This window comes from Brevibacillus sp. MER 51 (assembly GCF_023714195.1).
Lineage (GTDB): Bacteria > Bacillota > Bacilli > Brevibacillales > Brevibacillaceae > Brevibacillus.
Genome location: NZ_JAMAUS010000018.1, coordinates 1 through 57,671, shown reverse-complemented (window position 1 = coordinate 57,671; position 57,671 = coordinate 1). Strand labels below are relative to the sequence as shown.

Annotated in this window: 57 protein-coding genes (1 of these 57 running past the window's edge); 41 read left to right on the top strand and 16 right to left on the bottom strand. The window is 47.9% G+C overall.

Features of this window, described 5'->3' with window-relative positions:
• On the bottom strand, positions 1-630 hold the 5' portion of the coding sequence (locus tag M3630_RS26445) for an SDR family oxidoreductase (protein WP_251254071.1). 432 nt of this gene lie to the left of the window's left edge; the window shows 630 of its 1,062 coding nt (coding positions 1-630); it begins with the start codon at positions 628-630; the stop codon falls past the left edge of the window.
• A gap of 240 nt (positions 631-870) precedes the next feature.
• Positions 871-1,656 (bottom strand): hypothetical protein, encoded by a 786-nt coding sequence (locus M3630_RS26440; RefSeq protein WP_251254070.1) that lies wholly within the window; start codon positions 1,654-1,656, stop codon positions 871-873.
• 304 nt (positions 1,657-1,960) lie between these two features.
• Here M3630_RS26440 and M3630_RS26435 point away from each other — a divergent pair, with 304 nt between their 5' ends.
• Entirely contained in the window at positions 1,961-3,937 is a 1,977-nt protein-coding gene (locus tag M3630_RS26435) for a methyl-accepting chemotaxis protein (RefSeq protein WP_251254069.1), read from the top strand.
• Positions 3,938-4,004: 67 nt separating this feature from the next.
• Here the strand turns inward: M3630_RS26435 and M3630_RS26430 are convergent, their stop codons facing one another.
• On the bottom strand, positions 4,005-4,586 hold the full coding sequence (locus M3630_RS26430; RefSeq protein ID WP_251254068.1) for a TetR/AcrR family transcriptional regulator: 582 nt from the start codon (positions 4,584-4,586) through the stop codon (positions 4,005-4,007).
• Positions 4,587-4,836: 250 nt separating this feature from the next.
• On the opposite strand from M3630_RS26430, the gene M3630_RS26425 reads away from it, so the two are divergent.
• The 3 genes from M3630_RS26425 to M3630_RS26415 all read left to right on the top strand — a co-directional run bounded on the left by M3630_RS26425 (position 4,837) and on the right by M3630_RS26415 (position 8,199).
• The gene (locus M3630_RS26425; protein ID WP_483298479.1) at positions 4,837-6,075 is read left to right on the top strand and encodes an MFS transporter; all 1,239 of its coding nucleotides are present in this window, start codon (positions 4,837-4,839) and stop codon (positions 6,073-6,075) included.
• A 98-nt stretch (positions 6,076-6,173) separates the two neighbouring features.
• Positions 6,174-7,244: an LLM class flavin-dependent oxidoreductase gene (locus M3630_RS26420; protein WP_251254067.1), complete on the top strand. Its 1,071-nt coding sequence runs from the start codon at positions 6,174-6,176 to the stop codon at positions 7,242-7,244.
• Positions 7,245-7,257: 13 nt separating this feature from the next.
• Positions 7,258-8,199 carry an alpha/beta hydrolase gene (locus tag M3630_RS26415; protein WP_251254066.1) on the top strand — a complete coding sequence of 314 codons (942 nt, stop codon included), beginning with the start codon at positions 7,258-7,260 and terminating at the stop codon, positions 8,197-8,199.
• 105 nt (positions 8,200-8,304) lie between these two features.
• Here M3630_RS26415 and M3630_RS26410 read toward each other — a convergent pair whose 3' ends face one another.
• Positions 8,305-8,649: a carboxymuconolactone decarboxylase family protein gene (locus tag M3630_RS26410; RefSeq protein WP_012684054.1), complete on the bottom strand. Its 345-nt coding sequence runs from the start codon at positions 8,647-8,649 to the stop codon at positions 8,305-8,307.
• Between the two features lie 384 nt (positions 8,650-9,033).
• Between M3630_RS26410 and M3630_RS26405 the strand changes: the two genes are divergently transcribed.
• Positions 9,034-10,413 (top strand): amino acid permease, encoded by a 1,380-nt coding sequence (locus M3630_RS26405; RefSeq protein WP_221867427.1) that lies wholly within the window; start codon positions 9,034-9,036, stop codon positions 10,411-10,413.
• A 187-nt stretch (positions 10,414-10,600) separates the two neighbouring features.
• Positions 10,601-11,125 carry a DUF420 domain-containing protein gene (locus tag M3630_RS26400; protein ID WP_232774528.1) on the top strand — a complete coding sequence of 175 codons (525 nt, stop codon included), beginning with the start codon at positions 10,601-10,603 and terminating at the stop codon, positions 11,123-11,125.
• Between the two features lie 94 nt (positions 11,126-11,219).
• Here the strand turns inward: M3630_RS26400 and M3630_RS26395 are convergent, their stop codons facing one another.
• Positions 11,220-11,537, bottom strand: a complete 318-nt coding sequence (locus M3630_RS26395) for a hypothetical protein (RefSeq protein ID WP_251254065.1) — start codon at positions 11,535-11,537, stop codon at positions 11,220-11,222.
• Between the two features lie 142 nt (positions 11,538-11,679).
• On the bottom strand, positions 11,680-12,603 hold the full coding sequence (gene mphJ, locus M3630_RS26390) for a macrolide 2'-phosphotransferase MphJ (RefSeq protein WP_251254064.1): 924 nt from the start codon (positions 12,601-12,603) through the stop codon (positions 11,680-11,682).
• A 222-nt stretch (positions 12,604-12,825) separates the two neighbouring features.
• On the opposite strand from mphJ, the gene M3630_RS26385 reads away from it, so the two are divergent.
• Complete coding sequence (locus M3630_RS26385) at positions 12,826-13,590, top strand: exodeoxyribonuclease III (protein ID WP_251254063.1); 765 nt, start codon at positions 12,826-12,828, stop codon at positions 13,588-13,590.
• Positions 13,591-13,758: 168 nt separating this feature from the next.
• On the top strand, positions 13,759-15,078 hold the full coding sequence (locus M3630_RS26380; RefSeq protein ID WP_173612429.1) for a hemolysin family protein: 1,320 nt from the start codon (positions 13,759-13,761) through the stop codon (positions 15,076-15,078).
• 60 nt (positions 15,079-15,138) lie between these two features.
• Here the strand turns inward: M3630_RS26380 and M3630_RS26375 are convergent, their stop codons facing one another.
• Positions 15,139-15,690, bottom strand: coding sequence for a dihydrofolate reductase family protein (locus M3630_RS26375; RefSeq protein ID WP_251254062.1), 552 nt, complete (start codon positions 15,688-15,690; stop codon positions 15,139-15,141).
• A 133-nt stretch (positions 15,691-15,823) separates the two neighbouring features.
• Between M3630_RS26375 and M3630_RS26370 the strand changes: the two genes are divergently transcribed.
• Positions 15,824-16,282, top strand: coding sequence for a MarR family winged helix-turn-helix transcriptional regulator (locus M3630_RS26370; RefSeq protein WP_251254061.1), 459 nt, complete (start codon positions 15,824-15,826; stop codon positions 16,280-16,282).
• Positions 16,283-16,411: 129 nt separating this feature from the next.
• Complete coding sequence (locus M3630_RS26365; protein ID WP_251254060.1) at positions 16,412-17,818, top strand: alpha/beta hydrolase family protein; 1,407 nt, start codon at positions 16,412-16,414, stop codon at positions 17,816-17,818.
• Positions 17,819-17,860: 42 nt separating this feature from the next.
• Here M3630_RS26365 and M3630_RS26360 read toward each other — a convergent pair whose 3' ends face one another.
• Positions 17,861-18,871 carry an alpha/beta fold hydrolase gene (locus M3630_RS26360; protein WP_251254059.1) on the bottom strand — a complete coding sequence of 337 codons (1,011 nt, stop codon included), beginning with the start codon at positions 18,869-18,871 and terminating at the stop codon, positions 17,861-17,863.
• Positions 18,872-18,963: 92 nt separating this feature from the next.
• Here M3630_RS26360 and M3630_RS26355 point away from each other — a divergent pair, with 92 nt between their 5' ends.
• From M3630_RS26355 to M3630_RS26345, 3 genes are all read left to right on the top strand, one after another.
• Positions 18,964-19,767, top strand: a complete 804-nt coding sequence (locus M3630_RS26355) for a MerR family transcriptional regulator (protein WP_251254058.1) — start codon at positions 18,964-18,966, stop codon at positions 19,765-19,767.
• 136 nt (positions 19,768-19,903) lie between these two features.
• The gene (locus M3630_RS26350) at positions 19,904-20,683 is read left to right on the top strand and encodes a cyclase family protein (RefSeq protein WP_251254057.1); all 780 of its coding nucleotides are present in this window, start codon (positions 19,904-19,906) and stop codon (positions 20,681-20,683) included.
• 5 nt (positions 20,684-20,688) lie between these two features.
• Positions 20,689-21,090, top strand: coding sequence for a hypothetical protein (locus M3630_RS26345; protein WP_251254056.1), 402 nt, complete (start codon positions 20,689-20,691; stop codon positions 21,088-21,090).
• Here the strand turns inward: M3630_RS26345 and M3630_RS26340 are convergent.
• The 3 genes from M3630_RS26340 to M3630_RS26330 form a co-directional block, all read right to left on the bottom strand.
• Complete coding sequence (locus tag M3630_RS26340; protein ID WP_173612421.1) at positions 21,087-21,386, bottom strand: Ada metal-binding domain-containing protein; 300 nt, start codon at positions 21,384-21,386, stop codon at positions 21,087-21,089. The genes M3630_RS26345 and M3630_RS26340 overlap by 4 nt on opposite strands.
• Positions 21,387-21,472: 86 nt before the next feature.
• Positions 21,473-22,591, bottom strand: coding sequence for a deoxyribonuclease IV (locus M3630_RS26335; protein WP_173612420.1), 1,119 nt, complete (start codon positions 22,589-22,591; stop codon positions 21,473-21,475).
• Between the two features lie 19 nt (positions 22,592-22,610).
• Positions 22,611-23,543, bottom strand: coding sequence for a DNA-3-methyladenine glycosylase 2 (locus M3630_RS26330; RefSeq protein WP_251254055.1), 933 nt, complete (start codon positions 23,541-23,543; stop codon positions 22,611-22,613).
• A 165-nt stretch (positions 23,544-23,708) separates the two neighbouring features.
• On the opposite strand from M3630_RS26330, the gene M3630_RS26325 reads away from it, so the two are divergent.
• The 4 genes from M3630_RS26325 (at position 23,709) to M3630_RS31355 (ending at position 26,231) form a co-directional block, all read left to right on the top strand.
• Complete coding sequence (locus tag M3630_RS26325; protein ID WP_251254054.1) at positions 23,709-24,278, top strand: bifunctional transcriptional activator/DNA repair enzyme AdaA; 570 nt, start codon at positions 23,709-23,711, stop codon at positions 24,276-24,278.
• A gap of 72 nt (positions 24,279-24,350) precedes the next feature.
• Positions 24,351-25,445 (top strand): threonine aldolase family protein, encoded by a 1,095-nt coding sequence (locus M3630_RS26320; RefSeq protein WP_251254053.1) that lies wholly within the window; start codon positions 24,351-24,353, stop codon positions 25,443-25,445.
• A 102-nt stretch (positions 25,446-25,547) separates the two neighbouring features.
• A complete protein-coding gene (locus M3630_RS26315; protein ID WP_251254052.1) occupies positions 25,548-26,030 on the top strand; it encodes a GNAT family N-acetyltransferase in 483 nt (160 codons plus the stop codon).
• On the top strand, positions 26,031-26,231 hold the full coding sequence (locus tag M3630_RS31355; RefSeq protein WP_483298478.1) for a DMT family transporter: 201 nt from the start codon (positions 26,031-26,033) through the stop codon (positions 26,229-26,231).
• On the opposite strand, the gene M3630_RS26305 is transcribed toward M3630_RS31355, so the two are convergent.
• The gene (locus M3630_RS26305; RefSeq protein ID WP_251254051.1) at positions 26,228-27,313 is read right to left on the bottom strand and encodes a helix-turn-helix transcriptional regulator; all 1,086 of its coding nucleotides are present in this window, start codon (positions 27,311-27,313) and stop codon (positions 26,228-26,230) included. The genes M3630_RS31355 and M3630_RS26305 overlap by 4 nt on opposite strands.
• Positions 27,314-27,449: 136 nt before the next feature.
• On the opposite strand from M3630_RS26305, the gene M3630_RS26300 reads away from it, so the two are divergent.
• From M3630_RS26300 to M3630_RS26260, 9 genes are all read left to right on the top strand, one after another.
• Positions 27,450-28,847, top strand: coding sequence for an MFS transporter (locus tag M3630_RS26300; RefSeq protein WP_251254050.1), 1,398 nt, complete (start codon positions 27,450-27,452; stop codon positions 28,845-28,847).
• A complete protein-coding gene (locus tag M3630_RS26295) occupies positions 28,844-29,932 on the top strand; it encodes a saccharopine dehydrogenase family protein (RefSeq protein ID WP_251254049.1) in 1,089 nt (362 codons plus the stop codon). The genes M3630_RS26300 and M3630_RS26295 overlap by 4 nt, the downstream gene beginning before the upstream one ends.
• A 35-nt stretch (positions 29,933-29,967) precedes the next feature.
• Entirely contained in the window at positions 29,968-30,471 is a 504-nt protein-coding gene (locus tag M3630_RS26290; RefSeq protein ID WP_251254048.1) for a DinB family protein, read from the top strand.
• A gap of 212 nt (positions 30,472-30,683) precedes the next feature.
• Entirely contained in the window at positions 30,684-31,322 is a 639-nt protein-coding gene (locus tag M3630_RS26285; protein WP_251254047.1) for a nitroreductase family protein, read from the top strand.
• A 23-nt stretch (positions 31,323-31,345) separates the two neighbouring features.
• The gene (locus M3630_RS26280; RefSeq protein WP_251254046.1) at positions 31,346-32,296 is read left to right on the top strand and encodes a ring-cleaving dioxygenase; all 951 of its coding nucleotides are present in this window, start codon (positions 31,346-31,348) and stop codon (positions 32,294-32,296) included.
• Entirely contained in the window at positions 32,293-32,910 is a 618-nt protein-coding gene (locus M3630_RS26275; protein ID WP_251254045.1) for an alpha/beta hydrolase, read from the top strand. Before M3630_RS26280 ends, M3630_RS26275 begins: the two co-directional genes overlap by 4 nt.
• Positions 32,911-33,197: 287 nt before the next feature.
• A complete protein-coding gene (locus M3630_RS26270) occupies positions 33,198-33,878 on the top strand; it encodes a response regulator transcription factor (RefSeq protein ID WP_251254044.1) in 681 nt (226 codons plus the stop codon).
• Entirely contained in the window at positions 33,875-35,284 is a 1,410-nt protein-coding gene (locus M3630_RS26265) for a sensor histidine kinase (protein WP_251254043.1), read from the top strand. The genes M3630_RS26270 and M3630_RS26265 overlap by 4 nt, the downstream gene beginning before the upstream one ends.
• A 26-nt stretch (positions 35,285-35,310) precedes the next feature.
• The gene (locus M3630_RS26260) at positions 35,311-35,751 is read left to right on the top strand and encodes a hypothetical protein (RefSeq protein ID WP_251254042.1); all 441 of its coding nucleotides are present in this window, start codon (positions 35,311-35,313) and stop codon (positions 35,749-35,751) included.
• A gap of 42 nt (positions 35,752-35,793) precedes the next feature.
• Here M3630_RS26260 and M3630_RS26255 read toward each other — a convergent pair whose 3' ends face one another.
• A complete protein-coding gene (locus M3630_RS26255) occupies positions 35,794-36,168 on the bottom strand; it encodes an ArsR/SmtB family transcription factor (RefSeq protein ID WP_035290894.1) in 375 nt (124 codons plus the stop codon).
• Positions 36,169-36,310: 142 nt separating this feature from the next.
• Between M3630_RS26255 and M3630_RS26250 the strand changes: the two genes are divergently transcribed.
• Together M3630_RS26250 and M3630_RS26245 are read left to right on the top strand one after the other, a co-directional pair.
• Positions 36,311-36,607, top strand: coding sequence for a hypothetical protein (locus M3630_RS26250; protein ID WP_173612409.1), 297 nt, complete (start codon positions 36,311-36,313; stop codon positions 36,605-36,607).
• A gap of 189 nt (positions 36,608-36,796) precedes the next feature.
• Positions 36,797-39,028, top strand: a complete 2,232-nt coding sequence (locus M3630_RS26245) for a heavy metal translocating P-type ATPase (RefSeq protein WP_251254041.1) — start codon at positions 36,797-36,799, stop codon at positions 39,026-39,028.
• A gap of 52 nt (positions 39,029-39,080) precedes the next feature.
• Here the strand turns inward: M3630_RS26245 and M3630_RS31025 are convergent, their stop codons facing one another.
• On the bottom strand, positions 39,081-41,084 hold the full coding sequence (locus M3630_RS31025) for an ABC transporter ATP-binding protein (RefSeq protein ID WP_173612407.1): 2,004 nt from the start codon (positions 41,082-41,084) through the stop codon (positions 39,081-39,083).
• A gap of 281 nt (positions 41,085-41,365) precedes the next feature.
• On the opposite strand from M3630_RS31025, the gene M3630_RS26230 reads away from it, so the two are divergent.
• The 3 genes from M3630_RS26230 (at position 41,366) to M3630_RS26220 (ending at position 43,651) form a co-directional block, all read left to right on the top strand.
• On the top strand, positions 41,366-42,016 hold the full coding sequence (locus tag M3630_RS26230) for a polysaccharide deacetylase family protein (RefSeq protein ID WP_251254040.1): 651 nt from the start codon (positions 41,366-41,368) through the stop codon (positions 42,014-42,016).
• Positions 42,017-42,085: 69 nt separating this feature from the next.
• On the top strand, positions 42,086-43,051 hold the full coding sequence (locus M3630_RS26225; protein ID WP_251254039.1) for a helix-turn-helix transcriptional regulator: 966 nt from the start codon (positions 42,086-42,088) through the stop codon (positions 43,049-43,051).
• Between the two features lie 84 nt (positions 43,052-43,135).
• Positions 43,136-43,651 (top strand): DinB family protein, encoded by a 516-nt coding sequence (locus M3630_RS26220; RefSeq protein WP_251254082.1) that lies wholly within the window; start codon positions 43,136-43,138, stop codon positions 43,649-43,651.
• A gap of 230 nt (positions 43,652-43,881) precedes the next feature.
• Here M3630_RS26220 and M3630_RS26215 read toward each other — a convergent pair whose 3' ends face one another.
• Positions 43,882-44,895 (bottom strand): ATP-binding protein, encoded by a 1,014-nt coding sequence (locus tag M3630_RS26215; RefSeq protein ID WP_251254038.1) that lies wholly within the window; start codon positions 44,893-44,895, stop codon positions 43,882-43,884.
• Positions 44,896-45,177: 282 nt separating this feature from the next.
• On the opposite strand from M3630_RS26215, the gene M3630_RS26210 reads away from it, so the two are divergent.
• The 10 genes from M3630_RS26210 to M3630_RS26165 all read left to right on the top strand — a co-directional run bounded on the left by M3630_RS26210 (position 45,178) and on the right by M3630_RS26165 (position 57,337).
• Positions 45,178-46,827 (top strand): AraC family transcriptional regulator, encoded by a 1,650-nt coding sequence (locus tag M3630_RS26210; protein ID WP_251254037.1) that lies wholly within the window; start codon positions 45,178-45,180, stop codon positions 46,825-46,827.
• A gap of 112 nt (positions 46,828-46,939) precedes the next feature.
• A complete protein-coding gene (locus tag M3630_RS26205) occupies positions 46,940-47,938 on the top strand; it encodes an iron-hydroxamate ABC transporter substrate-binding protein (protein ID WP_251254036.1) in 999 nt (332 codons plus the stop codon).
• Between the two features lie 19 nt (positions 47,939-47,957).
• On the top strand, positions 47,958-48,965 hold the full coding sequence (locus tag M3630_RS26200; protein WP_237899816.1) for a FecCD family ABC transporter permease: 1,008 nt from the start codon (positions 47,958-47,960) through the stop codon (positions 48,963-48,965).
• Entirely contained in the window at positions 48,958-49,977 is a 1,020-nt protein-coding gene (locus M3630_RS26195; RefSeq protein ID WP_251254035.1) for a FecCD family ABC transporter permease, read from the top strand. The genes M3630_RS26200 and M3630_RS26195 overlap by 8 nt, the downstream gene beginning before the upstream one ends.
• A gap of 9 nt (positions 49,978-49,986) precedes the next feature.
• Positions 49,987-51,327: an alpha/beta hydrolase-fold protein gene (locus M3630_RS26190; protein ID WP_251254034.1), complete on the top strand. Its 1,341-nt coding sequence runs from the start codon at positions 49,987-49,989 to the stop codon at positions 51,325-51,327.
• A 277-nt stretch (positions 51,328-51,604) separates the two neighbouring features.
• A complete protein-coding gene (locus tag M3630_RS26185; RefSeq protein WP_173612399.1) occupies positions 51,605-52,831 on the top strand; it encodes an MFS transporter in 1,227 nt (408 codons plus the stop codon).
• Positions 52,832-52,862: 31 nt separating this feature from the next.
• A complete protein-coding gene (locus M3630_RS26180) occupies positions 52,863-53,246 on the top strand; it encodes an MmcQ/YjbR family DNA-binding protein (protein ID WP_251254033.1) in 384 nt (127 codons plus the stop codon).
• Positions 53,247-53,326: 80 nt separating this feature from the next.
• The gene (locus tag M3630_RS26175) at positions 53,327-54,697 is read left to right on the top strand and encodes a sigma-54 interaction domain-containing protein (protein WP_251254032.1); all 1,371 of its coding nucleotides are present in this window, start codon (positions 53,327-53,329) and stop codon (positions 54,695-54,697) included.
• A 405-nt stretch (positions 54,698-55,102) separates the two neighbouring features.
• A complete protein-coding gene (locus M3630_RS26170; protein ID WP_173612396.1) occupies positions 55,103-56,485 on the top strand; it encodes a GntP family permease in 1,383 nt (460 codons plus the stop codon).
• Between the two features lie 66 nt (positions 56,486-56,551).
• The gene (locus tag M3630_RS26165; protein ID WP_173612395.1) at positions 56,552-57,337 is read left to right on the top strand and encodes a 3-hydroxybutyrate dehydrogenase; all 786 of its coding nucleotides are present in this window, start codon (positions 56,552-56,554) and stop codon (positions 57,335-57,337) included.
• A 104-nt stretch (positions 57,338-57,441) separates the two neighbouring features.
• Here M3630_RS26165 and M3630_RS26160 read toward each other — a convergent pair.
• The coding region (locus M3630_RS26160; RefSeq protein WP_251254031.1) for a hypothetical protein at positions 57,442-57,671 on the bottom strand (230 nt) is incomplete at its 5' end.

Here is a 57,671-nt window from a genome sequence, read left to right as displayed (position 1 = left end):
GCGGGACGCTCTTCTTTTCAATACGCGAAGGCCTTTTAATAATCCATACAAGCCAAAATTGGTATCAGCCTCGCCCGTTTTGGAATCGCCGATAATGATCGACGGTCTGACAATGATGGTCTCCATTTTGTCGCTATAGGAAAAGACGAGATGCTCTGCCAAGCATTTTGTCTCTTCATAGTTGTTCACGTAGGAGCGTTCCGGGCTGTACAGCGCTTCTTTTCCTTCTGTTTCGGTGCCGATGGTATAAGCCGTACTTACATAGATAAAGCGGGGGGAGCGAATGGCTTCTGCGAATTGTAACGTATTTTTTGTTCCCACTACATTTACCTCGTACGTCTGCGGTTTCTGAGCGGGATCAAAGGAAAGGTATGCGGCAATATGGTACATCGCCTCTATTTTTTGATTGAGCAGTCCCAGATCATTTTCAGAGACGCCCAAGCCTTTTTTCGAAACATCACCGAGTAAAATATGTACCCGTGCCTGGTGTTCTTCGGCAAAGCTCTGCAACAAATCGCTTGCTTTTTTTTCATTACGAGCGAGTAAGTAAAGGGAATGGCCTTCGTTTAATAGATCTTGGGATAGTTTTTTTCCGAGAAAACCTGTTGCTCCGGTTACAAGGATATTCATATGGTTAACCAGCTCCGTATGTTTGTTAGGGGGAGTTGCTGACATATCAACAATTCATTATATGATGAAAAATACAGCTGTGACGAGTGCGGATGACACGGTATCGTGAACAACGGTGCCTTTTAAACAACTGTTTAACAGTCACTTTGATAGCCATTTGCCTTGCTTTCCCGGTATTTTCCTCTGGAAACAAACTGAAAAAACCTCCTGTGTAGCGGCAGGAGGTTTCTTGCTTACAAGCTATGCAATCCAATCGATGGTAGTTCCAGATGCATGTTGGTTTTCCATTCGCTGTTGCAGGTAAGGTTTTTTCTTTTGCTCATCTAATTGCTTGTCATTAGATGAACGCTCTGTTTGATTAGACTCTTGAGAACTCTCAAGCTTTTTGTCGATCTCGTCAGCCATCTTCAGCAGCTTGCCGTCCAAGCCTTCTGCTTTCCGCTTTAGTTCTTCGGATTTCGTAAAATCTCCGTCCTTTGACGCAGGCTCCCACGCTTTAGCTTCTAATTCCAAGGTAATCTGAGCGCGTTTTACACTGTGTATATTCTTGAGGTCGTGGGTGGCCGTTAAAACAGCATGGAGGGCAGGGGAGGGTTGAAGTGATGACTCGTCTTGGTCGGGGGCGATATCCGAGGATTTCTGTTCCTTGCTCTCTTCATCCGTACCTCTCGCCTTGCGTTGTTCTTCCAACTGAATTCGTTTCATCTGCGTCTCGATTTCCTCGATCTGTTTGTCCATCTCATCCAGTCGTTCTTTCATGACTTTCGGGTCTGTCAGTTTTTCAACCGCATCCGCATAATAGTTGTTCCGTCTCTCCAGCATGGCTTGCTTTTGTTCCATGAGGCTTTGCAGCATCTTATTGGGTGCGTTTTTTCCATTGCTTAGCTGTAGGCCTTGCTGGCTAATTGTTACATGATCCTGCTTTTTGTTGCTGTCATGCTCCAGGGCTTTCGTCTGTAGGTGAATTCCTGGGCTTCTATACTGGACGGACGAGCTTATGACATATCTAGGTGTAACAGACAACATGAATGATGATACCTCCTTTCATAAATCGAATCGTCAACCAAAACGGCAGCCAATCCAGAGTGCGGATTACTGATTTTTGGTTATTATTTGTATCGGATAGAATTTTTCCAAATTTTACTTGTCCAATGCCATGAAGTTTCAAATAGGTACTAACAGGGAAAATATACTTTGCAGAAATGTTCACGTGGAAAAGGTGGGCATAGGTATAAGTCTGACCTGATAGGAACGCGCCTTCTGACGACCGGTGGGGCGTTGTTTGCGTTGCAACTCGTTATTCTACTTCACTAGAGAGGAGTCATTACAGATGATAAAGAAAATGATTACTGGTTATAAAGCATCGCTATCAAAGCAGATCCTGTTTTTACTCGTCCTGCTTATTGTTGTTCCCTCTGTCGTTTTGAGCCTGACTTTAACACAACTGGCGCGCAACCAGTTAGAGCGCGAATTGTTGTCTCAAGTCGAATCGGTTACTACGATGATTACACAAGTACTCAATAACTCGTACGAGGATTATTCTGCTACGATCGATAGCTTTGCGGATGTTCAAGTTCCGCCGGGGCAAAGTGCGGATACGTATATCTATGATCGCATCCGCAACATAGAGAAAGACATTGACAATGTTTTGGCTGCGTTTATGTACTACGACAAACGATATTACAACTCGGCGAAAAAGGAAATTGATCCGACTACCCGTGAATGGTACAAGGAAGCGATGCAGCATAAAGGGCAGGTCGTTGTGACGCCACCTTATATCGACGCGATAAGCGGAAGCTACGTGATTACGTTTGCCAAGACGCTCCCCGATGGGAAAGGAGTAGCAGGAATCGACGTTTCTATCGATCACTTAAACGAGCTGGTAAAGACGTACAAGATCGGAGAAAAGGGATATGTCAGCTTGTTCGATCAGAACAATGTGACAATGTCGCATCCGCGATTCCCGCAGGGCAAGCCGCTTGAAGACGAGCGCTTCCAGGTGATGCGTAATCAGGCGCAGGGTTCTTTCGAAATGGAGGATAACGAGCTTCGTGAATATTACCATTTCAACAAGGAAAATTCACTCGGATTGAACGTTGTCTCCGTGATAGATTGGAATGAAATCAATCAAAAAACGGGGCCACTGATGCGGACCTCATTCTTGTTCATCGTACTGTTGCTTGCGCTCATTGCCCTGTTTGTTTGGATATTCATGAAACGCACAGTGCGACCAATTCTGCAATTGAAGCAACTGACCGACTCAATCGCGCAGGGCGATTTGACGGTCCGGTCCATCCAGAGTGGAAGAACGGATGAGATTGGGCAGCTGCAATCCAACTTTAATACGATGTCGCAATCGTTGTCAGATGTCTTGCGTCAAATTACCGATCATTCCGAGCAAATCTCAGCTTCCTCCCAGCATCTGTCTGCGAATTCGGAGGAGAACGTGCAAACAATTGAACAAGTCGCTGCCTCTATGCAAGAAATAGCGTCCATGTCTTCCGATATGAATCAGAGTATAGATACCGTGAAGCAATCGGCGACGCAAGCGCAACAGGAGCTGGATGACGCCATCCGCATCCTGCGTGAGAGCACGGAAATGTCGCAGGTCATTACAGGTCTGGCTAATACCGGAGAGGAGTCTCTTGGAGCCGCAAGACAACAGGTGAATATGATCGTGGAACATTCTGCCCGTTCTAAGCAGGAGATGGAGGAATTAAAACAGGTTGCTGAAGAAATTAGCGGGGTGACGAATTTCATCCAGGATATCGCCTCTCAGACGAATTTGCTTGCGTTGAATGCTGCTATTGAAGCGGCGCGCGCCGGGCAAGAAGGTCGCGGGTTCGCTGTCGTCGCTGATGAGGTACGCAAGCTGGCTGATCAGACAGGGTCTGCTGCTGAAAAGATCGACAGTCTGATCGGTGAGGTTCAGAATCGCGTGCTTCACATGGTTAGACGCACGGAGGAAGGTGTAGATTCTGCTACAGCGGGAAGCGATTTGACACAATCGGTTGAGCAGCGCTTTACGGAGATGTATGAGGCCATTAACCGCATTGACGCGCATCTCGCGCAAGTAGCCCGCGTTAGCGAACGGTTGATGCAATCAAATACAGCGATGCTGGTAGCCTTTGGTGAATCGAGCTCTATGAGCCAAGCTACAGCACAAGAGGTCGACCAAGTCGCCGCAGCCAGTGAAGAACAGAATGCTTCGATGGAGGAAGTGGCGGCATCGGCAACGCATCTTGCCAACATTGCGGAAGAGTTGCAGTCATTGGTGCAGCGTTTTAAATTGGAGCGTACACAGTAGCTGTAGTGATAGAGAGAAAGAAGACCAACAGATGTTGGTCTTTTTTTGTCCAAGTTGATCCGAGTAGTTATCTAAGTAACGTCAGCGTAACTTCTATCGAATTATCAACAAATGATCGATTTGGACGAGATTTCAAGATGACGGTCAGTCCAATTAACGATACGATAAGCGCTTGTGCAGTAGCTTTCGCGTCTATACCCGAATCGAGTTCACCTGATTGGATACCTCGCTCAATCGTTTCTTGAAAGATGACAGCGAGGTACATTTGGTGTTCCCTTGTCAAAATCTCAAATTTCTCATCATGAGGGGCTAGCTCGACCATGGTATTAATGCAAAAGCATCCTCGGGTGAGACCTTCCGCATATTCCTCGTCGGCTACCTCCCTAAAAAAGTGGCGAAATGCCTCTTTTACAGATGGTTGGTTTTGAAGCTTCGTTCGTATCTCCGAAGCACGAGACATCGTGTATTTGCGTAGTGCGGCTTCGAACAATTCTTTTTTGTCCCCAAAGGTTGAGTAAATACTGGGACGCTGGATGCCCATTCGGGAAGTTAAATCACTTAATGAGGTAGCTTCATACCCCTTCTCCCAAAAAAGCTGCATAGCTGCATCTAGTACTTTTTCTTCGTCAAATTCGCGTGTTCTTGCCATAAAGAGTACCTCTCATTACTCATGTATTCAAATCTATCTATGTATCGGCCAATATTTTGTACTGAATGGTATTTTATATTTTAGTGGTTTTCATCTGCCTTGTCAATTTTAGGCTGGTTTATTCACAACTAAAAAGAATGATGTTGACAGAAAAAGAAATAGTGGGATATATTTACTGGGCATCATAATGTACCGATCAGTATGTTATGATGCTCGGAACGAAAAATGAAAGGAGGTAAGGTGAAGTCAGATGGAGGAAGCTGTTGAAAAAGTAGCGGCTAAAGCCGATAGGAAGGCGGATTCAGTGCAAGGCTCTCCCATGCCTCGCTATGTAACACTATTGTTTGCGGTTGCTTGCGGGATGTCAGTTGCGAATATCTACTTTGCGCAGCCGCTACTTGATCATTTGTCGAGGGAGTTCGGAATTGACTATTCCCTCATTGGGATTCTGATCACCCTTACTCAAATCTTTTATGCAGTAGGACTGTTGTTGCTTGTGCCGCTTGGCGATTTATTGAACCAGCGCCGCTTGATTATTGGTCAGATGTTTTTATCTGTGGTAGCGCTGGTTGTCGTAGGGACTGCTTCCACCAGCACGGTACTATTCGCAGGTATCGCTGCAGTCGGATTGCTTGCCGTTGTGACGCAGACAATTGTTGCTTTTGCGGCGACCATGGCTGCTCCTGCTGAGCGAGGACGAGTGGTTGGAGTCGTTACAAGTGGAATCGTCATTGGCATACTTCTAGCGCGAACCATTGCGGGAGTTTTAACAGATCTTGCGGGGTGGCGTTCCGTATATCTGGTCTCTGCTGCCTTTCTATTGTTACTGGTTTGCGTATTATTTCGGGTATTGCCAAATAGGGTACGAGAGGTAGCGCCGCTATCCTATCTCCAGTTGCTTGGATCGGTACTGATGTTGTTTGTGCAGGAACGGTTATTACGTATTCGCTCTGTTCTGGCTATGCTGATCTTTGCTGCCTTTAGCATTTTGTGGACGCCATTGGTACTGCCTCTGAGTGCGCCGCCACTATCTCTGTCGCACACGGCGATTGGGGCGTTTGGTCTCGCAGGGGTTGCCGGAGCGTTAGCCGCAGCGAGGGCAGGGAAGCTTGCAGATCGGGGTTATGGACAGAGAACGACGGGTTTTGCCTTGAGTCTATTGCTACTATCGTGGCTGCTCATCAGCTATACAGAACAGTCGCTATTTGCCTTGGTGATCGGTATAGTTTTGCTTGATTTGGCGGTACAGGCCGTGCATGTTACGAATCAAAGCATGATCTTCACCTTGGGTGCAGAAGCGCGGAGTCGACTCACGGCGGGCTATATGGTTTTCTACTCGATCGGCTCATCTGCTGGCTCCATTGCCTCGACCTATACATATGCGCATTTTGGCTGGGAGAGAGTATGCTTGCTCGGAGCCTCTGTCAGTGCGCTGGCTCTGGTGTATTGGGCAGTGACGAGACGCGTTTCGGCTAACCCAGGGAAATAGAGTTACTGAAATAGTTCGAAATGGAGATATTTCAAATGAAACTATTCTGGTTCCAGAGCTGTTGACTGATACAAGTTTTGCAAAAGGAGAGATGGTCTGTGGAGATTGGGATTACTTCGTTTGTGGAAACGACACCGGATGTTCAGACAGGTGAGGTGATGAGCCACGCACAGCGATTGCGTGAAGTTGTCGAGGAAATCGTCCTCGCTGATCAGGTTGGACTTGATGTATTTGGCATAGGTGAACATCATCGCAAGGATTATGCTGCTTCTTCTCCAGCTATGGTGCTGGCTGCGGCTGCGCCACTGACAAAAAGGATTCGGCTGACCAGTGCAGTAACAGTGCTTTCTTCGGCTGATCCAGTGCGTGTTTTTCAAGATTTTGCTACACTCGATGGCGTTTCGAATGGACGGGCAGAGATTATGGCGGGACGCGGTTCTTTTATCGAGTCTTTTCCCCTGTTCGGCTATGACTTGAATGACTATGATGAGCTGTTTGAAGAACATTTGGAACTGCTCCTGAAAATACAGGCGTCCGAAAAAGTAACCTGGCGGGGCGGTCATCGGCCAGCTATTCAGAATTTGGGCGTGTATCCACGGCCTGTTCAGAACCCTTTACCCATATGGATTGGGAGCGGGGGCAATCAGGAATCGGTTGTTCGTGCGGGTCTGCTGGGATTGCCGCTGATGCTGGCGATCATTGGTGGGAGTCCGCGGCAGTTTGCGCCACTTGTGCAGCTTTACAAAAAGGTGGCCATGCACGCTGGTCATGACGTATCGCGATTAACAGTTGGGTCCCATTCACTGGGATTTGTTGCAGAAGATACGGAACTGGCGGCAGATACATTCTTTCCTTCTACCCAGGCAGGAATGAATAAAATCGGAAGGGAGCGGGGCTGGGCGCATTATAACCGTGCTACCTTCGATGCCGCACGCAGCTTGGAGGGGGCATTGTATGTGGGTGATCCGGAGACGGTGGCCCAAAAGATCATCCACCTTCGCAAACAGGTAGGCATAACGCGCTTTATGATGTATGTACCGATATCCACGATGCCGCATGATCAGGTAATGAGAGCCATTGAGCTGCTGGGAACAGAGGTAGCGCCTCGGGTGCGAGAGGAAATAACCAAGTGGGAAGCAGAGACAGAGCAAGAATCAACATTGGCTTAATGGAGGGATTCACGTGGACTTTCATCGTCGAGTACTGCCGGAATTAAGGCAAACATTAGCACAATTCCCTGGTTTTCAACTGGAAGAAAATTTGGAGTCGAGCAGGGCCATGCTGAAAAATCCGCCTATTGTGAAGTCGGAGCATGTACGTACCACAAGTCGAATGATTCCAGGCGCAGCAGGAGAGATGCTGGCGAAAATATACGAGCCTGTCAAGCGAACAGGCAGTAAGCTTCCGGCTATGCTGTGGATTCACGGAGGAGGCTATGTGATGGGGCACCCCGATATGGACGACGCTTTATGCGAACGGTTTGTACAAGCGGCTAATTGTGTCGTCGTATCGGTCGATTATCGTCTGGCTCCCGAGCACCCTTATCCAGCTGCCATCCATGACTGTTACGCCGGTTTAACGTGGATGACAGACGAAGCTGAGTCACTCGGCATCGATGTGGATCGGGTTGCGATTGCTGGTGCAAGCGGGGGAGGGGGGCTGACCGCAGCCCTTGCTTTAATGGCTCGCGACAAAGGCGGACCGGCGCTAATCTTCCAGATGCCGTTGTATCCAATGATCGATAACCGTAATCGTACAGCGTCGAGCTATGAAATCGAGGCGGAGAATGCAACCTGGAACCGGACAAACAATTTGGCTGCGTGGAGCATGTACCTGGGCGAAGATGCCGACGACAGTCAGGTATCCGCATATGCGGTGCCATCGAGAGCAGACAGCTTGGAGGGGCTGCCGCCAACTTATACGTGCGTAGGACAGCTCGATCTGTTCCGAGATGAGACGATCGAATATGTGACGCGCCTTGCACAAGCGGGGGTAGACGTAGAATTTCATCTATATCCCGGATGCTACCACTGCTTTGAAGTGTTTGACCCCGAAGCGGAAGTGAGCAAGCGTGCCAGCCAAAGCTATGTGGATGCGATGGCAAGAGCGCTTAATCCGAAATAATCGAGGAGGCAAAAAGCACAACAACCGCTCGAGGGAGGTCTCGGCGATTGTTGTGCTTTTGTATGCTCTTGTAAACGCAATGGCACAGGAATTTTCGGCATCTTCTCATTGAATCGTTCCCTGTTTTTCCTCCATCACATCATTGATTAATATGACGCCATGCGAAAGGGTAGTTCCGCCGCCGAATGCTCCGGCTACTGCTACTGTTTCAGCAATTTCTTTTTGGGAAACTCCATCGTTGAGAGCTGCTTCCAAATGATAGACAATGCAGTGCTCATTTCCGGAGTAAAGGGAGATAGCTAGTGCCTGCAAGTGCTTATGCTTGGATGACAATTCACCGGACGAAAAGCATTGGCTGGTGAATTCATTATATGCTCGCAAGGCCTCTGGCATCAGCTGTCCAAAAGCTTGCAGTCCTTCTCGATACTGTTCGGCCAAATAGTGCTCCATGGTTCCATTTCCTCCTATTTTGAAATCGCTGATAGTATTTCTTTGCTGGGAAATTTTCATACTGCTTATCCTTATAAAAGTAGAATCACATTTAGAATTAATTGATTTGTCATGTATTTTTCTTCTGGTTGAATGCAATCATCATTGATCATCAAGTATTTTCCTTGTAAATATAATTGTAGATATTATAAAAACATATTAAAATATATGAAGTAGTCTACCAATATAGTGTAAGACGAGAGAGGTGAATAATCTTACTAACTAGTAGGAATGCTTGATAAGAAGTGAAGGGATATCTAAGGGGCAGTTTTTCAATCAATAAAACGAGAATGACTAGAAGCTATCCGAAATACCGCCAACAGCAGAGAGGAAGAGGAAGCTTACGTGGGAAACAAGGAACTGAAGAGAGGCCTGGAAGCCCGTCATATTCAGATGATTGCTTTAGGCGGTACGATTGGTGTTGGGCTATTTATGGGGTCTGCCAGCACGATCAAATGGACGGGACCATCCGTCATGCTAGCTTATGCAATTGTAGGAATTTTTATTTTTTTCATCATGCGTGCAATGGGTGAAATGTTGTATTTGGAACCGAGTACTGGTTCATTCGCGACCTTTGGGCATAAGTATATCCATCCGTTAGCAGGTTATATGACGGCTTGGAGTAACTGGTTCCAGTGGGTCGTTGTCGGGATGGCGGAGATCATTGCCGTCGGGACGTATATGAAGTACTGGTTCCCAGATTTGCCGGCTTGGATACCTGGTATTATTGCCATGGTGATACTCGGTATAGCGAACCTGGTTTCTGTGAAGTCATTTGGTGAATTTGAGTTTTGGTTCGCTATGATCAAAATTGTAACGATCGTTTTGATGATTATTGCAGGGTTTGGATTGATTTTCTTTGGCATTGGAAATGATGGAATCGCAATCGGATTATCGAATCTGTGGGAAAATGGCGGATTCTTTACAGGTGGTTGGACAGGCTTTTTCTTTGCCCTTTCCTTGGTGATCGGGGCGTATCAAGGTGTCGAGCTCATCGGGATTACAGCAGGGGAAGCAAAAGACCCGAAAAAGACATTAAGAAGCGCGATCCAAAATATCATTTGGCGCATTTTGATTTTCTATATTGGTGCGATCTTTGTTATTGTAACCGTTTACCCTTGGGATCAATTGCAGGCAATCGGCAGTCCGTTCGTTGCTACTTTTGCGAAAATCGGCATTACCGCAGCGGCAGGTCTTATTAACTTTGTCGTGATCACTGCTGCCATGTCTGGCTGTAATAGCGGGATTTATAGTGCAGGGCGTATGCTGTATACCTTAGGGGTAAATGGCCAAGCCCCGAAAGTATTTACAAAGCTGTCTTCGAATGGTGTACCGTTGTTAGGTACGATTGGTGTTCTGATCGGTCTGGGCATTGGCGTTATCTTAAGCTATATCGCCCCAGAAAATCTCTTTGTTTATGTGTACAGTGCGAGTGTTCTGCCGGGTATGGTTCCGTGGTTTGTCATTTTGATCAGTCAAATCAGATTCCGAAAAGCAAAGGGTGCTGAAATGGACAACCATCCATTCAAAATGCCTTTTGCCCCAGTGACCAACTATTTGACCATTGCTTTTCTCATCATGGTACTTATCGGTATGTGGATCAATGATGAGACACGCGTCTCCCTGATTGCCGGAATTGTCTTCTTGGCGATTGTGGTTATTAGCTTCTTTACACTCGGAATTAACAAGGCTGTACCACTGGATGAGCAATCAAACAAGAAATAACATAAGGGACCAACATTTGTTGGTCCTTTTTTTGTTCATCAAATCGCCTTTGTACGGCATACCTACTTCGTTTATCATTAGGATGACTGGACTGGCTAACCACTTGTGGCCGCCAATGTCCGGGCTCGTCAATGGGTAGACTAAAGCGGGATACTCATTCATGATCTGAGAAAAAAGGAGCATAAGAATGAAACAACGCAACTATACACCGATTATCGTTATTCTCACCATAGCGATTAACACGCTTGTCGCCATCTTGTACTTCATGCCGAAAAACAATGATTTCAGCCATCTCGACCTGACCTTTCTGCCGTTTTTTAATGCGGTCATGAACAGCTTTACCTTTATTTTTTTGATTGCCGCGCTTGTTTCCATCGTGAAGTTCAAAAACGTGAAGATGCATCGAGGATATATTTTTGCAGCCTTTTCCACAACAGCTCTCTTCTTGGTTTCGTATGTGATCTACCACGGAATGGCACCTAGCACTTCCTATGGGGGAGAGGGAATTCTGCGTCCGATTTATTACTTCATCTTGATTACACATATTCTGTTGTCGGCGATTATCGTTCCATTTGCGCTGATAACGACTGCACGTGGACTCAACATGAAAGTGGAAAAACATAAAAAAATCGCCCGCTGGACGATGCCGATGTGGCTGTATGTCAGTGCGACGGGTGTCATTGTTTACCTCATGATTTCTCCGTACTATTAATCAAAAAAAGAGCATTAGCTGCTATAGCTAACGCTCTTTTTTTATGGACGAAGCCTTTATATTTTCGATTCACGTTTCTTAAACCAGCGTTCGATTACCAATCCCAGCGGCTTTGTTTGATTCCGAGATTTACGGCGAGCACAGAAGCAATCGGTTGCTTGATGGGGGCAAGGGAACTTGCCGTGCAGCTGGATTCTGGCTGATAATTCAATTCCTTCGCTTTTTGAATATCAGCTTCGGCTAGATTGTTCGTTTTGTTGGCTTGCTCATAACAGGGCGGTGAAATATACGTCTTCTTCGTGTGCTCCAATATGATTCGTGTATCGGGTGAGGGGCCTGCCTCAACAGGAATGGAAAGCACGCCTGCTACTACGACTACAGCACCAATGCCAATAAGAAGTCCTCGCTTCATCCTATTCACTCCATCTGTTTAGTAAAGGATTGTCCAAATGAGCCGATTTATTGTAACACCTTATTTCCAAGCCAGTAATGGCTCAATGGAGCTATTTACATAAAAAACCACCGCCTCCAATCAGGGACGGTGGTTGGTATATCTAAGAGATCTCTGTGCCGTTTTCATCGACACCCAGAGCTTGTCGTGCCATGATCTTGAACTCTTCCAGCCCTGATTTCAGCGCAAAGGTGGCAAGTGTGACAGGATACGCAGCCGTCATTTCGACGATATGCTCATGCATGCGCGGCCATACACGTCCTCCTGCTTTCTCATACCGTTGGATGAAATCCGCCAAGCCAGTATCTCCGAACAACAGGTAGACAACCGTGAAATCAACAGCAGGATCAGCTACCTCGGCCTCCGTCCAATCCAGGAGCCCTGTTACCTTGCCGTTTTCAGCAACCAGGATATGCCCCGGATGGAGGTCACCATGTACAAGAGCAGAGTGGGCAGGCCAGAATGTGTCATCCGCAAGCCATTTTTGCCACCGATCCCATAGCGCCCCAGAAACGCCAAAGACGCGTTTGACTTCATTCATCTTTTCTCGAAGGCTTGCTCGTGATTCGCTAGGCTGCTTGACGCGGATACCAGCATCTCGAGCGAGATCATGATGAATACCGTGTAATGCGACCAATGCTTCCGCCCATGTTTGGATACACAATTCAGGTAGTGATTCAGGATTCAAATACCACTCATAACTTTTTGTTTCCATATTAATCGTCGCCAATGGTGTGCCACCCAGGATCGGATAAGCGATGAATTCAGAGGTGTGAACCTGCCAATCCGGCACTTCCACACGTAGATGATTTGCAACGAGATCTAACACCTTTTTCTCATAACGGGCTGTCTCCACGACATCGTCCCGGCGCGGTTGGCGCAATACCCATGGAACACCATCTATCGTACTTGCAAAAATAGCAAGGAAGTCTAAGCCGGATTCATTCACCTTCACGGTAGTTGGGTCTACAAGGATTCCGTTGTTTTTCGCGATTGCAAGCATTTGCTCCACATTGTTTTTTGACATAACAAAAACACCTCATTCATGAATAGTTAAAATCAATCCAAACAAAAATAAACCCATACCATTCCGTTTTTAAAAATGGCTGAGCCTAATGGGGTCTTGTCGATTTTAACGAAGTCTCATGAATGCGATGCCCATTGCAATGTCCATCATCGTAACCTCCTATAATTGAAAACAAAGATAGTGTACCATGGATTCTATCAAATAGCGATGAGGAGATTAGCGATGACGAAATTGATTTCTTGGAATGTAAATGGACTTCGCGCATGTGTAAACAAAGGTTTCTATGAATACTTCAAAGAAGTGAACGCCGATATATTTTGCTTGCAGGAAACGAAGCTGCAAGAAGGTCAAATCGAGATGGAGATCGGCGAGGAGTATCATCAATATTGGAACTACGCGGAGAAGAAGGGTTACTCCGGAACGGCTGTTTTTACAAAAATGGAACCACTATCTGTGCGCTATGGCTTGGAAGAAGACCATGAGCCTGAGGGACGAACCATTACGCTGGAGTTCCAGGATTTTTACCTGGTCACCGTATATACCCCGAATGCGAAGCGTGATCTATCAAGATTGGATTATCGGCTGGAATGGGAGGATCGGTTTCGGAATTACTTGTTGCAGCTAGATGCGAAGAAGCCCGTTGTGGTTTGTGGGGACCTGAATGTCGCCCATCAAGAGATTGATTTGAAAAATGCGAAGTCCAATCGCGGTAATTCTGGGTTTACTCCTGAAGAGCGTGAGAAGATGACGAGCTTGCTGGCAGCCGGGTTTGTGGATACCTATCGATATTTTTATCCGGATGAAACAGATGCCTATACATGGTGGTCTTTCATGCCGAAAGTGAGAGAGCGGAATATCGGGTGGCGCATTGATTATTTTCTCGCGTCTGAGAGATTGGCTCCATCGTTGCTCGGGGCGGGAATTGACTCACAGGTGATGGGGAGCGATCATTGTCCGGTCGTGTTGGAGCTGGGGACCATTGAGTGAGTATGCAATGCCTGTAATCAGCAATTGTGAGGGTGAGTGACCTGAAATAGCAAAACTGCCTATAATCAAACAATTAAGACGAAATCGGATATAAGCGAACGTTGATGTCAAGGGGCGGGGTTTCGTACAATGAAAACGTAAGACTTCTAATGAAGAGGGGATAGGATATTGCTAACCATGAATTTGTTACTAATTGCTTTTCTGATTTTTGCTACCGCTTTTTTTGTGGCAACTGAATTTGCAATTGTAAAGCTTCGCCCGAGCCGTGTAGACCAATTGGTCATGGAAGGGAGAAAGAATGCTTTTGCTGTTCAGAAAGTAGTTAGTAACCTGGATGGATATTTGTCAGCGTGTCAGTTGGGCATTACGTTGACAGCCATTGGCTTGGGGGTATTGGGGAAACCGACGATTGAAAGCATCATTAGCCCGTTTCTTACGCCGTTTTTACCCGAACAAGTCGTGGCAGTTCTGTCGTTTGTGATTGCTTACTCGCTCGTTACGTTTCTCCATGTGGTTGTCGGGGAACTGGCACCGAAAACAGTGGCGATCCAAAAAGCAGAAGCGGTTAGCTTACTTTGTGCGAAACCCATTATTTGGTTCTACAAATTGATGTACCCTGCGATCTGGGTGCTGAATGGCTCTGCTGCTCTGCTTGTGCGTTCATTTGGTATGAAACCGACCAAGGAGCACGAAGAAAGTCACTCAGAGGAAGAGCTGCGAATCATTTTGACGGAAAGCTATGAGAGCGGCAAAATTAATCAGTCTGAGTATGGATACGTTAGCAATATCTTTGCTTTTGACGAGATGCTTGCCCGCGAGATTATGGTCCCCCGGACAGATATGAGCTGCTTGCACAAAGAATATACCCTTGAGCAAAACCTGCGAATCATGAAAGAAGAGCAGTATACCCGTTTCCCGGTTATATCGCAGAATAAAGATCATATTATCGGGATGATTAACACGAAAGAGTTCTTTCTGAATTATGCCGATGATCCGAATTTGGATATTTCCAAGCTCATCCGACCGTTTTTGATGGTTTCAGAGGCGACTCCTGTAAAAGACCTTTTGAAAAAAATGCAGAAACAAAGAACGCATATCGCGATCCTGGTGGACGAATATGGCGGAACCTCCGGAATGGTTACGATCGAAGATATCTTGGAGGAAATTGTAGGGGAGATTCGTGATGAGTTTGACGCGGAGGAAAAAGCCGAGATCGAAATTGTGGAAGAGAATAGCCATGTGATTGTGGACGGAAAGGTACTTCTCTCCGAGGTTAACGACTTGCTCAACGCCAATATTAATGAAGAAGAACTCGATACCATCGGGGGCTGGCTATACAGTCAAAATCCGACGCTCAAAGAAGGTATCCAATGGCAATACGATGATCTTGTCTTTACGATCCGAAAGAAAGACAAGCATCGCATACGGAAAATGGAGATTCAAAAAGCAGCAGAGGCTCCAGCTCGTGAGCTGCAGGATGTAACGTAATCATATGACAGAAGGTAAAGAAACGGGGCCGATTGATGCGGTCCCGTTTCTTTTGTGACATTATATATAAACAATGTTGTACGTAGGCTTCGTTACGCCGTTCGCGTACTGTTTCATGTCTACTAACTCGAGTTTGAGACGTGGCTTCGCACTTCCAAATAGCGGGACACCTTCACCGACCATCACCGGATTCACTTTCAGCACTAATTGATCAATCAGTTGGTGTGCCAGTAACGCTCCTGCCAACTCACCCCCTCCACATAGCCACAGCTTGCCTTTTTCTTGCTGTTTGAGATTTTTGATAAATTCAACGGCGTCGCCTTTGACCAGCTCGACTTCTGGATTGGATTCAAACTGCATGGAGTTTGAGAAAATATAATGCTTGATTCCCTTATAACCTGGTTCGCCCGGCTTGGCACCGAATTTAAACCCAAACTCGTAGGTTTTGGCCCCCATCAGGACAGCATCATATTCCTGAATTTCAGATAAAAAGTCCGGTACATGTTCTCCCTCAAATAAAAAGAGAGTGCTGTCGATATTTCCGTCCATCATGGCTTGATCAGCAATGAAATTATCTAGCGAAACGGCAACGTGATACGTTAAGGTAGCCATTCAGAGATCCCTCCTTTTTCGTAGTTCCATTTTATGTGAAACTAGCTGGGATTTGAACACACGAGAATTGACATAGTCGTAGATTATCGTTTATTTTAATAGTTAAGTTAACTTAATTATTGGTGGTGGTTAAATGAATGAGGAGCTCGTCGCTTTTGTCCGGGAGCTAAACGAAATCGAGTATGCTTGTCAGGTGATGCTGACGCAAGAATACGCGGATGTGCTGGATGAGACGATTACGAATAGCCAGATCATCATGATTAACTTGCTGCATGAACGAGGTCGACTGCTCACTGGGGAATTGGCAAAGCAAATGGACATCACGGCAAGTGCAGTCAGCCAAATGCTGAACAAGATGGAAAAGCGCCAGTTAGTCAAACGTTCGATTAACCCCGGGAATCGCCGGGAAATTTTTGTGGAGCTGGATAATGCCGGAGTGAACTATATCGAAACAAGCCGCAAGATTGAATTGTCGATCATAGAGCGCTTCTATTCCAAGCTTCCTTACGAAGATTTGGTAGCGCTAAAGGAAATAATGTTGAAGTTCCGGAGAATTATTGAGGAAGAGCAGACGCGAAAGACAGATGAATAATTACGAAACAAGGGTGAGCGGCTGGGACCCTGGAGACGGGCGAATGTCCTGGCTAACCTGCGCCTTATATTTAAGTTTAATTAAATATTAATTTGCATAAAACATTTGTCTGAAGGAGGCAGCATCCATATGCGGATTTTTGAAGTTGTGTTTGTCATTTTGGCCATAGGCTTATTGTGGTACTTAATTTGGTCTCGGAAAGCCCCAGGGCGGCTAGTTCTATGGGGAATGCCTATTTTGCTGGTCGTTACAGGGCTGTTTCACCTAATTTTTGAAAAGGCGCGCTGGCAAATGGGTCCAGCCTATTTGGTTGCACTAATGGTCCTATGCATGTTCGGAGTCAGGACTTACCGGAACACGATAAGGGATAGGGAATGGAAGAAATCTATTTTACTCAGTGTGCCGGCTTTTCTGCTCAGTGCACTCGCCATTTGCCTGCCATTTATGTTACCTATCTTTTCCTTTGAGAGACCAACTGGCGCTTATCGAGTAGGAACGGTTACCTACACATGGTCGGACAACTCTCGCATAGGGAGTGACGGGACTTCCAGAAAGATCAATGTGCAGATCTGGTATCCAGCTGATTCGTCATCTTCTGCTACTCCGGGTAAATACATTTCCAATCTGCCGGCGTTTGCCAAAGCTATCGAGGAACGATACGGATTTTCTGGGAAAGTATTGAGTTACCTCGAACAGGTGGAGACGCATACTTACGCGGGAACTTCCTTCGCCTCAGACTTAAAAGAAGCACCAATCATTTTCTTATCGCACGGGAATATGCTAGGTAGCCGCTTCACGAATACGTTTCAAGCGATTGAATTAGCCAGCCACGGTTATATTGTAGCGGCGGTCGAGCATCCTGGGACGGCGATAATCTCTGTTTATCCAGATGGCAGCTATGCTCCTTTCATAGACACGAGCTCTCATCTCCCTATGGAATACGACGTACAGAATCATGCTTCTATTCCGGTTATCGAGGAGCAGACGCAGGATATCGAATTTGCCCTTCAGCAGCTTATGGACATGAGTGAAAGGGTAACGGAGAGTCCGTTTGCCCATCGAGCTGACTTTTCTAATGTTGGCATTATCGGTCACTCCTTTGGGGGTGCAACTGCGGTGGATGTTCTATACAAGAATCCTGTATTTAAAGCAGGTATTAATATGGATGGCTACTTGTATGGTGAGGATCGTGACAAACCTTTAACGAAACCGCTGATGATTATGAACGGAGGCTTCAAATTACCAGAACTGGAGGATTCGCCGGAGATGAAACTAGCCGAAGAAGGGCGGCGAGAGCGAGTATTAGCTCAATCAGGTGTGGAGTTGGATATCTGGCAGGCGGGGCATCTCAGCTTTACCGATTTTCCTCTGTATTCACCACTGATGGAAGCACTTAGTCCTGAAGTGCGGCGCAATCACACCATTATTAACGAAGTATCGCTAGCCTTCATGGATCGGAATCTTAAGAGTGATCCAAATGCTTCCTATTTAGATGTTGTGGGGCGCTATCCAGATGTTACGATAAGGATGAAGTAATGAAGGGGCACCATTAATAGGTGTCCCTCTACTTCGAAATTTTCAGTTTGTCGCCAACAATTCTTTTAAGCTGTTATCAATAAACGCGGTATCGACAGGGTTAAGTCCAAACCCAGCCAAGTGTCCCCAGATTGATTCAATTGGCTTAAAGGTAGCGTTAGGGATGTGCTTCGTCTCATATTCACTGTCTTCTGGCGTGAAATACAGATCAGTCCGTACAGGCATCACAACCGTTCGCGCCCGGATGCTTCGTAACGCCGCCTCAAAGTCTCCCTTGTACTTATCATTTTGGCTAATGTCGGCATGCTGCCACGTCCACATCATCGCCAGCAAATCGTTTGCATCCGAAGGAACAAAGCTTTCCTCCCAAAATCCCGAGATAAATTCGGAAAGAGTCTTATAGCCCAAAGCTTTATAGCATTCCTCGCGGTAAAATGGCTGTGAAAACCCCCAACTCGCATAAACGCGCCCCAAGGTACGTAAGCCAACCTCGGGAGATTCCGTATACTGCCCATTATTCCAAGCTGCATCGGCCAGTAATGCTGCTCGGATGCCTTCGATCAAGACGATGTTATGCGGCCATGTTTTTGCGGTTCCGGCAAAAGGAGCCAATCTTTCGACCATATCTGGGTAAATCGCCGCCCAATGAAAAGCCTGGATGGCCCCCATCGACCAGCCGGTTGCCAAAGCAATTTTTTCAATGCCAAATCTTTCCGTAATGAGTCGATGCTGAAGAGCGACATTATCGTAGATCGTAACGTGTGGAAAATGGGCCCGATCATACGGGTTGGCTGTGTTGCTCGGGGAGGACGATAGCCCGTTGCCGAGCATATTAGGAATGATGATAAAATATTGATTCGGGTTCAAAGCCTTATCTTCCCCGATGAGCCATTCGTTTTGGTAATGCTGGTCTCCAAACGATGTAGGAAATATAATGACGTTATCCTTGGTGGCGTTGAGTGTGCCATAGGTTTTGTAAGCAATAAATGCATGAGGTAGTGTCACTCCTGACTGCAAGCGGACATCTCCCAAGTGAAAAATGTCGTAATCCATCTCGCATGGCTCCTTTGTAAGCATGATTTTTTTCAACTATAAACGTTCCCGTACAGGGGAAAGTCAAGGGAATGATAGATTGGGGTTTTTCCATGTTTAAGATCAGTGAATTTTCCCGATTGAGCAGAGTGTCCTTAAAGACGCTTCGTTTTTATGACCAAATTGGCATTTTGAAGCCAGCGGATATCGACAAAGAAACTGGCTATCGGTTTTATGCAGCAGAGCAATTGGTTACGCTGAATCGAATCCTCATGTACAAGGACTTGGGATTTACGTTGCAACAAATTCAGCAATTGCTGCATGAAGAGATGTCCCCGGAGCAACTACAAGGTATATTCAGGCAAAAAGAAAGAGCAATGGAACAGTTGCTTGAGGAGGAGCAAGCACGATTGAATCGAATCAAGGAGCGTCTGCTGTCGATCGAACAAAAGGGGTATGTAGCACAAGAGGTTGTCTTTAAACGAGTCGAAGCCCAAAAAGTTGTCTCGTTTCGTTCAGAAGGTACGGTAGAAGAGATTCCGATGCTTTTCGAGCGGCTGTCTCAACATGCAGGCAAGCAGCAGAGAAGGATGCTTTCTCCCATCGTTTTGTGGAAGGAGTCGGAGCGAGACGAGACGGCATTCGAATTGGAGATCGGCTATGTACTCAAGCAGGACATTCCCTTGCCATCCGATATGCTGGAAATACGTATGCTGCCAGAGGAGCCGATGATGGCCACCCTGGTCCAACGTGTAGAGCCATTCGTTCCTTCTACGGCCTGTATTGACTTGGCAAAATGGATAGAGCGCAATCAATACCGGATCAAAAAAGATCAGCCAGGCAGAGAAAACTATCTGCAATCCCCACTTGGGGGCGATACGTATGTAGAAGTGCAAATTCCCATAGAATTTCCATAAAAAAGGCCAGTACCCGTATAGACGACGAGGTACTGCTTTTTGCTTGTGTTCATTTGACGCTGGTGGAAGGCGGGTAGTACAGTAATAATGATTGAGGATACAGAAAATTCCAAATGCGAAAGAAGGGAATCCTGCTATGAATAGAAAAGCACGTCGGTTCGTTGATCTGAGTGTGCCTCTTGATCATCTGGCAAAAGAACCGTTTCCACCCGAGATTCAATACAGTAGTCATGAAGAAGGGGCTATCCAAGCCGCGCAGTACTTCGGATTGCAACCAACGGATTTTCCCGAACAAAAGGCATGGGCGAGTGAAACGGTGACACTCACAACACATACAGGAACACATGTCGATGCGCCTTGGCATTACTGGCCTACTTCTGAGGGAGAGCCGGCGAAAACGATTGATCAGTTGCCGTTAGAGTGGTTCTACGGAGATGGTGTCCTGCTTGATTTTAGTGAAAAGCCGTCTGGCTATGAGATCACGGTGAATGATGTAAAACAGAAGCTCGCACAAATCGAATACGAACTGAAACCGTTCGATATTGTCCTGATCAGGACGGGCGCTGATAAAAGATACTATGAGGAGCACTATTTTCAATCACATGCAGGAGTATCCGCCGAAGCGACACATTGGTTGATCGATCAAGGAATCAAAGTCATGGGAACCGATGGGTGGGGATGGGATATCCCGTTTTCCGTTCAAGCCGCTGATTATAAACAAAACCCGCGCGATGGTGTTTTATGGGCAGCTCACTATGTGGGAAAAGAGAAAGAGTATTGCCAGATTGAAAAGCTGGCGAATTTGGAACAATTGCCGAGACCCTACGGGTTTACCGTCTCTGTGTTTCCTGTAAAAGTGAAAGGAGCGAGCGCGGGATGGGCGCGTCCTGTCGCGATTTTTGAGGAAGAGGAGTAAGTCGTATGGGCATGAACCAGAGCGCGAAGGTTCTGTTCCTCCTATTCTTCTTGGGCTTTTGTTTTATCATGATCGCGAATGTTTCTCTGATCGGGTATCCTGCATTGCCATTCGAATCCAAGTCCAAAAAAGAAGTGACGGAGCTGTTGGGTGAAAACACGGGAAAAATCGTCAAATTGACAACGGAGGGAAACGTCGATTGGTATGGATATGGGCCGCAAGCGAATCAAGCTACAGCGGCGGAAGCGATGAAACGAGCGGTGACAGAAAAAGGCTGGACCTTCATCCAACAAGAAGGGGCCGGATACTTCTTTGAACGGGGAAAAGAGAAGATGGTCATTACGACACAAATGTGGACGGGCAACTATGTACTCTATCGAATCCCCGCAGGTATTCTAAAACCTTAAAGGGGAGGGGCTTTCCACAACAAATATTTTTCTCGTAAACAAACAGCACAAGGTCGATACCCCGCAGCAATAGCGGTAGCTTCATCCGCAAAAAATACGCGATGGCGCACATAACCGCCTCGCGTAATGGCTCTGATGGCAGAGGGGCAATCCAGTCGGCCGTATATTTTGCGTGGACGATAGCCCCCCAATGTACCCGGAGAATCACTCTGATAAAAAGAGCGATCAGCTCCGAGCAGGGTGTATGTTTTGGCAGAGTCAGCATCTTGAGGTGCTGGCTTTTTCGGTGTAGGCATATGGCTCCCCCTCTATTGGTAATGTGTCGTTTTCGCTCCAAAAGGAGGAAGCCACAGTCAGTCAGCCTACATGAAGTGTTCTTACCTTACGAGAATTTCGGAATCGCGAAGTAGGCAGTCAAGCGGTGGTTGATCTGCTCTTCGGTGAGCTCCGGGAACAATCTCGCTTCCTTCACCATATCGTACAGACGCTCCATTGGCTCGCGGCCATCCGCTTTCTTTGCCTTCGCGTCGTTTTTGAGCAGTTCCCAAATTCCAACCACATACTCGCGTCTGGTGACATCTTGTTTGCGGAAAAAGAAATCGAGGCGCTCCACATGGTCCATGAATTCGTCGCCGAAGCGCTTGTCCACTTCCCCGCGCAAGAGGGCGATTTCAGCCTCGTACATCGGACGCTCGTTGCCTTTTTCCTTGCTGATCCAAGGTGTCTCCAGTACAAGCGGCAGGTGGCGGATTTTCTCGTGGTTTACGATGTAATTCATCGCATCAAAGCCGATGAGTCCCGCACCGATTGGCGCATGGCGGTCTTTGCCTGCCCCGCGGAAGTTTTTGCTGTCATTCAAGTGAACGACGGCGAGACGGTCCAAGCCGATTGTCCGGTCAAACTGGTCCAGGACGCCATCGAAGTCGTTAACGATATCATAGCCAGCATCGTGAATGTGGCAGGTATCCATGCAGACGGTCAGCCTGCTGTTGTCTTCTACTTTCTCGATGATGGCCGCGATTTCCTCAAAGCTGCGACCGATTTCCGTCCCTTTGCCCGCCATCGTCTCCAACGCGATTTTTACATCGGTGTCTTTTACGCCTGCCAGAACTTCATTCAAGCCTTCCGCGATCCGGGCGATGCCGTACTCTGCATCCTTGTCCGTGTAGGCGCCAGGGTGCAGCACGATATTTTTGACGCCAATGTAGTCGGTCCGGCGAATCTCTTCTTGCAGAAAACGGACAGCGAGCTCATAGGTATCGTCCTTGTAAGAGCCCAAGTTGATAATGTACGGGGCATGTACGACAATTTCATCCACGCCCTGCTTGGCCATTACTTCTTTGCCTTCTGTAATGTACTGATCCTCGATCGGTTTGCGGCGGGTGTTCTGCGGTGCACCCGTGTAGATCATAAAGGTACTCGAGCCGTAGGTGGCTGCTTCTTGGGCGGCATTCAGCAGTCCCTTACCGGAGAATGATACGTGCGAACCTATTTTTAGCATAGGATAGAACCTCCTTTGATTAATAAAGAAAACGCCATAAATAAAAAGTAGCGTACGACTCCCAATTCGTCCAAGCCTTGGACAGCTCTCGTATTTCTGCTTTTGTCGGCTTTTTTTCTTTGCCTAGTAAAAATTTGATCGCATTGTGCAGGCCGACATCATCAATGGGAAAAGCAGAGGGCATTCGCAGACAGCGCATGAGCACATAGTTGGCTGTCCACGGTCCAATCCCACGGATACGGGTCAAACGTTTCTCCGCGGTTTGATAATCTCCTCCGTCCCATAATAGCTCTTTCGATAGTTTCCCTTCAACGATGAGTTGTGCGACGTCAATCAAATACTCGCATTTCTTGGTCGTCATGCGCAATCCATCCAAATCAGCGACGGATAATCCGGCGATTTTTTCCGCTGTGGGAAAAAGCCAATACGTCTGTCCTTCGAAATCTACTCGTCTTCCGAATGTCTCTACCAACCGCCGCTTGAGGGTGTACGCATAGGTCAGGTTAATTTGTTGACCAATGATTCCCCAACTGAGCGCTTCAAACAGGTCGGGAATGCCAATAGTCCGCAGCCCGTAAAATTTTTCAACGGCTTGCTGTAGAAGAGCATCCCCTGCGGCAAGCTCATAAAACGGAACCAGGTCTCGATCGAGATCGAACCAATCTCGCACATAGCGGGCTACCTCCATCCGGGCTTTTTCAGTGGGAAGCGAAGGGCTGAGAAAACGCACAGTCAATCCTTGATCGTTTTCTGCGTGAATTTCGACCACTTGTGAATCTTGTTCAATCGGGATGGCTTTGTAGAGGCGCCCGTTTTGAATGTGAAACATGCATTCGTTGGATGCTCTGGACAAGTAGTGAAGATTTTGCGAAAAACAGAATTCCGTAGGTACGGACAAGATTAATTCTTTTCTATTATCGACCCAAGCCGAGTGGGATAGACTGCTTGTCATGTGAAAACCTCCTGTCTTCCTCCTAGTTTTATAACAAGAAAAGCTATCCTGTCATTTCGTTATCTTGCTATTTTAATCTTCTAGCAGTACGGATCATGTAGCGTGGGGGTATACTGTCGGTAAGAGCAAGCGATTCGATAACGGCTATGGCAAAGGAGAGGACATGTGTTGGAGGAACGGGTAACCGATGAGCGATGGCAGGCCATTATTCATAACGATTCGTCTTACGATAATCAATTTTTTTATGCGGTAAAAACGACGAAGATTTTTTGTAGACCGTCGTGCAAGTCGAAGCCGCCGAAGAGGGAGAACGTGCGGGTTTTCCAAAATGCAAACCAAGCCCTACGGGAAGAATTTCGACCATGTAAACGCTGCAAGCCCACGGGAGAGAGGTTGCCTGATCGTGAGTGGGTGGCACAAATTACACAGTACATTGATTCTCATTATAACGAAAAGCTGACGCTGGAGCATTTGGCTGATATGTGCCATGGCAGTCCGTTTCATTTGCAGCGAACGTTTAAGCGACTCATGGATATGACGCCTGTGGAGTACATCCAGAAAAAGCGGATAGAAAGGGCACGGGAGCTGCTGGCTCATTCGAACAACCAGATCGCGGATGTTGCGCAATTGGTAGGAATGCCGAATACGCCGTATTTTATCACGTTGTTTAAAAAAATGACGGGCCAGACCCCGAGTGAATATCGCCAACTGTACGTCAAAAAACAAACGACATAAGCTGCTTGTGAAATGTGATATCTTAAAAAGTAAGAAGCATTGAAGATGAGAAACAAAAGGAGCCCTGCCAAAATGAACGATACGAAAACCTTGCGAGAAGTATTTAAAAAGACCACTTATCAAATCGCCGGGCACAGCAAGAGAGACCTCCATCAATTGCAGCAGGTCCTGTCCAGAGTGGACGGGAATATGGAGGGTGATATGTACGGAACAGGCGAACTCATCGAGAATTTCCAACGAAAGATGGCCGAATATTTGGGCAAAGAGTCTGCCGTATTCTTTCCCAGCGGTACGATGGCCCAACAAATCGCGTTACGCATCTGGTGCGATGAGAAGGGAATCAAAAAGGTCGCCTATCATCCGCTCTGCCACTTGGAGATTCACGAGGAGGATGGGCTCAAGGAGTTGCATCAGATCGAGGCTGTCTTGCTGGCGGATAAAGACAGAGTGATTGAACTGGGCGATGTTCTCGGCATGGACGACGATATCGCGTGCCTGTTGCTGGAATTGCCACAGCGGGAGATTGGCGGACAGCTACCCACGTATGAGGATTTGGAGGCGATCTCCCGTTATTGTCGGGAAAAAGGAATTAGGCTGCATCTGGATGGCGCCCGGCTTATGGAAATCCTGCCGTTTTACGAGAAGACAGCCGATGAGGTATGCGCGTTGTTTGATAGCGTGTACATATCCTTTTACAAAGGAATAGGCGGAATTGCCGGAGCGATCCTGGCTGGGGATGAAGATTTCACGAAGCAATCGAAGGTATGGAAAAGACGCCATGGCGGGGACCTGATTAGTTTGTACCCGTATATTGTCACGGCAGAATACCATTTTGAGCAGAGAAAGCATAAATTCGGTCAATATTACGAGCACGCAAAGGAACTGGCAGCATTGTACAACCAATGCCAGGGGATATCCACGAGACCAGCCGTGCCTGTATCCAACATGTTTCATGTGCATGCAGAATTGCCGAAAGAAGAGCTTGAGCGTACCTTGCTCTCACTTAGTGAAGAGACAGGAATTGGCTTCACGCAATATGTAAGAGAGGACGACGAATCGACTAGCTCCTATGAGGTAAGTATTGGCGATCGGTATGCGATGATCCCGAAGGAAGAGCTGGCATTGGCATTCGAAAAGCTGAATCAGAAATTAGGGGAGCAGAAATAAAAAGCCGAGTAACGAATCAACTTCGGGGCGGTGGCAGTATGGGGCTTACAGATTCATACCGGACTGCCGCGAATTTTTCCGTAAGAAGAGAAAGGAACCAAGATGTTCATTATCAGACCGTACGAAAAAAGCGACTACCCTTCGATCATGGCTTACGATTTGCCGCAAGAACAAGCGATCTACACGTCTATGCCAGTTGATGTGATTGAAGCATCTCAAAACGATCGTGGATCTATGCCCTATGTGGTTTTCGACCAAGGCCATCTAATCGGCTGCTTTGCCTTATTCACACCACACACAGGCAATCCCTACACACCAAATGGCGAGGCTATTATTTTCAAATCATTTTCGATAGATTCCCGCTATCAAAAGAAGGGCTACGCCTTGCGAGTATTCCATGAGTTGGCTGACATCGCACGAGTGCATTACCCGGAGCGAGATGAAATCGTGTTGACGGTGCATCATACGAATACGCCAGCGATCCAACTGTATAAAAAGGCTGGTCTAGTCGATCAAGGATGGAGATTTGCGGGCGAGTATGGCGAGGAGCTGATTTTTCATCTGAATTTGACAGCATCTACATAAATGGTTGCAAGTAGTAGCTTGTATTTGCTCTCAACTGCTGTACAGACGCTCCCGGTCGGAACAGCTTATGCTGTATGGACGGGCATTGGCTCAGCAGGAAGCAGATTCTGTTCATTACAGGGATTGTCATCAGTAGCGAAAAGCCCCTTTCTGGCAGCGTGTGCTGTAAGAAGGGGGCTTTTTTGGCCAGGTTTTCACTAGTTCGCCTGTACGCCAAATCGGGTGAACAATTGCCAGATCAGCTCTCGTCTGCTGGATACTCCGGTTTTTACGAAGATGGACTTCAAATGATCCTGAACCGTATAAGCGGAGATGTGCAGTGTGCGTGCGAGCTCCTTCGTGGAAGCGCCGCGGACAATCTGGTCGAGTATTTGCTTTTCCCGTACAGACAATCCGTATGCCTCGGCGATTAGCGGCAGCATGTCAGCAGGTTTTGCGGGACCGAACAAGACAGCCAAGTGCACCGTGCTGCTCTGGCTGTTCATGGGGCTTGCCTGAATCGTCATGTAAGGGCCATCTGGCATGCGAATACAGACTTTTGCCAAGGATGTCGTGTGGCCTGATTCTGCTAGCTGAGAGAGTGCCCGCGAACAGACCGCTCGCACTGGTCGGGGCAAGGTATCGCGATCAATCGATTCCCATCGGCGCAGCAGGCTCAGCCATTTTTCCGCTGTGGGATTGGCAGCGAGCAAGGTGAACTGATCCGACAGCATCAATATCCCCATCTCTTCTTCCATCCACGTATTCTCCTCAGCGGGTAAGGACAGACTCGTCTTTCGCAACTGATAAGCAATCAGCGGCGCCAAAGCCAAAATACATTCACATTCTTGCTCAGAAAAAAAGGGACGCCCCTGCGAACGAAACAACGTTAAATAGCCCCAGCATGCACTGTCGTACTTGAGGGCAGCACGCATTTCATCATGAAAACCGGCGGGGAGTAGAACATTGCGATAGCGGTCACTGCGTTTAAGCTGGCCCCCGGTCGCTCGGCTCAGCGTAGCAACTGGCTCAGCCGCTTTACACAGAGCATCATACCGGTTAAAGTCCTCGCGCAAGTATTCATGCTCAAAAATACCATGATGAATCGCTTCCACCCCGTCTTCCGTAATGGCTCCGGTGGACAAAAGTGTTTGCGGATCAACAGCGGTACAGCAGGCCCCGTCAAAAGGGACGAACTCTCGCAATAGCGGCAAGAGCGCTGTCCGATAGTCTTGTGAGGAGTGAGAAAAGCGTTCAGCCAGTGCCATCACTTTTCGTTTGCTCGCTTCCCGATTTGTGCTCATCTGCATTTCTCCTGTACGTCTATTGTCAAAAGGAAAATCCCAGTTTTGTGGGATGGTGCTCTCCTCGGTACTCTCTATAATTGAGAATAATTCTTAGTCTAAATTTACAAGATACGCGAGGAGTTGGAAAGACCATATGAGCCAGCGGCAGCGCTTTTTCATGATGATCGCGATTTGTCTGGGTGCATTCTTGTCTCATTTTACAGCGGGGATTGTCAATGTCTCGCTCCCTCAGTTCACATACATTTTCCAGACGGAGCTGGCGATCGCACAATGGATTACAACGGGTTATTTGCTTGTCATTGTGTCTCTTCTTCCTTTCATGGGCAAGCTGGGAGATCGATACGGGCATCGTGTGCTGCACAATTACGGTTTCCTGCTGTTCACGGTAAGTTCTGTCTTGGTGGCTTTCTCGACGACGATCACGATGCTGTTGGCGCTTCGAATCGTGCAAGCCATCGGATCGGCTATGTTCCAGGCTACCAATATCGCGCTCATTGCGATTTTGCTCCCAAAAGAAATGCGGGGGAGGGCAATGGGGATCATGAGTACAGCTGTTGCGCTTGGCGGCATGACCGGGCCGATTGCAGGTGGGATGATCGCGTCGTGGTTGAGCTGGGAGTGGTTGTTTCTGATTCATGTTCCTGTCGCCATCTTGGCTACGGGGCTGGCTCTTCGTTACATTCCTTCTCATGAGCAGACGAAGAAGGTCAGTTCACTTGATCTCGTTGGGGCAGGTCTGTTTATGCTGCTGGTCAGCTCAATCATTATCGCGATCTCCAATGGAAACGGGTGGGGCTGGGCTTCACAAGGGATGCTCATTCTTTTTGGGGGTGTACTCGTCTTGGGATGGGTGTTTGTCTGGTGGGAGCGGCGACAGTCATTGCCGTTTTTGCCCGTGTCGGTCTTTCGCCTATCGGCTGTGTCCAGTGGACTGTTCATTAGCTTCACTTCGTTTGTGCTCGCTAATCTCGTACTGGTTGCCCTGCCGTTCTACCTGCTTAATCAAGCGCATGAATCCCCTTTGACGGCAGGGTATATGATGACTGCCTACCCATTGCTGCTGGCGTTGACGGGTCCTTTTAGTGGCTGGGCTTCAGACCGCTATCGTGCACGCCCACTCATTTTTGCAGGTCTAGGTGCGATTGGGGCAGGGGTGACCGTCTTAGCGATCTGGCTAGAGGCATTATCCACGGTGGAAATCATTGCGGTACTGGCTTTGGTAGGGGCTGGTATGGGGCTGATTGCTTCGCCCAACAACAGCTACATCATGCGCCACGTCCCGATGGAGCATGCGGGCGCGATCGGAGGCATGATCGCCTTGACACGCAATGCAGGGATGGTGGTCGGCGCAGCGTTGGGACTGGGTATGATGAACGGTGAGTCGAGTCAAGCTGTGCAGCCGACGATCGATGCGTATCGTGCGGTTTTTGAAGCAGGAGGGTTAATTTGCCTGAGCGGATTGTTGGTCTGGTGGTATGCCGGACGTCTTGAGCGACAGAAAAAGAGAGGCACAGAGGTGGAGAAGGCATGAGCAAGGATCGAATTGTGGTAGTCGGAGGGTACGGTCATGTAGGGGCAACCATATGCAAGAATTTGGGTGAAGCATATCCGGGACGGGTGTATGCAGCCGGACGCAGCTTGGAGAAGGCTGAAGCATTTTGCCGAAAAGAAGATGGGAAGGTGCTGCCGTTGCAACTCGATATTCACAAGCCGTTAGACCAAAGCATGCTGGAAAAAGTAAAGCTGGTGGTCATGTGTCTGGACCAGCGGGATACGGTTTTTGTGGAAGGGTGTATGCGGAATGGAACGCATTATCTCGATATTTCGGCGAATGGCCATTTTTTGACGCAAATCGAACAATGGGGGAGCCAAACTGAAACGAAGAACATGGGAACCACCGTGCTCAGTGTAGGACTGGCGCCAGGGCTGACCAACCTGCTCGCAGGGGAAGCTCATCGCTTGCTGGATCAGGTGAATGAGCTGGACATATTCATTATGCTTGGGCTCGGTGATCGGCATGGGAAGGCCGCGATTGAATGGACTGTCGATAACTTGTGCACGAGCTACGAGGTGATGAACAAGCATCAGCGTGTAACCGTAGAGAGCATGACAGACGGCAAGCTTGTTGATTTTGGACCGGAGTTGGGGAAGAAGCGCGCGTATCGATTTCCGTTTTCCGATCAACAGTCATTGGCACGCACCTTGGATGTCCCTACAGTATCTACCCGACTTTGTTTTGATCTGGATGGGATGACGAGAGTGGTGGCTGGTTTGAAGAGCATAGGAATTTGCCGACTACTTCATCAACCAAAAGTACGGGAAGCCACGATTGAAGCGTTTGGGCGTTGGAAAATGGGGGATGATCGGTTTGCCATCAAGGTAGAAGCACAGGGAAAACGGGGAACGAACAAGGCGACAGTAGAGTGTCTGCTGTACGGGCGCGATCAGTCCAACATGACCGCAATGGTGGCGGTTGCCGTAGCAAAATCGCTATATGAAGAGGCGTTTCCTCCAGGAGTCCACCACATGGAACAACTGTTTTCATTAGAAAAAATGAGAGTTTGGCTGGAGCAGAAAGCATCACTGACCGTATTTGTCAGGGAAGCCGGTCTATGATAGAGCTATCGAAGAACCAAAGAGGGGGCTTTATCATGACGCACTATGCCAAAAACATGTACGACTTTCACGCGTGGGCGAATCAAACGTTAATCAATCGCTTAAAGGAGCTTCCGGAAGGTGTTTACCAGCAGGAGGTCCAAAGCGTTTTCCCGACAATAGCAAAAGTGATGGAGCATATTTATATGGTGGACCAAGGCTGGATTCGCATATTGCAGGGGATGGACATGCAAGCGGCATTAAATGAGGCATGGAAGAAGGAAAAGGAATTAACGGGAAAAAGCTTGGAGGAAGTTGAGCAGTTGTATGCCGAACTGGTCGAGCAATTCAGAGCTTTTTTCAGCCAAGAAGAAGATTTGGAGCGACGCATTGTCCTTGATAATCCGTACACGAGAGTGCGAGATACGAGCTTGGCAGAAATCATCATGCAAGTGGTCAATCACGGAACGTATCATCGTGGAAATATAACGGCGATGCTGCGCCAAATGGGGTATCCTTCTGTCATGACCGATTATGCACTTTACTGGTACGCCAACTGAAAAGAGTCTTGGGCTGGAAGAGATTTCATTCTTCTGGCTTTAGGCTGTTGACAAGGGACAATTCACGTCCTATAATTATCTTAAATTCAAGATATTTAATTTTCGTAACATCGTCATCCTACTTCCCCAAGCAGGAACATTTTTAAACCCATTATCTTAAATTTGAGATATTAAAAAATGAATGAGATAGAAAAAATCGAGGAGGAAGTCCCATGAGTGAATTCACCACCCTTGTAAAAAACAGAAGATCTGCAAACAAGTTTCTAACGGACGTAACGATAACACCTGCTGAGATCGATGAAATCATGTCGCTGGTCAAATTCGCGCCATCAGCATTCAATTTGCAGCATGCCCATTATGTAGTTGTCATCGATCCAGAAGCCAAAGAGCGTGTATATGAAGCGGCATATAGACAGTATAAGGTAAAGACCGCTTCGGCAGTTGTGCTTGTATTTGGTGACAAGGAAGCGTACCAAAACGTAGAGCGCATTAATGAAGGCCTTCTTCATTTAGGAGTCATGGATCAACGCGAGTACGACCACAACAATTCTTCTGTCAGAGCAATGCACGAGGCTGGAGGAGAGCAGTTCAAGCGCGATGAAGCGATCCGCAACGCCAATTTGTCCGCAATGTTGTTCATGCTCGCTGCAAAGGATAAAGGCTGGGATACATGCCCGATGATCGGATTCGACCCGGCAGCGGTGCAAGAAATAGCGAAGGTTCCGGACAGCTTTGTGCCAGCTTTGATGATCACGATTGGAAAAGAAGATACATCCAGCCAGCGTGTCAGAGGGTACCGCAAGCCCGTTGGAGAGTTCGTAAGCTACAACACATTCCCAGCAAGTAAATAATAAATTTGAGGAGGCAATACAAAATGACACAGCAAACAGCAGGAATTCACCATATCACAGCTTTTGTAACAAGCGCCCAAAATAACGTTGATTTTTATGCAGGGTTTCTCGGATTGCGCATGGTGAAAAAAACGATCAACTTCGATGCACCAGATGTATATCACTTGTATTTCGGGAATGAGGTCGGCAGTCCAGGTACTGCAATCACCTTTTTCCCGTGGGAAACTGGTCGCCGCGGACGCGTTGGCGGTGGGCAGGTTGGCTATACAACCTTCTTGATTCCGGTGGGGGCGTTTTCCTTCTGGGAGGATCGACTGAAAAAATTCGGAATCGAGTACCGCCGCGTGGAGCGTTTTAATGAAACGTATCTGCAATTTGCAGACAGAGACGGCTTACAGCTGGAGATCGTGGAACGTAAAGGCGGTCCAGCGAGCAAATGGTCCTTTGGCGGGGTGCCAGCTGATAAGGCGATCAAAGGCTTCGGCGGAGCGATCTTGTACAGCATGGCTCCAGCCCACACTATGGATGTTCTCGAGAGACTGATGGGACTGACCAGAGTCGGCGAAGAAAACGGCCTTGTCCGTTTCAAGGCTCACGGCGATTTGGGCAATGTCATTGACGTGAATGCCGAGCCGATACCAAGAGGAGTAGGTGGCGCAGGTACAATCCACCATATCGCATGGCGTGCCGTAGATGATCAGGATCACCAACTGTGGCAGCAGCGTGCGGCTCAATCCGGACTCCATCCGACGGATATTATCGACCGTCAATACTTCAACGCCATCTACTTCCGCGAGCCAGGCGAGATTTTGTTTGAGATTGCAACAGATCCTCCAGGATTTGAACGAGATGAGCCATTTGAGGCACTGGGTGAAAAACTGATGCTCCCCGAGTGGTATGAACCACGTCGTGCCCAGATTGAGCAAGGTTTGCCGCCGATTACAGTCAGAGTGTTGGAGGAAGATAAATCATGAATTTGAAGCACATTTTTCGAAAAGGAACCGATTCAAAAGCACCAACGCTGTTGTTGCTTCATGGAACAGGCGGAGATGAAAACGACCTCTTGCCACTGGCCAATCGCATTTATCCAGGCGCTTCTGTTCTGAGTGTCCGTGGGAATGTTCTCGAAAACGGCATGCCGCGATTTTTCCGACGCTTAGCAGAGGGTGTATTCGACGAAGAGGATTTGGTCAACCGCACGCAGGAGCTGCATGAGTTTTTGGATCAGGCGGCGGTTACGTATCAGATCGAGCGAGACAATATCGTGGCAGTCGGTTATTCGAACGGGGCGAATATCGCAGGTAGTCTCCTGTTCCATTACCCGACTCCGCTAAAAGGGGCGATTCTTTTCCACCCAATGGTTCCACGCCGTGGGATCGCTCTGCCTGATATGTCAGCTATCCCGGTATTCATCGGAGCGGGTACGAATGATCCGATCTGTACTGCACAAGAGACGGAGGAGCTGAACCAACTACTGACAGAAGCAGGTGTTGACGTGACTGTGCATTGGGATTCATATGGTCATCAGCTAACGGTGAAGGAAGTAGAGGCTTCGGCCGCGTGGTTTACAGAGAAGTTTCGCAAGTAATCGAATGAGTAACAAGAGCGGCGGACCTATGTGTCTGCCGTTTTTTGTGTGTGCAAACAAGTTGTTTTTCCGGGAAAAGAGCAGGTTTCCCTCAGATTTAATCAAATGTGTAAGGGTCTTCAAGAGCCAGCCGTATTCGTTCATCTCTTGTTCATATTGCTTCTTTACGATTGATCCGCGTAGATAGGCGCAAGCCAGTGACGATTTGCAGGAGGATAAACAAGTGAGTATCATTCAAAATAATGAAGCAGGAGAACCAGAGGGCGAGTAACAAGGAGGCCAGCTAGATGAAACTGACGATTCTGATTGCAGATGACGATCCACACGTACGTGAGCTATTGCGGTTTTACTTAGCAAAAGAGGGATACAACGTCTTGGCTTGTGTGGATGGAAATGAGGCTTCGGAGCTGTTAGAGCAAGAGTCTGTCCAGCTCGCCATCGTGGATGTGATGATGCCAGGCAAAAACGGCTGGGAGCTATGCCGGGAGATCCGGGAATTTTACGACCTCCCTGTCATCATGCTAACGGCAAAGGGAGAGGTGCGGGATAAGGAAAAAGGTTTTTTGGCGGGGACGGATGATTATTTGACCAAGCCATTTGAGCCTACCGAATTGCTGTACCGCATCAAGGCCTTGCTGCGTCGTTATCAGATGGTCAGCAAACAAATCATTGTCATAAACGATACTGTCATCGATCGTATCAGCCATGTTGTGAAGGTGAAAGAAGAGTTGATTCATTTACCATTAAAGGAATTTGAACTGCTTGCCCAGCTTGCCAGTTTTCCTGATCGGATCTTTACCCGGGATCAACTGTTGGAGCTCGTGTGGGGGAGTGATACGGAGAGCGATAGTCGTACCATCGATGTGCATATTAAGCGGCTGCGAGAGAAATTTACGGAGAAAACCAATGACTTTGTCATTTCTACCGTTCGTGGTTTAGGCTACAAGCTGGAGGTGCGAGGCACGTGAAATCTCTCTACGTTCGGGTTGTTATTACCTTCGTCGCCATTGTACTGATCAGCGGCACGCTTGGATTTTTGTTGGCAAATGAGTATTATCAACGAAACCTGCGTGCTTATAATGAACAAAAAATCACGAGTATCGGACAGCAGATAATCGATTTGTACGAGCATAAATCCTCGCTCGACCTGACCGCCTTTATGACCCATGTCGGCAATTTGAATTTTCAGTTGCATCTCGTGGATGAGAATGGCGGAGTAAGCCAGTTCGGAGCACCTTTTCGAGACCAGCAGATAGAGCCTGCCATCGTTCAAAAAGTATTGGCGGGTGAGACCTACAGAGGAATTACAGAAGAACAGCACGGCTTGTTTGTGACCGGATTTTTCGAAAACACGTTGACAAACAGCATTGGCTTGCCGCTTATAGCAGAAGGGAAAAAGTACGCCCTGTTTGTACGGCCAAATATTGAGCAGCAGTTTGGCGAGGTGCACATTATGTTTGCTTTGCTGCTGGCAGCGATGTTTGTCCTTAGCCTGATCCTGATTTTGGTATTTACCCGTTATTTGGTGAAGCCGATCGAGAAGCTAAGCCGTGCGACCAAAAAGCTGGCAGAAGGGCAGTACGATATCCAACTGGACATCGCTCGCCGGGATGAAATCGGCGATTTGGCCATGCATTTTGCGAGAATGACAGAGTCACTCAAACAACTGGACGAGATGCGCCAAGAGTTTGTCTCCAATGTCTCTCATGAAATCCAGTCTCCATTGACATCGATCCAAGGCTTTTCTCAAGCCATCCGCAGCGGTGGTGTGACAAGCGAACAGCGGGAGATGTACTTGACGATCATCGAAGAGGAGAGCAGACGGCTGTCTTCCTTGAGCAAGCAGCTGTTGACGCTCGCTTCCCTGGACAAAGAGACCGGGCTGTACGAACCGACCCGTTTTTGTCTGGATGAGCAGATCAGGCAAGTCCTCTTAGTTTTGCAGCATCAGTGGCAACAAAAAAAGCTCGCGATGGAGCTGACCTTACCGGAGACCTTCATCGTGGGTGACAAGCAGCTACTCAATCAAGTATGGATGAACCTGCTTGCGAACAGTATCAAATTCACCCCAACGGCTGGCTCTATTTACATTGCGATACAGAAGGATACGCGAATCGTCGTGACCATTCGAGATACGGGGATCGGCATGTCAGAAGAAGAGCAGGAGCATGTCTTTGACCGCTTTTACAAAGGAGACAAGTCACGCAATCGAGAAGCGACGGGAAGCGGGCTCGGTCTTTCTATCGTACAAAAAATTTTGCAGGTCGCAAAAGGCAGCATTCACATTCAAAGCCGTATAGGCGAAGGGACAACGGTCACGGTCAGTCTACCGACGGGTGAACATCCTACTGCGCGAACGACAAACGAATCGTAACGAAGCAAAGCAAGGGAGTGAATTCCATGAATATCGGTACGCGTGTACTTGCCGCAGTCATATCCCCTTTCTTTACCGGTCTGTATGCTGCATTGATCATCTACCTTTATCGTGATCCTAGCGCGCCGTACGGGTTTGGACAAGAATATTTGCTGGGAGTGCTCATCAGCATGGCAATGAACCTGATTGTCTTCGTATGGCTGTCGGTATTCGTGGACTGGCTAGTGAATCGATCGCACGTAATCGGGTGGAAAAAATACGCAGTGCGTTGCGCCGGATATGCTGTCATCGGCTATGTGCCTGTGTTTTTTCAATGGCTAAAGAGTGTTGATCCGCAAGCTGCATTGTTTTATCCGCAGGCAACGGTGTTTGTGTTCGCTTCGATATGTTACTTCCTTATATTTGTGGGAATAGAGGCGATCAGGCAGCGTTTTACCGGGAAAACGAGTGCAAACCGCCATGGTTAATCAAATGTTTAATATGCCGGAGTAACAAAAAAGCCCGAGCAATCAGGTAGCTCGGACAATCGTTTTCTGTTCTTTGGCGTGTTCAATCCCCGCAGATATGAGATGGCGTACATGGTCATCATCCAACGAGTAAAATACGAGTTTTCCTTCTTTGCGGTACTTGGCCAGTCCCATGTTGCGCAGAAGCCGCAGATGATGGGAGGTGTTAGCGATCGAGCTTCCGATAATAGCAGCCACATCGCAGACACAGAGCTCGTCTTCCATCGAGAGGATGTGAATGATTTTGGCGCGGGTGTCATCGGCCAACGCCTTGAAGATTTTTGCTACCCCTTCTGATTCTGTGGCGAACGGCTTTAACCGATTTACTTTTTCCTCATCAAAACATTGGATTTCACAGATGTCATCCACTGTAACCATCACCTCATGCTCTACAATGTCCTATTATTATAGACATTCACAGAGAAAGTGAAAAGGAAAAACGACATTTTCATGGCAGTGTAGTGTCCCTCTCTGTTTTCGTGTAAGATGAACATGATCCAAGAAATGGGGAGAGAATACCATGAGTGCACAACCAAAGTGCCCGAAGTGCCGTTCTGCGAAAATCGATTTGACGGAATCGATTAATAAGCCATTATACATAACCATTTATGCAGCGGTTTTGGCAGTGCTCGCCTTGATCGGCATTTCGGTGAAAGGGACTCCTGTCATCTTTTTGTTCCTCGGACTGTCCGGTGCCTTTATCCTGTTTGCCGTTCGTCTTGCCTTAGAAAAGCGTAAAGTAATCAAGTGCAAATGTCTGGACTGTGGGGAGCGTTGGCAGACCACCCCAGCACCAGTAGAAGCCCGTACCAAGTAACAAGACTCCTAGTAATAGGGGTCTTGTTCTTTATTCTCAGTCTGTAAAAAAATGGGCGAAATATTCAAATCAATTCTTGAACGAACCAGAAGGATACGATAATATAATAATTAAATATTTGTTTGAATGTTTGTGGATGATTTCATTCGAAGCTGGGCAAAATAGATGCTTGGAAAAAGGTGAAAACAGATGGCAGAAGAACGAAAAAAAGATGAGTGTTGCAGTGGACCTCAATGCGGCAGTGAGCATAAGCATGCTGGTAAAATTCTCACCGTTCTCGAGCCTGCGGCTGCAGCAACAGAAAGCGCAGGCATTCTTTCTTCACAGGCTGTTGTTTATCGTGTTATAGGCATGGATTGCAGTTCGTGCGCCAAATCGCTGGAAAAGCATATGCAGACGTTGCCTGCTGTCAAAGAGGTAAACGTGAACTTTTCCACGGGTAAAATGCAGCTCGTCGCGGATGGGCTGGGAGAAGATGCAGTGGTCAAGGAAGTCGCCAAGGCTGGCTACAGCGCCATGCTGCTTACGAGGCGTACAGCCAAAGCAGTACCGAAAACGGATCAAGCAGGGACGGTTCTGACGACGATTTCCGGTGTGTTGTTGGCACTCGGCTTTCTAGGTTCCTTATCGCCTAGCATATCTCCATTGGTCGTCACTGTGCTCTATGCGTTGTCGATCATAAGTGGCGGCTACCGACCTGCGCGCAGTGCTTTTTACGCGATCAAAAGCGGTTCACTGGATATGAACGTATTGATGTCTGTTGCGGCAGTAGGAGCAGCCTTAATCGGTGAGTGGCTGGAGGGCGCAACAGTCGTCTGGCTCTTTTCCATTGGAAACTTGCTGCAGACCAAGTCGATTGAAAAAACGCGTGACTCTATACGCAATCTGATGGATTTGGCTCCGCCTGAAGCATGGGTCAAGGTTGGGGAGTCTCTTACCCGCAAGCCGGTTGAGGACATCTCTGTCGGTCAAGTCATCGTAGTGAAGCCCGGAGAGAAAATCCCTCTGGATGGTGTGATTGTACACGGGACATCGAGCGTCAATCAGGCCCCGATTACAGGTGAATCGATTCCAGTCGATAAGCTGGTCGGCGACAGTGTTTTTGCAGGGAGTGTCAACGAAAGTGGCGCGGTGGAGATCAGGGTAACCAAGCTGGTGGAGGATACGGCGATTGCCAGAATCATTCATCTCGTGGAGGAAGCGCAGGAGAAAAAAGCGCCTACTCAGGCGTTCGTCGACAAATTCGCTGCGATCTACACGCCAATCGTGCTCGTGCTTGCTTTGTTCGTAATCGTATTCCCGCCATTACTCGGACTCGGTACCTGGGGGGAATGGTTTTACAGAGGGCTTGAGCTGCTGGTTGTTGCTTGCCCGTGCGCTCTGGTCATTTCCACGCCAGTTGCGATTGTGTCCGCGATTGGAAATGCCGCGAGAAACGGAGTCCTGATCAAGGGCGGTACGTTTTTGGAAAAGGCGGGAGCGATTACCGCAATTGCTTTCGATAAAACGGGCACATTGACGGAAGGAAAACCACAGGTTGCAGCAGTTATCGAGATGGAGGGAAGCGAGGACGAAGTAGTGTCGATCGCCAGAACGATTGAAGAGCGTTCTTCCCATCCGATTGCACAAGCGATTCTCACCTATGCCAAACAAAAGCAGGTTGCTTCCCGGAGTGGGCAAGATTTCAAGGCGATCGTCGGAAAAGGGGCGAGCGCTGTCATCGGAACCGAAACATTCTATGCAGGGAAGCCCGCCCTGTTTCAAGAGCTGGGAATCGATCTGTCGTCATGGCAAACGAAAATCGAGTCGTTGCAGAGTGAAGGACATACGCTAGTAGTTATCGGTACCGCAACGAAATTGATCGGGATGATTGCCGTTGCTGACATCATTCGTGAGATTACGGTTAGTGCCATTGGCAAGCTCAAGGCCGCGGGAATCGAAGACATCGTGATGCTGACCGGCGACAATACGGGTACGGCGAAAAAAGTAGCGAGTCAGACAGGCGTCAATCGTTATTTTGCAGAGCTGTTGCCACAAGATAAGGTAGAAGCGGTCAAGCGACTCCAGCAAGAAGGCAAGGTCGTGGCCATGGTGGGGGACGGGATCAACGATGCCCCTGCTCTCGCATCAGCTGACTTGGGGATTGCCATGGGTGGAGCAGGTACTGATACGGCAATGGAAACCGCGGATATCGTACTGATGGCTGACAATCTCGAAAAGCTGCCACACACGATGAAGATCAGCAGAAAAGCACTTACGATTATCAAGCAAAACATCTGGTTTTCGATCATCGTAAAGCTGGTTGCACTCGTGCTGATATTCCCAGGATATCTCACCTTGTGGTTGGCGGTGCTCAGTGACACGGGAGCCGCCTTGCTGGTCATCTTAAACAGCATGAGACTGTTGCGCATGAAGGACTAAATAAAAAGGGAGATGAGCTGTCGAAGCTCTCTCCCTTTTCTTGTGTATAGGTTTATACCAAGACGCCGCCGCCGTATCTTTCGAATTCTTTCTGAGTGCAAGCGACAAAGTGACCGCGCTCCACTTCACGCAAGACGCGTTCTTCCCCTTGATCTCGCAAATATTCCTGATCATCGAAAACGATGCGCTTCCGGTTGCGCTCATAATCCGGGTCTGGCAATGGAATTGCCGAGAGCAACGATTTGGTGTACGGATGAATCGGATTCTCGTACAGACGATTACTTTCTGCCAGCTCCACAATACGTCCGCGGTACATAACACCGATGCGGTCACTGATGTATTTAACCATGGACAGGTCATGGGCGATGAACAGATAGGTCAGGCCTTTTTCTTTTTGCAGGCGCTTGAGCAGGTTAATGACTTGTGCCTGAATGGACACGTCGAGGGCAGAAATCGGTTCATCGGCAATGATGAATTCCGGATCAACAGCCAATGCCCGTGCAATCCCGATCCGTTGGCGCTGTCCGCCGCTGAACTCATGCGGGTAACGGTTTGCGTGCTCGCGGTTGAGGCCGACGGTTTCCAACAACTCGTGTACCTTGGCGATGCGAGCTTCCTTGTTCGCCAGGCGATGAATGTCCAGACCTTCTGCAATAATATCGGATACGGTCAGACGTGGATTCAACGACGAGTACGGGTCTTGGAAAATCATTTGGATTTTGCGGTTGAGCCATTTCTTTTCTTCGAGTGTTTTCTTTCCGTGTACACTTTGTCCATTGAACAAGACCTCTCCGCCAGTTGCATCGTACAGGCGCAGGATAGTGCGTCCTGTGGTCGACTTACCGCAACCGGATTCACCCACAAGACCGAAGATTTCCCCTTTATAGATGTCAAAGGTGATACCATCTACAGCTTTCAGCGTATGACCATTCCCGAGGTCAAAATGCTGTTTCAAATCTTTGACTTCAACCAGCTTCTCTCGGTTCTCGTAGTTGAACGTTTTTTTGGTGCTTGCTGGAGTCTCGGTCGGCTCATCAGAATTGACTTTTCGTCTCACAGCCGAAGCAGGCGGTTTGATGTCAGGCGCCATTTCATGCAGAAGCCATGTTGCCGCATAGTGCGTATCGGAGATTTTGAACATCGGTGGCTCATATTCCAGATCGACCTTCAACGCAAATGGGTTACGAGCCGCGAAAGCATCCCCTACAGGTGGCTTGAACATGTCGGGCGGTGATCCAGGAATGGACATCAGCTCGTCATCGCTGGAATCGAGGCTAGGCATGGAGCCTAATAGACCCCATGTATACGGGTGCTTAGGATCGTAGAAAATTTCATCGACTTTACCGATTTCCACAATTTTACCTGCATACATAACCGCTACACGGTCTGCCATGTTCGCAACTACACCGAGGTCATGGGTAATAAAGATGATCGAGGTACCCATCTTCTTTTGCAGTTCCTTCAGCAACTCCAAAATCTGCGCTTGAATCGATACGTCCAGAGCAGTTGTCGGCTCATCGGCGATGATAATTTTTGGATTGCAGGCGAGTGCGATGGCAATGACAATCCGTTGACGCATCCCACCGGAAAACTGGTGCGGGTATTGATCGACACGTTCTTTGGCAAATGGAATCCCTACCATTTCCAACAGCTCAATAGCACGGGTGCGCGCTTCTGCACGGTTCAGCTTTTGGTGCTTGATGAAGCTCTCCATGATTTGGTTCCCGATAGTCATCGTCGGATTCAAGGAAGTCATCGGGTCTTGGAAAATCATCGAGATATCGCGACCGCGAACATCCTGCATTTCTTTTTCGGAAAGCGTAACCAAATCTCTTCCTTCAAAAAGAACTTGTCCTTTTGGAATGCGTCCAGGAGGAGAAGGAATGAGGCGCATAAGTGCTTGGGAGGTGACGGATTTACCGGAACCAGATTCACCAACAATCGCCAGTGTTTCTCCTTTTTCCAGATCAAAGGAGACGCCCCGTACTGCTTTGACTTCACCTGCATACGTATCGAACGACACATGCAAATCTTTTACTTCTAACACTTTGCCCATATCATCATCCCTTTCGAGCATGCTTTGTCGTGAATAACCCTCCATGTATATCTAACAATCTCTCTAGTAGGAATTTTTGCGAAAATGAAAATCATTATCATCATTATACTATATTCATTAACCGTTGTTAAAAAATTTTTTTCTACGTTGCATACTCATGCAGAATCTTCTTCAATTTTGCCAAAAGCCCAGAATAGAGGTTTTTTTAGCGTTACCAAATGATAGCCCAGTCATACTATGCATCAAAGCACAGAATACTGGCTTAAAGGAGGGTAACGCTTGTGAACAAGCTCAATGAGCCCAAGGAAATCGCACTCACTTTTGATGATGGACCGGATCAGTTGTGGACGCCTCGTGTGTTAGACATATTAGCTCACTATCAGGTAAAGGCCACTTTCTTCTGTGTGGGACAAATGGTGAAGTACAATCCGAAAATGCTGGAGCGGATCGTAACGGAAGGACACATGGTAGGAAACCATAGCTGGGATCACCCTGACTTTACGAAAATCCCCCTCTGGGCTGTTCATGAGCAGGTAGAACGTACCTCAGATCAGATCGAAAAGGTAGTGGGTGTGAGACCTCGGACGGTACGGCCGCCATATGGAGCAGTGAATGAGGAGGTCATCCAGCTGCTTGCGGCGAGCGAATACGAAATAATTTTGTGGGATATAGATAGTTGGGATTGGAAAGGTCTCACCGGCCCACAGGTCGCGAGAAACATTCTGGGACATGTCACCCCGGGCGCAGTCGTGCTTCAACATTCCGCTGGCGGTACAAAAGACACGCTCAAGGGTAGTATGGACGCCTTGCCCTATGTCATTGAGGTGTTAAGTGAGCAGAAATATACCTTCTCAACCATTTCCGCCATGTTTCAACTGGCAGCTTATCGAGAAAGAACCGATCCTGTCGTGAAAAGGAGAAGGGACAGATAGAGGAAAAGGATTAAATTCTGTGGTAATAAGTAGAATCAGAAGATTTCTTTTAGGGGAGCGAATCCGTACATGTCCAAAGCTGATAATATGCTCTCCATTTTGTGGCTGTTGAAGACCGGCAAGCGAATGACAGCCAAGCAATTGGCAGAGATTCTCGAGATCAATATTCGCACCGTTTATCGCTATATCGACTCACTGTGTGCGAGCGGTGTACCCATCATTTCTGATGCCGGACACAATGGTGGCTACAGTTTACTTCAGCATTTCAATGAATCTCCGTTGTTTTTCGACCTCAATGAGCAAAAAGCCCTGATTCATGCAGCGGCTTTTGCCCAAGAGGCTGGTTATCCCTTCGGAGCAGATTTACACCGGGCCATTTCCAAGCTAAAACGTTACACAAATGAAGAGCAGCGTGACGCGATTGATCGACATAGTATCGGCTTCGAGGTGATTCAGCCTCCTGTTGATCCTTCTCTCGAATCTACCCTACAAGAACTGGAGCTGTCTGTTGCCAATGGATACACCCTTTCGATGGTGTATCAGAAAGCCTACCAGACAACGAGACAGAGGCGTCATATCGATCCATACGGGCTCGTTTATTGGAAGGGAAATTGGTATATCGTTGCCTATTGCCATCTCCGAAGTACCATTCGCAGCTTTCGTGCAGATCGTATTCATGAGATCCAACGGACAGAAGCTAGCTTTCAACGCCCTCCTGAATTTTCTGCGCGCCATTTTTTTCTCTCGAATTTACTGCCGGAAGCAGACAAGCAGGGCAACACCGTTTTGATCAAGGTCAAAGGAAGGTCACAGTCACTCGCTGATTTGTGCAGGCATTGGTATCTCGGACATACGGTGATTGAACGCAGCGAGGCACAGGTGATCTTTCAAGTAGATGAGCAAATGGCCCATTCGATCCTTCCTCATTATCTTTTGCCATATGGAAAATCCATTCAAGTTGAAGAACCAGCTTTTGTAAAAGAGCGATTGGCTGCCATCGCTGCCGATTTATTTCTTTTTTATCAGTCGACGTGATATCACTGACCATTTTTGTCAGTAGAGTTGATTTATATTGAAAGCAAAGAAGAGATGGAAAAAGAAAATGGAGGCAGATTAATGATGAAGCATGAAGCATTGCGTTTGTACGAATATCATGTATGGGCAAACGAAAAAGTATTCGAGCGGCTGCAAGAGGTACCAGAAGAAATAAGTGAGCGGGAGGTTCCGAGTGTGTTTCCGACCATCACTCAGACGTTGGTACACATGCTCAAAACGGATTATGTTTGGCTGTTAGCCATGAAAGGAGAGAGCTACGAAGAGGTGGGACCAAAAGTTGGGGTTCTCTTGCAGGAATTAAAAGGGAAGAACGTACATGAGTTGCGAAAACTGTTTGCCGAGTCAGCCCAGCAGTTCAGAGACTTCTTTGGGCAAATCTCGATGGAAGACACCGCGCCATATACGCACCCGGCATTAGGCACGGTTCATGCTCGTTATGCCGACATAGTCCAGCATGTCGCCAACCACGGCACCTATCATCGAGGCAATATCTCCGCCATGCTCAGACAAATCGGTCACGCGGGAGCTTCCTCCGATTACATTTTTTATTTATTTGAGACTTCCGCGGTAGAACAATAAAAGTCTTTTCATTTTTTATCACCTAGGGACACCGACCGAGACGTAATGCAAAAAGCGAAACACGCCTTTAAGCGTCCACCTCTGAAACACATCTTGAGGGGACCACTTTGGACGCGGTTTCGCTTTTTGCATGGAGTCGGGCAGAGGGTCCCCCAGTGGGTGGCCCTAGAAGCTGAGTCGTTTTCTCCTGTTCCCTCTCCTCCAATACAGCCACGCAAACTGCATGTTTTCTAAGGATTCATCGTCCGAGCAATCCGCACCTCGAGCCCATTCAAGAACTGACTAAGGTTCGGCTTTAGTTCTCCGACGATACTTTCATTAGGCTTGCCGGATTCAAAGACCACGTCCTTGTTTTTAGCGACCTCGCTCAAGTAATCCTTCACGATCTGTCCTGTTTTCGTAGCCTCATATTTCTTGGCAAAGTTCTGATACTCTTCCTTGACGGCCGGGAGCAGTTTCATGGTTGCTTCGTCAATGGCATCGTAACGGTAATCAGACAAATATGTTTTGAGATAGTCGATATAGAGCGTACGGAGCTTCACTGCACGTGGGCTACTGCGGTAGTTGACCAAATACTCTTCGACTTCAACCATTCTGGGTCCGAGCTCGGCCCGGGTGATTTGCAACCCGCCGTCACCTAAATACGGTTTACCCGTTTCTGTTTCTTGAATGGACAAGTAGTCCTTTCCTTCTTCACCGAGTGAAGCGGCATATTTTTGCAGTGCTTGGTAATCCACTTGCCAATAAAAAGACATGTCTTTCGTCGCCTTTAAGACGAGTCCGCCCTTAGTTTGACTGAGGAGCCATTGCTTGAAGCTGTCATCGCCTTCTAGCTTGTTGAAATCGTAAGGGTACTGCAAGGCATACAGCTTATCCGCTTTTCCCGGCTGGGCGAGGAGTGCCTTGAAGTTATCGTTTATCGTAGGCAGATGTTTTTCATAGTACTGATCAAGTTCAAAAAATAATTGATCGGCAGTTTTCGTGTCCGTTTTCGCCAGATACTGGTCTAAAAAGGCAGTTAGCTCATTCGCTTCCTTGGCTTGCGAAGCAAGTACGGTGAACTGCTTGAGCAAATCATCCGCTGGCTTTTCGCCTTTTGTTGCATCAGCGGGAGACTTCCCTGTGTTTTCCGTTGCAGGTGGAGCAGGGTCTTTTATTGTCAGTTGATCAGAGGCAGAGGTGCACCCTGTCACAAAAGTAATCGCGACGAGGCTAGAGACAAAAGGGAGAACATATCGTTTCATATCTTCATTTTCACTCCGTAATATTGAATAGTTTCAGTTGATAAATTGTTGTAAATTCGCAAAGCCTTTTCGCCATCCATGACGAAAACCTTGCATTCCACTGACACTCCCTCCCGTCGGTTCCCTTTCTTTTGGTACGTACCATATCACGTTCAAGTTATCAGTTCAATTCGATCAAATATTCCTGATAGGAAGCAAGCGTCACTTTTGATATACTTTCTCTATTGATGATAATGAGAATGATTATCAATTTTATATAGAGGATCGGGCAGAGGTGAGAACATGAACGAAACACAAGCCTTGGTTCAACAATTCACAGAGAATACCATGGCAGAAGCCATTTTTAAGCTGCGTGACATTACATGGCTCAAAGCACAGGGACATGACCGACTACGCCAACAATTCACTCATTCGCATATTTTGCTGGTAGTAACCGGGGGGCGAGGGCGCCTGCGGCTGGAGAACGAGGAGTACCAATTGCGGCAGGACGCAATTTACGTATGCCCTCCTATGCTTACGTTTGGCATCGTCCCTGATTCGGCTGATCATTTGGAGATGTACATGCTTCGTTTTGATGTCTTTATGGAAACGCGAGACAGGCATCGGCGATTCCAAGCCCTTCGGGAAAAGGATTTGTTTCCTTTTCGGGGAGAGATCTCTGTCCAATCGGCAGGGCAACTGCCTGTCTATTGTGATTTGATCCAGAATCTATGGAAGCAGGAGACGGCGCTCGAGCGATTCCGAGGCCAACACACTTTTCAAGAGCTATGGTACCACATCGTCAAGCATGCTCACTTTTCGGCCACCGATTCTGGAATGGCGCTGGAGCGAGCACGCGCACATATGGAAGAGCATTACTCGGAAAATGTGACGATTGAACAGCTGGCTCGCATTGCAGATGTGAGTCCAAAATATTTCGTCGATCTGTTCAAAAAAACGTATGGCATCTCCGCTATGGATTATTTGGCAGAGCTTCGCATCAGCCGGGCGAAGCAGATGATGGTTCAGTCGCATGCCAAGCTGCGCGATATTGCTCATCAAGTGGGCTACAACGACGAGTTTTACTTTAGTCGAAAATTCAAGAAAGCTGTCGGGGTTTCACCGACTCTCTATATGAAAAGCCGCCAACGAAAAATTGCGGCGTACGGCTCGACCATCATCGGGCATTTGCTGGCTTTAAAAATGATTCCTTACGCGGCGCCACTGCACCCGAAATGGACGGCTTACTATCATCACAGCTATCGAAACGATATCCCGGTACATCTGAGTGCGTTTCGAATCAATCAAAATTGGAAAGCCAACATCGAAATGCTTCGCGATGCCAAACCGGACGTCATCATTGGCTTGGACGAGACGAGTTTGCAGGAACAGAAGCAACTGAACGAGATTGCGCCCACGTTGTACGTACCCTTTGAAGAGTGGGGATGGAAAGAACAACTTCAGCTTATGGCAGACTTCTTGGGTGAGTCCATGGAAGCCCATCATTGGCTTTGCGAGTATGAGAAAAAGGTGAAGCGAGCCAGGGTACAGCTTCAACACGCTCTAGGCGATGAAACGGTGCTCATCGTGCGGATTTTGAAAAACCAGCTCTATGTCCACTGCAATCGCAGTATGAATGAAGTGTTTTATCAGGATCTGCAAGTCAAACCCGCTTTTGTTTCGAAGCTGAATGAATACGACCAGCTTGTGACTGTACAGGAATTGGTTGCACTCGCGCCAGATCGCTTGCTGCTGTTGGTCTGCCAAGAGGCTGAAACGTTGGCATGCTTCCAGGCCTTGAAAGAATCGGGACCATGGCAAGAGATCAAAGCAGTCCGCAACAATCGGGCGCATGTCATTATGTCAGACCCTTGGCGAGAATACTCGGCAACGGCTCATGAACGGATCGTGGAAGAGAGTGTGCGATTATTTTCAGGAGATCGTCCATGTTGATTCTGGATTTCGTCCATGGTCGGGCAGGAGTGGATGCTTTATAATCACGAATGATAATCGTTATCACTAATCTGGAGTGAAACATTACATTTCTGAGAGGGGTCTTTCAAGAATGAAAAAGATATACCTGGGCTTGAGCATTGCAGCGCTGACATTGGCTCTGACAGCATGCGGCGGAGGAAAAGAAGCAACGAATAACACGACTACTCCAGCACCTGCGACAACAGCTACAGCAGAAAAGCCGGCCGATGAAGCTAATAAAGCAGAGACACGCACGATCAAATATTTGGATAAAGAATATACCGTTCCTAGCAAAACAGAGCGAATCGTCATTGCAGGCAGCATGGAGTCCATGGAAGATTCCCTTGTATTGAACGTAAACCCGGTAGGAGCGATTTCTGTCGGCGGCAAATTCCCGGAGATGTTTGCACCGATTACGGGCGAAGCTAAATCCATCGGGGAGAAAACACAACCGAACCTGGAAACGATTTTGTCCTTGAAGCCGGACGTCATCCTCGGTAGCAGCAAGTTCCCGCCAGAAACAGTCGAGAAAATGAACAAGATTGCGCCTACTTTCCCTGTTTCCCACATTTCGACCAACTGGGAAGCAAACCTGCAATTGTTGGGTGAACTGACTGGCAAGCAAGCCGAAGCAGAGAAAGCGCTCAATGAATATAAAGCAGGAATTGAATCGGCAAAAGCAAAATTGGGCGACGGCATGAAGGATAAAAAAGTGTTGGTGATTCGTCTGCGCCAAGGAAACATCAACATCTATCCAGAGAAGGTGTTCTTCAACCCGGCTCTGTACACTGACCTTGGTTTGACTGCACCTGAAGAAGTAAAAGCGGCGAAGGCACAAGAAATTATCTCCATGGAAAAGTTCAGCCAAATCAACCCGGACTACCTGTTCATTCAATTCTCTCCAGACGAGAATAAAGACAAGCCAAACGCATTGGAAGATTTGCAGAACAACCCGATTTGGAAGAGTGTGAATGCAGTGAAAAACGGCAATGTTTACGTAAACGTGGTGGATCCTCTCGCACAAGGCGGTACTGCCTGGAGCAAAACACAATTCCTGAAGGCGGCTGTAGAAAAATTGTCTGCCAAGTAAAAGTGGGCGAGGGTAGGCTATGCAATCCAAAAAAGCAACTTCTATGATCATACTAGCTGTTTCGCCAGTGGTGATCCTCCTTACAATCTTGCTCTCCATTCATTACGGAGCCAAGTCGATTGATCCCGGGACCATTTATCAAGCTTTCTTTGCCTTTGATGAAGGGAATGTCGATCATCAAATTGTCATGCACTCTCGTTTGCCAAGAGTATTGGGTGCACTCATGATCGGAGCATTCTTAGCGATATCAGGAGCGTTGATGCAGGGGATGACGAGGAATTACCTCGCGTCCCCCTCTATAATGGGCGTGTCTGACGGTTCGGTCTTTGCTGTTACGCTGTGCATGGTTTTCATTCCATCCGCTACGAGCGTCACGATGATTACCATGTCCCTGATCGGTTCAGCACTTGCGGTTGCGATGGTTCTCGCTTTTTCGCGACTATTGCCGAATGGCTTGACGCCAGTAGGGATGGCGGTCATTGGCACAATTACGGGCACCTTTTTGAGCAGCATTTCAGCCGCGATTTCTACTTATTTTCAAGTCTCGCAAAACGTTAGCTTTTGGTACAATGCAAGGCTGCATCTCTTGGAGCCTGAATTGGTGAAGCTGGCGGTTCCTTTTGCCATCGTCGGTATAGTCCTGGCGCTTCTTTTGTCCAAATCGATCACGATCTTGTCCTTGGGCGACGAAGTATCTCGCGGCCTCGGACAGAGAACGGTGATGGTCAAAGTGCTGGCAACGACCGCTGTTGTCATTCTGACAGGCATTTCCGTAGCGTTGGCAGGAAAAATCGCCTTTGTCGGGCTGATTATTCCGCATATTACTCGCTTTTTGGTAGGTCTCGATTATCGGTGGATCATTCCATGTGCGGGATTACTGGGCGGCATTTTCCTGGCCTTGTCTGACGTTCTCAGCCGATTTATGAACAGTCCATTTGAGACCCCAATCGGTGTGGTAACGGCCTTTATTGGCGTTCCGTTCTTCCTCTATTTGATTTACAAGAGAGGAGGGGGAAAGCATGCCTGATCGAAAAGCTAGATTTCGTTTGCTGTTACTGGTCAACATCGCCTTGATTTTTCTGGCGATTTATATCAGCCTGACCAACGGTGTATTTGACATGACGGTGTTGGATGTCATCCAGACGTTATTGCGTATCGATCCTGTAGCGGAATACGATTTGGTTATTTTCGATTTTCGCCTGCCGCGGATCGTTATTGCGGCGTTGGTCGGATTTGGCTTGGGGGTCGCTGGTACCGTCATTCAGGGGATCACCCGTAACGGGCTGGCTGATCCGGGGATTTTGGGCATTAATGCTGGGGCAGGAGCCGCTATCGTCGCCTTTATGTTTTTCTTCGGTGGACAATTTATGGAGGCGAGTTGGTATTCCATCATGGCCATGCCTTTGTTCGGTTTGACAGGCGGATTGCTTGCGGCTGGACTGATTTATCTATTCGCCTGGCGTAACGGGGCGCTTGACCCACAACGACTGATTTTGGTGGGGATCGCAATTGGCTCCGGATTGGGTGCTGTGTCTCTGTATCTTTCGTTAAAAATGAATCCCAATGATTTTGAAATGGCAACCGTATGGCTCTCGGGCAGTATTTGGAGTGCCAACTGGACGCATATTGCGGGGATGCTGCCATGGCTAGTCATACTCATTCCTGTTTTGATGCGCAAGGTGCATATTCTCGATTTGCTTCAACTGGGCGAGGAGTCTGTCAAGAATCTCGGTGTGTCCGTCGAAAAGGAGCGCAATATTCTCCTGCTGTCGAGTATCGGGATCGTGAGCGCGTGTGTCTCGGTTTCCGGAGGCATCGGATTCGTCGGTTTGATGGCACCGCATATTGCGAAGCGTTTGACGGGAATCCAGCACAGGTATGTTCTCCCCCTGTCAGGGACAATCGGGATGCTCATGGTAGTGGCAGCGGATTTTATCGCCAAAACTGTGTTCACCCCCCTTGAACTGCCAGTGGGTATCGTCATTTCGATCATCGGTGTACCGTATTTCTTCTATTTACTAAGTAGAAGAAAAAAATAAAGAGGGGACGTGCAAATTGTGAAGGGACAATTGTTTGCAGACGTATGCCATCACCGGGCACTGCTCGTATATTTGCCGCCATCCTATGACAAGAGTACGTCCCGATTTCCCGTCATGTATGTCCATGATGGCGGTGACTTGTTTGATCCTGCGTTCAGTACTGCACTCGATGTAATCGAAGACAAGTTTGCAGAGGGACAAATTCCTGAGCTGATTCTCGTCGGCATCCAACCTGAAAACCGCCGGGATGACTATACGCCCTGGTTTTCCAAAGCGATCTCGCCTGAGCGCAACATTGATTTTGGCGGGCAAGGAGATGCGTATCTTTCTTACGTCGCCAATGAATGCAAGGCGTATATCGACAGCAAGTACAGGACAGACCCTAGGCCGGAAAAAACAGGGATCATCGGATTTTCGCTTGGTGGCTTGATCTCGATGTACGCTGCGCACCAATATCCGGATGTTTTCACGAAAATCGGCAGCATCTCGGGATCGTATTGGTATGAAGGCATGGTTCCGTTTATGCGGGAAAAGAAAATGTACCATCCCGAACTGCGCATCTACATGGATGTTGGCAGTAAGGAAGGTGCTAAAAAACAGAACATCCAGAAGCAAATGGTCCCACTGACAAAAGAAGCGCATCAGATATTGGCTGATAGCGGCTTCACAGCAGATCAGCTCGTCCTGTTTATGGAAGAAGGGGCGGATCATTTGAGCAAATATGCAAACGCCAGATTTCCGGGGGCGTTGCAATGGCTCTGGAATGAGAAGGAGGAGGAAGAAATGGAACTGGCCAAATTGATTAGAGAGCGCCGCTCGATTCATCGCTTTACAGATCGCGAGGTAGACCCTGAGTTGGTTACAGAACTGATGGATACAGCCGTATGGGCGCCGAATTATCACATGACACAGCCGTGGCGCTTTATCGTGACGTACGGGGAAGGCAAGAGAAGAATCGCCGAGGCCGTGCGAATCATGAAGGAAAAGCGGGAGATTGATCCGGCGAAAAAGAAAGAAGTCGGCGAGAAGTTTTACAATAAAATTATGGCGATTCCGATGCTAGTGACGGTCATCATGGAAGAAAGTCCGAACCTGATTACCCGTCAGGACGACTTCGCTTCGACCAGCATTGTCATTCATAACTTTAGCTTGCTGGCGTGGGAAAAAGGCATCGGTCTGACGTGGGAGACGTACCCGTGGATACACGAGCCGGAATTCCGTGAAGCGATGGGCATTCGACCAGGAGAGAAGGTGCTGGGGAACTTGCATATCGGTTATCCAGCCGCGATCCCTAATGCTCAGCCGCGCATTCCTGCAACAGAGCGCATCACGCTTGTCGACAAAGCATAGGACAAGATCAAGTGAATTTTTCTTGTCACAGGATTACTTTTTGTGGTACCCTTGGATCATTCTACAAGAAAGGGTGACCATTAAGCCAATGATCTGCTAACTCCTATTTCCACAAAACTAATCGGATAAAACGATGCGTTTTTGGATAGGGGTAGTATGTGCATATTGGCGAATAGATGGTAGATCCTTTTTAGACTCACCAAAGGGTTTCTATGTCTTTTTGACGATAATATGCGTAGCCTCCTGTCCAGATCGCAATGGATAAGGAGGCTTTTTTATGTCAAATGTTTTGAAAAACCGCTATGTCAGGGCTATTTTGTTATCAGCATTTCTGTTGCAAATCGGAGTATGGGTTCGCAACATGGCGATTCTGCTCTTTGTGATGGATCATACAGGAGGAGATCCGTTCGCGGTATCCATGATTTCTGTGGCGGAGTATGCGCCAATTTTTCTATTTTCCTTTCTTGCTGGTACGTTTGCCGACCGCTGGCAACCGAGAAAAACGATGGTCTGGTGTGAGGTGCTTAGTGCTCTATCGGTTGTCGGAGTGCTGCTTACCTTCGTTTTCGGCTCGTGGAAGGCTATCTTTTTTGCCACACTCATTTCAGCCATTCTCTCTCAGTTTTCCCAACCGTCCGGAATGAAGCTGTTCAAGCTGCATGTACCTGGTGAACAGCTCCAGGTAGGAATGTCCGCATACCAGACTATTTTCGCGATCTTCATGGTATTTGGTCCGATTGTCGGTACGTTTGTGTTCCAGCAATGGGGGATGGAGGTTGCCATGGTCATCACTGCGGTTGCGTTTCTATCTGCAGCCGGTGTCCTGTATTTGTTGCCGCCAGATCGCATCGAGAAAGGAGAGCAGCAAGAAACGGCACTGCTTGGCGAGATGGTTAGCGGGATTCGGTATGTGTTCTCCAGTCGCGTATTGTCAATGCTTGGCTTTTGCTTTTTGGCTGTGGGCTTCTCATTGGGAATGATTCAGCCGCTTGGGATTTTTATTGTGACCGAACAACTGCAATTGCCAAAAGAAAGCTTGCAATGGTTAATCACCGCCCAAGGTGTGGGGATGATTGCTGGAGGGGCCATGACGATGGCAGCCGCCAAAACGATTCCACCGCAAAAGCTGTTGGTCATGGGACTCCTTGGAAACGCGGTCGCAGTAGCGATTTGCGGGATGTCTACGAATCTGTGGTTGACGCTTGTTGCTCAGTTCATCGCGGGATTGCTCTTGCCCTCCATTCAAATTGGGATCAACACCATGCTGCTTAAAAACACAGACAGTACCTTTATCGGTCGGGTGAATGGGATACTGACCCCGTTGTTTACAGGCTCCATGGTCGTCATGATGAGTATTACGGGGGTATTGAAGCTGTATCTTCCGCTCGCAGTCATATATGGGATCGCCGCATTCCTGATGATCATTGGTCTCAGCTTTATTTTGCCACTTTATCGTATGAGAGAAGGAAACGTGGTGCAAAGTACAGAACAGACTGGTGTATAAGTGTTTGGAAGCAAAGGGAGGCTTGGAACAGATGGTGCACGAGCAGATTTCTTCTATGGAAGGTTTGAAGATGGTAGCTGCTGTTCGCGAGCTGGCGATGCGGTTGCCAGAAGTAACGGAGCAGGTAGACGCTTTTGGACATACATCGTTTCGTGTAAACGACAAGCCGTTTGTCATTTTGGGAGAGGGGGGCACCGAAGGCCCCTCCTTTTCTGTGAAGGTGCTGAAGACGACCCAGGAGATTTTGCTTGCGCAGGAGCATTTTTATAAGACGCCGTACATCGGCCATCACGGCTGGGTTTCCATCCTGGACAAAAACGTGCCGAGCTATGGTGAAATCGAGGATTACATACGGGAAGGCTATATGTGCGCGGCTCCCAAGCGATTGGTCAAGCAATTACAACACCGCCCTTGATCGTTCCTGTATAATTTTGGCGTAACGAGTAGTGAGCGAGGGTTCGACACAGCAGCATTGAGACAAAGGGGGAGCCGGTTTTGGATTGGAATCTCCAGCAGATGAGCAAATTGCTTGAGGTCGTTTTTGAAAATGCACATGAACCGATGATCGTAACGGACAAGGACGGAAAAATACTCTTATTGAATCGGAGCTATCGGGAATTTCTTAATGTACAGGACGTGATCGGACAGCCAGTGACGGATGTCATCGAAAACACGCGGATGCATATTGTCGGTCAGGCTGGCGTTGCCGAGATCGCCGACATTCAGCAAATAAAAGGCCAGAACATGATTGCGCATCGCATCCCGATTATGGACGAAGGAAAAGTGATTGCGGTTCTGGGAACGGTGCTGTTCCAGGATGTGCAAGAGCTCACAGCCTTGGCTGCGATGGTTGCTCAGTTGAAGGACGAATTGACCTATTATAAGAAAGAGCTGCGGCGGCGGATGGGGGCTACCTATCACTTTGACCAAATCGTTGGGTACAGTCAGAAGCTGCAGGAGCTTAAAAAATTTTCTCAGAAAGTTGCGAAAAGCGATTCGACTGTGCTCATCACGGGTGAGAGCGGGACGGGCAAGGAGCTGTTTGCCCACGCCATTCATGCCGAGAGCAAACGCAAAATGGGTCCTTTCATTCGGGTAAATTGTGCCGCTATTCCGGATTCTTTGCTCGAATCAGAGCTGTTTGGCTATGAAGAAGGTGCGTTTACCGGAGCTGTTCGCCGCGGAAAAAAAGGAAAGTTCGAGCTGGCCAACCACGGAACCATTTTGCTGGATGAGATCGGGGACATGCCGTTGCCGCTGCAAGCAAAGCTACTGCGTGTGTTGCAGGAAAAAGAAGTCGAGCGGGTAGGAGCTGTAAGGACGACGCCAATCGATGTGCGGGTGATCGCTTCCACGAATTCGGATATGCTTCAAAGCATCAAGGAAGGGAAGTTTCGGGCGGACCTCTATTATCGGTTGAATGTCGTGTCACTCTCGATCCCTCCGTTGCGTGAGCGTCTGGAGGATTTGCCAGAACTGGTTTCGAATCTGCTCAAACAGCTTGGCGAGTCCACTGGTGTTGCGGTTAGGGCCATTGATGAAGAGGTATGGAACGTGCTTCGAGGCTACTCCTGGCCAGGCAATGTACGGGAGTTGAAAAACGTGCTGGAACGAGCCCTGCATTTAATGGAAGACGATGTCTTGAAAAAGGAGCATATTTGGCTGCCTGTATCTGACGAAGGGCCGTCCGCATCCTTGTCGGGTCCAACTCATGCCGTTCGACCATTGAAACAAGTCTTGGAAGAGGCTGAGCAGGAAGCGCTTCGCCAAGCGATGCAGCAAGCAGGGGGGAATAAGCTTGCCGCCGCCAAGCTGTTGCAAATCAGCAAGTCCAGCTTTTACGAAAAGTGGGAGAAGTATCAGTAACACGAGGCGTGTATAAGTCGGGGATGTGGTGTTGAGCCAGGTTCGCGGCTTTTTTCATATGTAGGTACAACGTTTTGGTAGATTCCGGTTTTCTGGAATAGAGCAAGATGACGTCCCGCAAAAACCCAGTAGCCTTTCTTGAGTAAATTCCCTAAAAAGTGGCGGATTTTTTGCTAGATTCCATAAAACCGGACGAGAAATTCCGGAAATCCGGAAAAAATGCAAGCGTTATCATCTGCTTACCAACAGTTAAGGCACGATGAAAGGGTATGGTTGAACGATTTTTCAGGAATCGGTTGAGGTTGGCATGGTCCATGCAAATAAGTTGGGTTTGAAAGCGTTTTCTTCAAGTGAATCGACACAATTTCCTCTGTAAGCGGAGGAGAAAATTGAAAGGAGAATTCTATGATCATCGAAGTGTTATCCATCTTGATTTCGCTCGGTCTCCTGATGTTTTTTGCGTATCGGGGCTATCCTGTTATCGTATTTGCTCCTATTTTTACGCTGCTGGCCGTTGTCCTTTCCGGGATCTCTCTGCTGCCTAGCTACACCGAAACCTTCATGACGAATGCAGCAAACTATGTGAAATCATTCTTCCCTATTTTCTTACTGGGTGCCATTTTCGGAAAAGTCATGGAGCTGAGCGGTGCTGCCTCTTCCATTGCCCACACGATTGTGAAGGCACTTGGCTCCAATCGTGCGATCTTGGCTGTCGTTTTGGCTTGTTCCATTTTGACGTATGGCGGGGTTTCCTTGTTCGTTGTGGCATTTGCTGTGTACCCGTTTGCTGCTGCGATTTTCCGTGAAGCCAATATTCCAAAGCGTCTCATTCCAGGAACGATTGCGCTCGGTGCTTTTACGTATACGATGGACGCCTTGCCAGGTACACCACAAATTCAAAACATCATTCCTACGACTTATTTCGGTACGGATGCCTATGCTGCACCTGTTGTTGGAACGATTGGCGCGATTATGGTTTTCATTGGCGGGATGCTATGGCTGGAGCGCAGACGCAAGCAGGCTGTCGCTGCTGGGGAAGGCTACGGCGAGGGACATACGAACGAACCAGAGTTGATCAAAAATGAATCGTATTTGAACATCTGGGTCGCGATTCTCCCGTTGGCGTTGGTGCTCGTGGGTAACTATATGTTCAGCAGAGGGATTTGGACAGTAGAGACGTGGTACGATCCAGCGATCCTCAAAGAATCATTTAAGATTGAGAAAGTGAAAAACGTCGTATCTTCTTGGTCACTGATTATTTCGCTCTGTCTTGGAATTATTGCTGCGCTTTTAATCAACGTGAAGCAAGTCAAAAACAAACTGGCTAGTGGTTTGACGGCAGCCGCGATGGGCTCTCTCTTGGCGATCTTCAATACTGCTTCCGAAGTTGGATTCGGAAACGTTGTGAAAACATTGCCGGGCTTCAAGCTCATCCAAGGCTGGATAATGGGAGCTAGTGATCATCCTTTGGTTTCTGAGGCACTGGCTGTTAACGTACTGGCAGGTGTGACAGGTTCAGCGTCGGGCGGTATGTCGATCGCGCTGGAGGTTATGGGCAAGCAATATCTGGAGATGGCGAGTGCTGCGGGAATCAGCCCTGAGCTGCTGCACCGTATTGCCTCGATGTCTTCCGGTGGTATGGACACATTGCCGCATAACGGAGCGGTCATTACACTGCTCGCGATTACTGGCTTGACTCATCGTCAATCGTACAAAGACATTTTCGCGATTACGGTTTTGAAAACGGCTGTCGTGTTCATCCTGGCATTTGCGGTGTCTATTTTCTAATTTTCATCAGAGATCAGCCGGTTTATAGACAGAGAAAATCAGGAGCAGGAGAGGAGATAGTAGGATATGGAGAAGTTGTTGGAGCAACAAGTTGCAGTAGTAACAGGGGCTGCGAGTGGTATTGGTTTGGAGATTGCCCGGACGTTTGCCGAGGAAGGGGCGAAGGTCGTCATACTGGACTTGAATGGGGAATCAGCGGAAGCAGCAGCAGCCCAATTGCAGAAGGAAGGTCACGAAGCCATCAGCTTTGGTTGTAATGTCACCGATGAGGTACAAATACAGGAGTGCATTCAGCAGACAGTCCAGATTTTTGGCAGACTCGATATTTTGGTGAATAACGCTGGATTGCAATTTGTCTCTCCAATAGAAGAGTTTCCGACTGCAAAATTTGAACAAATGCTCAGTATTATGCTGACAGCGCCTTTTGTGGCGATTAAACACGCGTTCCCCATTATGAAGCAACAAGGCCATGGCCGTATCATCAATATGGCTTCAATCAACGGCTTGATTGGCTTTGCAGGGAAGGCGGCTTACAATAGTGCCAAGCACGGAGTCATCGGGCTGACCAAAGTTGCAGCTCTTGAAGGAGCAGCGGCTGGTATTACGGTAAATGCCATTTGTCCGGGGTATGTCGATACGCCGTTGGTACAAAACCAATTAGCGGATTTGGCTAAGACAAGAAATGTGCCGTTGGAAAAGGTGATGGAAGAGGTCATCTACCCGCTGGTGCCGCAGAAGCGACTGCTTCAAGTAAAAGAAGTAGCGAACTATGCTGCCTTTTTAGCTAGCAGGAAAGCGTCAGGTGTCACGGGTCAGGCTGTCGTCATTGATGGCGGGTATACAGCGCAGTAAGCCTGTTAAAGTCCCTATTTTTATAGGGGCTTTTTTTATTTTCGCTATCTTTTTTTAAAAAAACTAGTAAAAAACTCTTGTATTCTATTTTTAGATGTGATAGATTATTCCTTGTCGCCAAGAACGACGACAAAATGCGAGAAAAGAAAACGAGATTCGATAAAAAACTTCTTGACTCGCAAATAACGAACGTGATAAGATATGAAGCGTTCGACAAAAAATGCTCTTTGAAAACTGAACAGCGAAAGCGTTAATGAGTCTATCATTAAATGATTTGCCAGCTTTGAACCAGTAACAAACTTTATTGGAGAGTTTGATCCTGGCTCAGGACGAA

Coding starts and splice junctions, on each gene's coding strand:
- M3630_RS26440 (WP_251254070.1), bottom strand. CDS start 1,656: ATGTTGTCTGTTACACCTAGATATGTCATAAGCTCGTCCGTCCAGTAT.
- M3630_RS26435 (WP_251254069.1), top strand. CDS start 1,961: ATGATAAAGAAAATGATTACTGGTTATAAAGCATCGCTATCAAAGCAG.
- M3630_RS26430 (WP_251254068.1), bottom strand. CDS start 4,586: ATGGCAAGAACACGCGAATTTGACGAAGAAAAAGTACTAGATGCAGCT.
- M3630_RS26425 (WP_483298479.1), top strand. CDS start 4,837: ATGGAGGAAGCTGTTGAAAAAGTAGCGGCTAAAGCCGATAGGAAGGCG.
- M3630_RS26410 (WP_012684054.1), bottom strand. CDS start 8,649: ATGGAGCACTATTTGGCCGAACAGTATCGAGAAGGACTGCAAGCTTTT.
- M3630_RS26400 (WP_232774528.1), top strand. CDS start 10,601: ATGAAACAACGCAACTATACACCGATTATCGTTATTCTCACCATAGCG.
- M3630_RS26395 (WP_251254065.1), bottom strand. CDS start 11,537: ATGAAGCGAGGACTTCTTATTGGCATTGGTGCTGTAGTCGTAGTAGCA.
- mphJ (WP_251254064.1), bottom strand. CDS start 12,603: ATGTCAAAAAACAATGTGGAGCAAATGCTTGCAATCGCGAAAAACAAC.
- M3630_RS26385 (WP_251254063.1), top strand. CDS start 12,826: ATGACGAAATTGATTTCTTGGAATGTAAATGGACTTCGCGCATGTGTA.
- M3630_RS26375 (WP_251254062.1), bottom strand. CDS start 15,690: ATGGCTACCTTAACGTATCACGTTGCCGTTTCGCTAGATAATTTCATT.
- M3630_RS26370 (WP_251254061.1), top strand. CDS start 15,824: ATGAATGAGGAGCTCGTCGCTTTTGTCCGGGAGCTAAACGAAATCGAG.
- M3630_RS26365 (WP_251254060.1), top strand. CDS start 16,412: ATGCGGATTTTTGAAGTTGTGTTTGTCATTTTGGCCATAGGCTTATTG.
- M3630_RS26360 (WP_251254059.1), bottom strand. CDS start 18,871: ATGGATTACGACATTTTTCACTTGGGAGATGTCCGCTTGCAGTCAGGA.
- M3630_RS26355 (WP_251254058.1), top strand. CDS start 18,964: ATGTTTAAGATCAGTGAATTTTCCCGATTGAGCAGAGTGTCCTTAAAG.
- M3630_RS26350 (WP_251254057.1), top strand. CDS start 19,904: ATGAATAGAAAAGCACGTCGGTTCGTTGATCTGAGTGTGCCTCTTGAT.
- M3630_RS26345 (WP_251254056.1), top strand. CDS start 20,689: ATGGGCATGAACCAGAGCGCGAAGGTTCTGTTCCTCCTATTCTTCTTG.
- M3630_RS26340 (WP_173612421.1), bottom strand. CDS start 21,386: ATGCCTACACCGAAAAAGCCAGCACCTCAAGATGCTGACTCTGCCAAA.
- M3630_RS26335 (WP_173612420.1), bottom strand. CDS start 22,591: ATGCTAAAAATAGGTTCGCACGTATCATTCTCCGGTAAGGGACTGCTG.
- M3630_RS26330 (WP_251254055.1), bottom strand. CDS start 23,543: ATGACAAGCAGTCTATCCCACTCGGCTTGGGTCGATAATAGAAAAGAA.
- M3630_RS26320 (WP_251254053.1), top strand. CDS start 24,351: ATGAACGATACGAAAACCTTGCGAGAAGTATTTAAAAAGACCACTTAT.
- M3630_RS26315 (WP_251254052.1), top strand. CDS start 25,548: ATGTTCATTATCAGACCGTACGAAAAAAGCGACTACCCTTCGATCATG.
- M3630_RS31355 (WP_483298478.1), top strand. CDS start 26,031: ATGGTTGCAAGTAGTAGCTTGTATTTGCTCTCAACTGCTGTACAGACG.
- M3630_RS26305 (WP_251254051.1), bottom strand. CDS start 27,313: ATGAGCACAAATCGGGAAGCGAGCAAACGAAAAGTGATGGCACTGGCT.
- M3630_RS26300 (WP_251254050.1), top strand. CDS start 27,450: ATGAGCCAGCGGCAGCGCTTTTTCATGATGATCGCGATTTGTCTGGGT.
- M3630_RS26295 (WP_251254049.1), top strand. CDS start 28,844: ATGAGCAAGGATCGAATTGTGGTAGTCGGAGGGTACGGTCATGTAGGG.
- M3630_RS26290 (WP_251254048.1), top strand. CDS start 29,968: ATGACGCACTATGCCAAAAACATGTACGACTTTCACGCGTGGGCGAAT.
- M3630_RS26285 (WP_251254047.1), top strand. CDS start 30,684: ATGAGTGAATTCACCACCCTTGTAAAAAACAGAAGATCTGCAAACAAG.
- M3630_RS26280 (WP_251254046.1), top strand. CDS start 31,346: ATGACACAGCAAACAGCAGGAATTCACCATATCACAGCTTTTGTAACA.
- M3630_RS26275 (WP_251254045.1), top strand. CDS start 32,293: ATGAATTTGAAGCACATTTTTCGAAAAGGAACCGATTCAAAAGCACCA.
- M3630_RS26270 (WP_251254044.1), top strand. CDS start 33,198: ATGAAACTGACGATTCTGATTGCAGATGACGATCCACACGTACGTGAG.
- M3630_RS26260 (WP_251254042.1), top strand. CDS start 35,311: ATGAATATCGGTACGCGTGTACTTGCCGCAGTCATATCCCCTTTCTTT.
- M3630_RS26255 (WP_035290894.1), bottom strand. CDS start 36,168: ATGGTTACAGTGGATGACATCTGTGAAATCCAATGTTTTGATGAGGAA.
- M3630_RS26250 (WP_173612409.1), top strand. CDS start 36,311: ATGAGTGCACAACCAAAGTGCCCGAAGTGCCGTTCTGCGAAAATCGAT.
- M3630_RS26245 (WP_251254041.1), top strand. CDS start 36,797: ATGGCAGAAGAACGAAAAAAAGATGAGTGTTGCAGTGGACCTCAATGC.
- M3630_RS31025 (WP_173612407.1), bottom strand. CDS start 41,084: ATGGGCAAAGTGTTAGAAGTAAAAGATTTGCATGTGTCGTTCGATACG.
- M3630_RS26225 (WP_251254039.1), top strand. CDS start 42,086: ATGTCCAAAGCTGATAATATGCTCTCCATTTTGTGGCTGTTGAAGACC.
- M3630_RS26220 (WP_251254082.1), top strand. CDS start 43,136: ATGAAGCATGAAGCATTGCGTTTGTACGAATATCATGTATGGGCAAAC.
- M3630_RS26215 (WP_251254038.1), bottom strand. CDS start 44,895: ATGAAACGATATGTTCTCCCTTTTGTCTCTAGCCTCGTCGCGATTACT.
- M3630_RS26210 (WP_251254037.1), top strand. CDS start 45,178: ATGAACGAAACACAAGCCTTGGTTCAACAATTCACAGAGAATACCATG.
- M3630_RS26205 (WP_251254036.1), top strand. CDS start 46,940: ATGAAAAAGATATACCTGGGCTTGAGCATTGCAGCGCTGACATTGGCT.
- M3630_RS26200 (WP_237899816.1), top strand. CDS start 47,958: ATGCAATCCAAAAAAGCAACTTCTATGATCATACTAGCTGTTTCGCCA.
- M3630_RS26195 (WP_251254035.1), top strand. CDS start 48,958: ATGCCTGATCGAAAAGCTAGATTTCGTTTGCTGTTACTGGTCAACATC.
- M3630_RS26185 (WP_173612399.1), top strand. CDS start 51,605: ATGTCAAATGTTTTGAAAAACCGCTATGTCAGGGCTATTTTGTTATCA.
- M3630_RS26180 (WP_251254033.1), top strand. CDS start 52,863: ATGGTGCACGAGCAGATTTCTTCTATGGAAGGTTTGAAGATGGTAGCT.
- M3630_RS26170 (WP_173612396.1), top strand. CDS start 55,103: ATGATCATCGAAGTGTTATCCATCTTGATTTCGCTCGGTCTCCTGATG.
- M3630_RS26165 (WP_173612395.1), top strand. CDS start 56,552: ATGGAGAAGTTGTTGGAGCAACAAGTTGCAGTAGTAACAGGGGCTGCG.